General features: G+C 47.8%; 48 protein-coding genes (2 of these 48 cut by a window edge). 22 read left to right on the plus strand and 26 right to left on the minus strand.

Features of this window, described 5'->3' with window-relative positions:
• Window positions 1-1937 carry the 5' portion of a pyruvate dehydrogenase (acetyl-transferring), homodimeric type gene (aceE, locus tag ACM5Q9_RS04420; protein WP_418143519.1) on the minus strand. Its footprint begins 772 nt before the window's first position, so 1937 of the gene's 2709 nt are visible here — the first part of the coding sequence; it begins with the start codon at window positions 1935-1937; its stop codon lies off the left edge, out of view.
• A 336-nt stretch (window positions 1938-2273) separates the two neighbouring features.
• Between aceE and ACM5Q9_RS04425 the strand changes: the two genes are divergently transcribed.
• Genes ACM5Q9_RS04425 through ACM5Q9_RS04450 form a run of 6 tightly spaced genes read left to right on the plus strand, consistent with a single transcriptional unit; the run spans window position 2274 to window position 9044 of the window.
• Complete coding sequence (locus ACM5Q9_RS04425) at window positions 2274-4007, plus strand: PAS domain-containing sensor histidine kinase (protein ID WP_418143520.1); 1734 nt, start codon at window positions 2274-2276, stop codon at window positions 4005-4007.
• Between the two features lie 16 nt (window positions 4008-4023).
• Window positions 4024-4629 (plus strand): response regulator transcription factor, encoded by a 606-nt coding sequence (locus tag ACM5Q9_RS04430; RefSeq protein WP_418143521.1) that lies wholly within the window; start codon window positions 4024-4026, stop codon window positions 4627-4629.
• A gap of 21 nt (window positions 4630-4650) precedes the next feature.
• The gene (gene folD / locus ACM5Q9_RS04435) at window positions 4651-5499 is read left to right on the plus strand and encodes a bifunctional methylenetetrahydrofolate dehydrogenase/methenyltetrahydrofolate cyclohydrolase FolD (RefSeq protein ID WP_418143522.1); all 849 of its coding nucleotides are present in this window, start codon (window positions 4651-4653) and stop codon (window positions 5497-5499) included.
• Window positions 5500-5512: 13 nt separating this feature from the next.
• A complete protein-coding gene (locus ACM5Q9_RS04440; protein WP_418143523.1) occupies window positions 5513-7567 on the plus strand; it encodes a M3 family metallopeptidase in 2055 nt (684 codons plus the stop codon).
• Between the two features lie 22 nt (window positions 7568-7589).
• On the plus strand, window positions 7590-8207 hold the full coding sequence (locus tag ACM5Q9_RS04445; protein WP_418143636.1) for an SCO family protein: 618 nt from the start codon (window positions 7590-7592) through the stop codon (window positions 8205-8207).
• 21 nt (window positions 8208-8228) lie between these two features.
• Complete coding sequence (locus ACM5Q9_RS04450; RefSeq protein WP_418143524.1) at window positions 8229-9044, plus strand: glutathione S-transferase family protein; 816 nt, start codon at window positions 8229-8231, stop codon at window positions 9042-9044.
• Window positions 9045-9232: 188 nt separating this feature from the next.
• Here the strand turns inward: ACM5Q9_RS04450 and ACM5Q9_RS04455 are convergent, their stop codons facing one another.
• The 6 genes from ACM5Q9_RS04455 to proC form a co-directional block, all read right to left on the minus strand.
• Window positions 9233-9934 carry an ABC transporter ATP-binding protein gene (locus tag ACM5Q9_RS04455; protein ID WP_418143525.1) on the minus strand — a complete coding sequence of 234 codons (702 nt, stop codon included), beginning with the start codon at window positions 9932-9934 and terminating at the stop codon, window positions 9233-9235.
• Entirely contained in the window at window positions 9935-10702 is a 768-nt protein-coding gene (gene livG / locus ACM5Q9_RS04460) for a high-affinity branched-chain amino acid ABC transporter ATP-binding protein LivG (protein ID WP_418143526.1), read from the minus strand.
• On the minus strand, window positions 10695-11927 hold the full coding sequence (locus ACM5Q9_RS04465) for a high-affinity branched-chain amino acid ABC transporter permease LivM (RefSeq protein ID WP_418143527.1): 1233 nt from the start codon (window positions 11925-11927) through the stop codon (window positions 10695-10697). Before ACM5Q9_RS04465 ends, livG begins: the two co-directional genes overlap by 8 nt.
• Window positions 11927-12856, minus strand: coding sequence for a high-affinity branched-chain amino acid ABC transporter permease LivH (livH, locus tag ACM5Q9_RS04470; RefSeq protein ID WP_418143528.1), 930 nt, complete (start codon window positions 12854-12856; stop codon window positions 11927-11929). The genes ACM5Q9_RS04465 and livH overlap by 1 nt, the downstream gene beginning before the upstream one ends.
• Before the next feature lie 89 nt (window positions 12857-12945).
• Window positions 12946-13509 (minus strand): queuosine precursor transporter, encoded by a 564-nt coding sequence (locus ACM5Q9_RS04475; RefSeq protein WP_418143529.1) that lies wholly within the window; start codon window positions 13507-13509, stop codon window positions 12946-12948.
• Window positions 13509-14345 (minus strand): pyrroline-5-carboxylate reductase, encoded by an 837-nt coding sequence (gene proC / locus ACM5Q9_RS04480; protein WP_418143530.1) that lies wholly within the window; start codon window positions 14343-14345, stop codon window positions 13509-13511. Before proC ends, ACM5Q9_RS04475 begins: the two co-directional genes overlap by 1 nt.
• Before the next feature lie 276 nt (window positions 14346-14621).
• Here proC and ugpB point away from each other — a divergent pair, with 276 nt between their 5' ends.
• The 4 genes from ugpB to ACM5Q9_RS04500 all read left to right on the plus strand — a co-directional run bounded on the left by ugpB (window position 14622) and on the right by ACM5Q9_RS04500 (window position 18872).
• Window positions 14622-15932: a sn-glycerol-3-phosphate ABC transporter substrate-binding protein UgpB gene (gene ugpB, locus ACM5Q9_RS04485; protein ID WP_418143531.1), complete on the plus strand. Its 1311-nt coding sequence runs from the start codon at window positions 14622-14624 to the stop codon at window positions 15930-15932.
• A gap of 81 nt (window positions 15933-16013) precedes the next feature.
• Window positions 16014-16895, plus strand: a complete 882-nt coding sequence (ugpA, locus tag ACM5Q9_RS04490) for a sn-glycerol-3-phosphate ABC transporter permease UgpA (protein ID WP_418143532.1) — start codon at window positions 16014-16016, stop codon at window positions 16893-16895.
• 23 nt (window positions 16896-16918) lie between these two features.
• The gene (gene ugpE, locus ACM5Q9_RS04495) at window positions 16919-17764 is read left to right on the plus strand and encodes a sn-glycerol-3-phosphate ABC transporter permease UgpE (RefSeq protein WP_418143533.1); all 846 of its coding nucleotides are present in this window, start codon (window positions 16919-16921) and stop codon (window positions 17762-17764) included.
• Window positions 17765-17780: 16 nt separating this feature from the next.
• Window positions 17781-18872, plus strand: a complete 1092-nt coding sequence (locus ACM5Q9_RS04500; protein WP_418143534.1) for a sn-glycerol-3-phosphate import ATP-binding protein UgpC — start codon at window positions 17781-17783, stop codon at window positions 18870-18872.
• A gap of 144 nt (window positions 18873-19016) precedes the next feature.
• On the opposite strand, the gene ACM5Q9_RS04505 is transcribed toward ACM5Q9_RS04500, so the two are convergent.
• From ACM5Q9_RS04505 to ACM5Q9_RS04525, 5 genes are all read right to left on the minus strand, one after another.
• Window positions 19017-20135, minus strand: a complete 1119-nt coding sequence (locus ACM5Q9_RS04505; RefSeq protein WP_418143535.1) for a branched-chain amino acid ABC transporter substrate-binding protein — start codon at window positions 20133-20135, stop codon at window positions 19017-19019.
• Between the two features lie 174 nt (window positions 20136-20309).
• Window positions 20310-22388, minus strand: a complete 2079-nt coding sequence (locus ACM5Q9_RS04510) for a PhoX family protein (RefSeq protein ID WP_418143536.1) — start codon at window positions 22386-22388, stop codon at window positions 20310-20312.
• A gap of 102 nt (window positions 22389-22490) precedes the next feature.
• The gene (locus tag ACM5Q9_RS04515; RefSeq protein ID WP_418143537.1) at window positions 22491-23456 is read right to left on the minus strand and encodes a LysR substrate-binding domain-containing protein; all 966 of its coding nucleotides are present in this window, start codon (window positions 23454-23456) and stop codon (window positions 22491-22493) included.
• A 130-nt stretch (window positions 23457-23586) separates the two neighbouring features.
• Window positions 23587-25608, minus strand: a complete 2022-nt coding sequence (gene recG / locus ACM5Q9_RS04520; RefSeq protein ID WP_418143538.1) for an ATP-dependent DNA helicase RecG — start codon at window positions 25606-25608, stop codon at window positions 23587-23589.
• Between the two features lie 72 nt (window positions 25609-25680).
• Window positions 25681-26067 carry a Rid family detoxifying hydrolase gene (locus tag ACM5Q9_RS04525; RefSeq protein WP_418143539.1) on the minus strand — a complete coding sequence of 129 codons (387 nt, stop codon included), beginning with the start codon at window positions 26065-26067 and terminating at the stop codon, window positions 25681-25683.
• A 181-nt stretch (window positions 26068-26248) separates the two neighbouring features.
• On the opposite strand from ACM5Q9_RS04525, the gene ACM5Q9_RS04530 reads away from it, so the two are divergent.
• The 3 genes from ACM5Q9_RS04530 to ACM5Q9_RS04540 all read left to right on the plus strand — a co-directional run bounded on the left by ACM5Q9_RS04530 (window position 26249) and on the right by ACM5Q9_RS04540 (window position 29799).
• Window positions 26249-27286 carry a Fe(3+) ABC transporter substrate-binding protein gene (locus tag ACM5Q9_RS04530; RefSeq protein WP_418143540.1) on the plus strand — a complete coding sequence of 346 codons (1038 nt, stop codon included), beginning with the start codon at window positions 26249-26251 and terminating at the stop codon, window positions 27284-27286.
• Window positions 27287-27353: 67 nt separating this feature from the next.
• The gene (locus ACM5Q9_RS04535) at window positions 27354-29024 is read left to right on the plus strand and encodes an ABC transporter permease (RefSeq protein ID WP_418143541.1); all 1671 of its coding nucleotides are present in this window, start codon (window positions 27354-27356) and stop codon (window positions 29022-29024) included.
• Between the two features lie 4 nt (window positions 29025-29028).
• Entirely contained in the window at window positions 29029-29799 is a 771-nt protein-coding gene (locus ACM5Q9_RS04540) for an ABC transporter ATP-binding protein (protein ID WP_418143542.1), read from the plus strand.
• 9 nt (window positions 29800-29808) lie between these two features.
• Here ACM5Q9_RS04540 and ntrC read toward each other — a convergent pair whose 3' ends face one another.
• From ntrC to rph, 6 genes are all read right to left on the minus strand, one after another.
• Window positions 29809-31293 (minus strand): nitrogen regulation protein NR(I), encoded by a 1485-nt coding sequence (ntrC, locus tag ACM5Q9_RS04545; protein WP_418143543.1) that lies wholly within the window; start codon window positions 31291-31293, stop codon window positions 29809-29811.
• On the minus strand, window positions 31290-32381 hold the full coding sequence (gene glnL / locus ACM5Q9_RS04550) for a nitrogen regulation protein NR(II) (RefSeq protein WP_418143544.1): 1092 nt from the start codon (window positions 32379-32381) through the stop codon (window positions 31290-31292). Before glnL ends, ntrC begins: the two co-directional genes overlap by 4 nt.
• Before the next feature lie 42 nt (window positions 32382-32423).
• Complete coding sequence (glnA, locus tag ACM5Q9_RS04555; protein WP_418143545.1) at window positions 32424-33836, minus strand: type I glutamate--ammonia ligase; 1413 nt, start codon at window positions 33834-33836, stop codon at window positions 32424-32426.
• Between the two features lie 189 nt (window positions 33837-34025).
• A complete protein-coding gene (gene hemW / locus ACM5Q9_RS04560; protein WP_418143637.1) occupies window positions 34026-35195 on the minus strand; it encodes a radical SAM family heme chaperone HemW in 1170 nt (389 codons plus the stop codon).
• Between the two features lie 71 nt (window positions 35196-35266).
• Window positions 35267-35869, minus strand: coding sequence for an RdgB/HAM1 family non-canonical purine NTP pyrophosphatase (gene rdgB / locus ACM5Q9_RS04565; protein ID WP_418143546.1), 603 nt, complete (start codon window positions 35867-35869; stop codon window positions 35267-35269).
• A gap of 35 nt (window positions 35870-35904) precedes the next feature.
• Window positions 35905-36651, minus strand: a complete 747-nt coding sequence (gene rph, locus ACM5Q9_RS04570; protein WP_418143547.1) for a ribonuclease PH — start codon at window positions 36649-36651, stop codon at window positions 35905-35907.
• A gap of 133 nt (window positions 36652-36784) precedes the next feature.
• On the opposite strand from rph, the gene ACM5Q9_RS04575 reads away from it, so the two are divergent.
• From ACM5Q9_RS04575 to ACM5Q9_RS04585, 3 genes are all read left to right on the plus strand, one after another.
• Entirely contained in the window at window positions 36785-37693 is a 909-nt protein-coding gene (locus ACM5Q9_RS04575; RefSeq protein ID WP_418143548.1) for a YicC/YloC family endoribonuclease, read from the plus strand.
• A gap of 429 nt (window positions 37694-38122) precedes the next feature.
• Window positions 38123-39106 (plus strand): Bug family tripartite tricarboxylate transporter substrate binding protein, encoded by a 984-nt coding sequence (locus ACM5Q9_RS04580; protein WP_418143549.1) that lies wholly within the window; start codon window positions 38123-38125, stop codon window positions 39104-39106.
• Between the two features lie 167 nt (window positions 39107-39273).
• Window positions 39274-40077 carry an SEL1-like repeat protein gene (locus ACM5Q9_RS04585; RefSeq protein ID WP_418143550.1) on the plus strand — a complete coding sequence of 268 codons (804 nt, stop codon included), beginning with the start codon at window positions 39274-39276 and terminating at the stop codon, window positions 40075-40077.
• Window positions 40078-40266: 189 nt separating this feature from the next.
• Here the strand turns inward: ACM5Q9_RS04585 and ACM5Q9_RS04590 are convergent, their stop codons facing one another.
• Both ACM5Q9_RS04590 and ACM5Q9_RS04595 read right to left on the minus strand, forming a co-directional pair.
• Window positions 40267-43410, minus strand: coding sequence for a DUF3427 domain-containing protein (locus ACM5Q9_RS04590; RefSeq protein ID WP_418143551.1), 3144 nt, complete (start codon window positions 43408-43410; stop codon window positions 40267-40269).
• Window positions 43411-43543: 133 nt separating this feature from the next.
• Window positions 43544-44305: an SDR family oxidoreductase gene (locus tag ACM5Q9_RS04595; protein WP_418143552.1), complete on the minus strand. Its 762-nt coding sequence runs from the start codon at window positions 44303-44305 to the stop codon at window positions 43544-43546.
• 159 nt (window positions 44306-44464) lie between these two features.
• Here ACM5Q9_RS04595 and gmk point away from each other — a divergent pair, with 159 nt between their 5' ends.
• The 3 genes from gmk (at window position 44465) to ACM5Q9_RS04610 (ending at window position 47671) form a co-directional block, all read left to right on the plus strand.
• A complete protein-coding gene (gene gmk / locus ACM5Q9_RS04600; protein WP_418143553.1) occupies window positions 44465-45103 on the plus strand; it encodes a guanylate kinase in 639 nt (212 codons plus the stop codon).
• Window positions 45104-45141: 38 nt separating this feature from the next.
• Complete coding sequence (gene rpoZ, locus ACM5Q9_RS04605) at window positions 45142-45348, plus strand: DNA-directed RNA polymerase subunit omega (protein ID WP_418143554.1); 207 nt, start codon at window positions 45142-45144, stop codon at window positions 45346-45348.
• 208 nt (window positions 45349-45556) lie between these two features.
• Window positions 45557-47671 (plus strand): RelA/SpoT family protein, encoded by a 2115-nt coding sequence (locus ACM5Q9_RS04610; protein ID WP_418143638.1) that lies wholly within the window; start codon window positions 45557-45559, stop codon window positions 47669-47671.
• Here the strand turns inward: ACM5Q9_RS04610 and ACM5Q9_RS04615 are convergent.
• Window positions 47668-48354 carry an ABC transporter ATP-binding protein gene (locus tag ACM5Q9_RS04615; RefSeq protein ID WP_418143555.1) on the minus strand — a complete coding sequence of 229 codons (687 nt, stop codon included), beginning with the start codon at window positions 48352-48354 and terminating at the stop codon, window positions 47668-47670. The two genes, ACM5Q9_RS04610 and ACM5Q9_RS04615, sit on opposite strands and share 4 nt — an antisense overlap.
• Before the next feature lie 34 nt (window positions 48355-48388).
• On the opposite strand from ACM5Q9_RS04615, the gene ACM5Q9_RS04620 reads away from it, so the two are divergent.
• Window positions 48389-48982: an arylesterase gene (locus ACM5Q9_RS04620; protein WP_418143556.1), complete on the plus strand. Its 594-nt coding sequence runs from the start codon at window positions 48389-48391 to the stop codon at window positions 48980-48982.
• A 168-nt stretch (window positions 48983-49150) separates the two neighbouring features.
• Here the strand turns inward: ACM5Q9_RS04620 and ACM5Q9_RS04625 are convergent, their stop codons facing one another.
• Window positions 49151-51103 carry a SurA N-terminal domain-containing protein gene (locus tag ACM5Q9_RS04625; protein WP_418143557.1) on the minus strand — a complete coding sequence of 651 codons (1953 nt, stop codon included), beginning with the start codon at window positions 51101-51103 and terminating at the stop codon, window positions 49151-49153.
• 200 nt (window positions 51104-51303) lie between these two features.
• Between ACM5Q9_RS04625 and ugpQ the strand changes: the two genes are divergently transcribed.
• Complete coding sequence (gene ugpQ, locus ACM5Q9_RS04630) at window positions 51304-52059, plus strand: glycerophosphodiester phosphodiesterase (RefSeq protein WP_418143558.1); 756 nt, start codon at window positions 51304-51306, stop codon at window positions 52057-52059.
• Window positions 52060-52087: 28 nt separating this feature from the next.
• Window positions 52088-52945 carry a 23S rRNA (adenine(2030)-N(6))-methyltransferase RlmJ gene (locus ACM5Q9_RS04635; protein WP_418143559.1) on the plus strand — a complete coding sequence of 286 codons (858 nt, stop codon included), beginning with the start codon at window positions 52088-52090 and terminating at the stop codon, window positions 52943-52945.
• Here ACM5Q9_RS04635 and greB read toward each other — a convergent pair.
• The 4 genes in view from greB to ACM5Q9_RS04655 are tightly spaced (at most 51 nt apart) and all read right to left on the minus strand, a layout consistent with a single transcriptional unit that may run on beyond the window.
• Window positions 52926-53486, minus strand: coding sequence for a transcription elongation factor GreB (greB, locus tag ACM5Q9_RS04640; protein ID WP_418143560.1), 561 nt, complete (start codon window positions 53484-53486; stop codon window positions 52926-52928). The two genes, ACM5Q9_RS04635 and greB, sit on opposite strands and share 20 nt — an antisense overlap.
• A 3-nt stretch (window positions 53487-53489) precedes the next feature.
• Window positions 53490-54338, minus strand: a complete 849-nt coding sequence (locus tag ACM5Q9_RS04645; RefSeq protein WP_418143561.1) for a 3',5'-nucleoside bisphosphate phosphatase — start codon at window positions 54336-54338, stop codon at window positions 53490-53492.
• A 26-nt stretch (window positions 54339-54364) separates the two neighbouring features.
• Window positions 54365-55294 carry an alpha/beta fold hydrolase gene (locus tag ACM5Q9_RS04650; protein WP_418143562.1) on the minus strand — a complete coding sequence of 310 codons (930 nt, stop codon included), beginning with the start codon at window positions 55292-55294 and terminating at the stop codon, window positions 54365-54367.
• A 51-nt stretch (window positions 55295-55345) separates the two neighbouring features.
• A protein-coding gene (locus ACM5Q9_RS04655) for a DNA internalization-related competence protein ComEC/Rec2 (RefSeq protein WP_418143563.1) crosses the window boundary here: on the minus strand, window positions 55346-57671 show its 3' portion. The gene runs 146 nt beyond the window's last position; the window shows 2326 of its 2472 coding nt (coding positions 147-2472); its start codon lies beyond the right edge, outside the window — the gene reads right to left on this strand; its stop codon occupies window positions 55346-55348.

The following is a 57671-nucleotide window of genomic DNA, read 5'->3' on the forward strand; positions in this document are numbered from 1 at the left end:
AGCGTAGTGCGACCGGCAGTACCACCCAGGAGGAAACCTCGTGCCTGCATATCGCCGGCAGCCCAGGCAAGATCACCAATACGCTGGAATCCAAACATCGAGTAATAGATGAAGAATGGAATCATGATGCGGTTGTTGGTGGAATAAGAGGTGGCCGCGGCAATCCAGGACGCAAATGCTCCCGCCTCGTTAATACCCTCTTGCAACAGCTGACCGTTGGCAGTTTCCTTGTAGTACATGACCTGGTTTTTATCAACCGGGGTATATTTCTGCCCTTCAGGCGCGTAAATACCGATCTGGCGGAACAGGCCTTCCATACCAAAAGTACGCGACTCGTCAGCCAGAATAGGCACAATGCGGTCACTGATATTCTTGTCACGAAGCAACTGGTTCAGGAAGCGCACAAAAGCCTGAGTAGTGGATATTTCACGCCCTTCTGCCGTCGGCTCAAGAACGGCATTGAATTTATCCAGGCTGGGTACTTTCAGTTTTTCTTCTGCAATTTCCCTGCGGGCAGGCAAATAACCACCCAACTTCTGGCGTTGCTCCCTTAGGTACTTCATTTCTGCCGAATCTTCAGAAGGCTTGAAGTATGGCAAATCTGATAGCTTGTCATCAGGAATTGGAATATTGAAACGATCACGGAATTCGCGAATGGTATCCAGATCCAGTTTTTTCTGCTGGTGAGCCGGGTTTTTACCCTGCGCCACATGACCCAAGCCATAACCTTTAATGGTTTTAGCCAGGATAACTGTTGGCTGGCCTTTGGTTTTTACAGCAGCATCAAAAGCGGCATATACTTTGTTGGGATCATGACCACCACGGTTCAGGCGCCAAATTTCCTGGTCGCTCATGCGGCTGACCATCTCAAGCAACTTGGGATGTTTGCCAAAAAAGTGTTCACGCACATAGGCACCGTCATTAGCCTTATAAGCCTGGTATTCGCCATCAACGGTCTCTTCCATGACCCGGCGCAAAATACCCTCTTTATCGCGGGCCAGCAGCGGATCCCAGTAACTGCCCCAAATCAACTTGATGACATTCCAGCCACTGCCACGGAAATCACCCTCAAGTTCCTGAATGATTTTGCCGTTACCGCGAACAGGACCATCAAGACGCTGCAGGTTGCAGTTAATCACAAAAATCAAGTTATCCAGTTTTTCACGGGAAGCCAGGCTTATCGCACCCAGGGATTCGGGCTCATCCATTTCGCCGTCACCACAAAAGACCCATACTTTACGATTGCTGGTATCTGCGATACCGCGTGCATGCAGGTACTTGAGGAAACGGGCCTGGTAAATGGCCATTAACGGGCCAAGGCCCATTGAAACTGTTGGAAACTGCCAGAAATTTGGCATTAACTTGGGGTGAGGATAAGATGACAAACCTTTGCCACCTACTTCCTGGCGGAAGTTATCCAGTTGCTCTTCAGTAAGACGGCCTTCAAGGTAAGCACGACCATAAACACCGGGTGAAGAGTGCCCCTGGAAATAAACCAGATCACCGCCATGCTCGGCGGTTTCACCATGCCAGAAATGGTTCTGGCCACATCCAATCATGGTGGCAAGAGAAGCAAACGATGCAATATGTCCGCCCAAATCACCGCCATCAACCGGATTATGGCTATTAGCCTTTACAACCATCGCCATGGCGTTCCAGCGCACATAAGAACGAATCCGCTCTTCAAGGGCAAGATTACCGGGATTTGGCGGCTCAAGGCCGGGAGGAATGGTATTTACATAGGCAGTATGTGGAGAAAACGGAATATTCGATCCTGAACGACGGGCCAAATCAATCAATTTTTCCAGTATAAAATGCGCTCTTTCGGGACCTTCCCGATCCAGTACTGCCTCAAGCGCTTCAAGCCATTCTTGTGTTTCAACTGCATCAACATCGGTGAGTTGTGCAATTTGTTGTTTGAGATCAGGCGATGACATCGTTTTCTCCTGTTAAGATTTGCTTTGAGCAAATCGCTTATTTTTTAATCTTGTTCTGCTCCAATTAAAGCACACTGTACCTTAAAAACAGAATACGGCAAGGCTTGCCACCGGCACACCGGCAGCTAAATGCTAATAATGCATTACCTATTCTATGAGACAGAAAGCGTTCGCACAAGCAAAATTTTATATAATGATATATCTTTTCATATTGTGAAATAATAAAGATATCTCACCAGGAACATTAAAAATTTACCTGCTGGCATAAAACCAGTATCATAGGTAAATGTCTCAATTACAATACCCTTTTACTTTCAAGAATTTTTTGTAACATCAATGTCTGACTTACCCAATAAATCCCTGCTGGCTTCGTCGTTTTATGACAATGCAAAAATAACAAAAAAAGGCCTTTATTGGATTACGCCCGTATTTGTACTTGTGCTGTACCTGCTCGTCATGACCGGTTTTTTCTGGCTGCAGCAAATACATAAAGAAAGCGTGATGTTTGTTACTGTCGACGAAGAAACCAAACAGCAACGCCTGATGTTTTTCGTCATGGCACTTTCCTTCATTATTATTATCAGCCTGCTCGCTTTGTGGCGATATACGCGTTTTCGCTCAAACGCCGAAGCCGCTTTGCTCGCAGAAACCAGCTTCCGGCGTGCCATGGAAAACTCCATGTCCACAGGTATGCGCGTCCTTGACATGCAAGGCCGCATTGCTTATGTAAACCCGGCTTTTTGCCGCATGATGGGCTGGAATGAAGCGGATTTATTAGGTAAAAGCATTCCCTATCCTTACTGGGTTCCTGGCAAATATGACGAACACCAGCGTATTCTTGACACGCTCATGTCAGGAAAAACACCCAGCACCGGACTCGAGGTTGAAGCCCAACGTCGTGATGGCTCACGATTTACCTCACGCATGTATGTCTCTCCTTTGCGGGACCCCAACGGAGAACAAATTGGCTGGATGACCTCCATGACAGACATTACAGAACCCAAAAGGGTTCGCGAAGCCTTGACTGCCGCTCATGAACGCTTCATGACCGTGCTTGAAGGGCTGGATGATGCGATTTCCGTTGTGGCAGATACGCCTGCCGGCCTGGAACTGCTTTTTGCAAACCGCACCTACCGCCGCCTTTTTGGTTCCCAGCCCAACGGACACAGTGAACTGATGGGTGGACGACGCGGCCGCTTCAGTGGCATGACCATTGAACAATATGCCCCTTCAGCAGATTGCTGGTTCGAAGTGCACCACCGCATGTTAATTTGGACAGATGGCCGAAAGGTACGCATGCAGGTAGCCAGGGATATTACGGAAAGACGCAAGCACGAAGAAGACTCCCGGATCCAGCAGGAAAAAATCCAGCTAACCAGCCGGCTTACCACTATGGGAGAAATGGCTTCTTCCCTGGCTCACGAATTGAACCAGCCACTAACAGCTATTGCCAATTACAATATGGCGATTGTGGCAATGATCAAGTCAGGCAATATATCCCAGGAAAAACTCCTGTCTGCCCTTGAGAAATCAGCAAACCAGGCAGAGCGGGCCGGAAAAATCATTAGTCGTATCCGCGAGTTTGTCAAACGAAGCGAGCCACGCCGCCAAAGCACACCTATCGCTAAAATTATAGACAACACATTGGATCTAGCCGAAATCGATGCCCGCAAGCGCCGCATCAAAATCGAGGCTAACGTGCCTGATGACCTGCCCAATGTGTTGGCCGACCCCATTCTTATCGAACAAGTATTGCTTAATCTGGTAAAAAATGGTCTTGAAGCCATGTCTAACAGTGAAGCCGACACGCTTTGCGTAAACGCCTACTTGCACGACAAGCAAATTGAAGTAAGGGTTATTGACCGTGGCCACGGCCTGAAAGAACCCGAACGCTTGTTTGAACCATTCTTCAGCACAAAGTCAGAGGGGCTTGGCATGGGACTCAATATTTGCAGAACAATTATTGAATCTCACCATGGAAGACTCTGGGCTGAGGCAAATCCAGAAGGCGGAACCATCTTCCGCTTTTTGCTTCCCTGTGCTCCAAAAGAGCAACTCCAAGAACAATGATTAAAGGAAACAAAATATGACAACAGATAATTGCACAATTTTTATCGTGGACGATGACGAAGCCGTAAGAGATTCGCTTCGTTGGTTGCTAGAAGCCAATGGCTACCAGGTTCAATCATTCGAGAGCGGAGAACAGTTTCTCGAAAGCTATGACCCTTCAATGATCAGCGTGCTGATTGCGGATGTCCGTATGCCTGGCATGACAGGACTGGAACTCCAGGAAGAGCTGATCAAGCGCAACGCCCCTCTCCCCATTGTCTTCATTACTGGCCACGGTGATGTGCCAATGGCCGTATCAACCATGAAAAAAGGTGCGGTCGACTTCCTTGAAAAACCTTTCAATGAAGCCGATTTACGCGAAGTGATCGCCCATATGGTTGTACAGGCGCAAGACAAGGCTTCAATTGCTGAACAGCAAAAAAACCATCAGGAACTTCTTTCACGGCTGACATCACGTGAACAACAGGTACTGGGCCGTATTGTAGCCGGTCGGCTTAACAAACAAATCGCCGATGACCTGAACATCAGCATTAAAACCGTTGAGGCCCATCGGGCCAATATCATGGAAAAACTCGAAGTAACCACTGTCGCTGACTTAATGAAAGTGGCACTGGCTAAGTAATTAAATCGCAAGGACATTTGAATGACTGCTCGCATTATTGACGGAAAAAAACTCGCCGAAACAATTAAACTGAATCTGGCGGATCGCATCAACGCACTTAAGGAAAAGGATATCATTCCCGGACTCACAGTGATTCTGGTAGGTGATGATCCGGCATCCCAGGTTTATGTCAGGAACAAGGCCAATACATTTACCAAACTTGGCCTTAATTCTTCGGTAGAGCAATACCCGGCCAGCTTAAGCGAAGAAGCGCTGTGCGACCGAATTCGCGAACTCAATAATGACCCCTCCGTTCACGGCATATTGGTTCAATTGCCCTTGCCCGCCAACCTTGACGCAAACAAAGTTATTGAAACCATCAGCCCTGAAAAAGACGTTGACGGATTTCATATCAGTAATGCCGGTGCATTAATGACCGGCCGGCCCTTGTTCATTCCATGCACACCTTATGGGGTCATGAAAATGCTTGAGTCAGAAAATGTTGAACTTCGCGGTGCCGAGGCGGTCGTAATAGGGGCCAGCAATATTGTTGGCAAGCCCATGGCACTGTTGTTGCAAAAAGCAGGCGCAACCGTCACTATTTGCAACTCCAAAACCAAAGACCTGTCTGCACACACCAAGCGTGCCGATGTCCTCGTTGTCGCAACCGGACGCCCCGAAATGATTACCGGTGACATGATCAAACCGGGCGCTATCGTCATTGATGTCGGCATTAACCGTGGTGCAGATGGTAAACTCAAAGGCGATGTAGAATTTTCTTCTGCCAAAGAGGTCGCCGGTGCCATCACGCCGGTTCCTGGTGGCGTTGGCCCCATGACCATTGTCATGCTGCTGGTCAACACTATCGAAGCCGCAGAACGTAAACTTTAATTTAGAAGAGTCCATGAATAGCAATCCCTTATTAGCCCCCTTATCCGAACTCATTGATTACAGTGCCATCAAACCAGATCACCTAGCGCCCGCACTCAACAGCCTGCTGGATGATACACGGCAAGCCATTAATGAAATAGTTGAAAAGGTTAAAGAGCCAACCTGGGATTCTTTCATAGAACCTTTGGAGTACGACTCTGCCCGCTTATGGCGGGCATGGTCGGTAGCCGGTCATTTGAATTCAGTTGTTAATACACCTGAATTACGCGATGCATACAATGAAATGCTCCCCAAAATGACCGAATTCTCAACTTGGATCGGTCTTAACAAAGACCTGTACAGGCAATACCTGAAAATTTCCCAAAGCGAAGCATTCAACCGCTTTACCCCAACCCGCAAACGCATTATCGAATTGGCGTTGCAAAATTTCCGTCTTAGTGGCGTTGAACTGGAAGGTGAAGACAAAGAACGCTATGCTGAAATTAGCGAACAAATCGCATTAACTTCACAAAAATTCTCAGAAAATTCACTGGATGCCGTCGACTCCTGGGAATGTATCGTGACCGATGCGTCAGAACTAGAGGGTTTGCCGCAAGATGCCATTAATGCGGCCAAACAAACCGCCCAGGCAGAAAACAAGGAAGGCTGGAAATTCACACTTAAAATGCCTTCGTACCTGCCTGTCATGCAATATGCAAAAAACCAGGCCTTGCGTGAAAAACTCTATCGTGGCTATGCCACCATCGCCTCAGAGCAAGGTGATGCCAAGTACGACAACTCATCAAACATAGAAAAGCTGCTGGCCCTCAGAAACGAAGAGGCACAGTTGCTGGGTTATGGTGACTTTGCCGAAATGCGCCTTGAAACCCGCATGGCAGACAATGCTGGCCAAGTTGTTGATTTCCTGCGTAATCTTGCTTCGAAAGCAAAGCCCTTTGCCGAGCAAGACGTAGCCGCCCTCAAGCAATTTGCCAGCCAGTCTTTAGGCCTGAATGACCTTCAGCCTTGGGATTATGCCTATGTATCCGAACAATTGCGCCAATCCCGTTACGCTTATTCTGATGAAGAAGTAAAACAGTACTTACCGGAACCTAAAGTTATCGATGGCTTGTTTTATGTAATTGGTACCCTGTTCAAGGTTGAACTGGTTCCTTTCAAGGCACCCGTATGGCATGAAAGCGTTGCCGTTTATGCCGTTAAAGAGAATGACCAGCTTATTGGCTATCTTTATACAGACCTGTACGCACGTGCCGGAAAACAAAGCGGTGCCTGGGTTGACAGTGAACGCACCCGCCACCTGCATGGCGACAACCTGCATACACCGGTGGTTTACCTAACCTGCAACTTTCCACCACCGCAAGACAATAAACCTGCCCTACTTACCCACGATGATGTCATCACCCTGTTCCATGAGTCAGGACATGCGCTGCACGCACTGCTTTCCGAAGTCGATGAGCCAGCTGCCTCCCCATTTTCAAGCGTAGAATGGGATGCCATTGAACTGCCTTCCCAGTTCATGGAAAATTTCTGCTGGGAATGGTCGGTTCTGCAAAAACTGTCAGGACACTGGGAAACCGGGGAACCCATGCCTGAATCGCTTTACCAGAAAATGCTGGCCGCAAAAAATTATCAAAGTGGCATGCAAACCGTACGCCAGATTGAATTTGCCCTGTTTGACATGCTTTTGCACCTGCGTACCAGCCAGACCTCTATTGAAGATGTCCTGTCCCTGCTTAATGAAGTACGCAAAGAAGTGGCCGTTATCATTCCACCGTCATGGCATCGCTTCCCGCATAATTTCTCCCACTTGTTTGCTGGTGGTTATGGTGCCGGCTATTACAGTTATAAATGGGCAGAAGTGCTTTCATCTGATGCTTATGGCCTATTTGAAGAGCACCCCCTTGATAATCAGGGTACGCTTAACCCCGCGATTGGCCACAAATTCCGGCAAGAAATCCTGGCTGTTGGGGGCTCCCGTCCCGCTGCAGAATCCTTCAAGGCTTTTCGTGGCCGTGAACCCAGCCCCGAAGCACTGCTGCGACATTGTGGCATGACAGAGGCTGCCTGATATATTTTTGGTACCAAGCGTGATGATCAAGAAAACCCTGCTTTGCTCTATATTGGCTGCGGCTTTATTGCATTCTGTTCCTGCTGCAGCGCAAGAACCGGAAGTTACCAAGCCAAGTGTTATTTATAAAATTACAGGACGTCTTCCCGATTTAAAATTCAGTTTGAATGGTGCACAAAACAAAACCATTACAGAAAAAGACGTCAAGGGCAAAGTTGTGCTTTTGTTTTTTGGCTATGCCAGTTGTCCTGACATCTGCCCCACAACCATGGCACAATTATCTGCCCTCAAAAGCATGCTCGGTAACAAGGCCAACAGTATACAAATACTGTTTCTTAGCGTAGATCCTCATCGGGACACTCCCGAAATTTTACAGGCTTACGTTGATGCCTTCGATAATGGTGCCATTGGCCTGACTGGCACCGAAAAACAAATTGCAGATATTGCACGTCGTTATCGTGTCGCCTACCAAATAGAAAAACCCCAACCCGGCAGCGACCCCAATAATTATGAAGTCATGCACGCGCGTGGAATCTATGTGTTTGATGCCAATGGTAAAGTCCAGTTTTTGGCTTCAGATAGCGAAGAACCGGAAATGCTGCTGGCTAAAATTCGCGATATTCTGCCCCCTTCCCCTTAACTTTCTAAACCGGAGTCTATTATGATTACAATCCATCTCCTGGAGTCTTCAAGATCTTTTCGCATTGTCTGGCTTTTGGAAGAGTTGGGGCTTTCATATCAAATAAAGCATCATCGCAGAACCCCGGAAACCTTCGAAGCAGAAAGTTCCCTGCATGATATTCACCAGCTTGGCGTGGCCCCCATACTCGACGATAATGGACTAACCCTGATAGAATCAGGCGCAATTATCGAATACCTGCTTAATCACTATGACCGCCGTGGACTGCGTCCACCTATCGCCTCTGCTGATTACAATCAATATGCCCTATGGATGCATTTTGCCGAGGGCTCGCTGATGCCTGTATTATCCAAGTATCAGGCCATGCTGAAAATGGGTACAACCCGCGTGCCGTTTTTTGCCCGCTCCATCCTCAAGAAAGCGGTTAATGGCACCATCAATTCAAGTGTCATCCCCGAACTTGAAAAAAAACTCAAATTCATTGATGCAGAATTGGGCCAACACGGCTGGTTCTGTGGAAGCCAGTTTACCGCTGCGGACATCCAGATGTGTTACCCACTTGAACTGGCCGAAGCACGTGGATGCATCACAGCAGAAATGCAAAACATTCAATCCTTTCTAAGTGCGGTCAAGGAAAGGCCTGCTTATAAAATGGCCCAAGATAAATCCGGTAATGCTATCGTGTCATTGGAAGATACTTTAAACGGAAATGATGAAACCGATGAGCATATCGATTCCAGGCAAGAATATGCAGCCAACAGCAATCCAGACAATGACGATCAGGAATACACGAGTGATCCGCACAACCCAAAAATACAAAACGACACCAAAAACTAAATATTTAATTTTTTGATGCAAATACACCGTACTGGCGTATTGTTTTTGTTTCGTGCAATATCGTCCTGAAACTACCTAGTTTGAATGTAGTTGCTTGCTTTATAAAAAAACCTGGTTACCGCAAAAACGGCACCAGGTTTTTTTTAACCTAAATTGAAAAATGACCTAGATACGAAAATATTGGTAGGCTAGTGACCTAAATAAGCCTTACGCACGTCATCATTAATCAGCAGGTTGGCACCCGTATCAGACAGCACCACCTTACCCGTTTCAAGCACATAACCCCGATCGGCAAGCTGCAATGCCTTATTGGCATTTTGCTCTACTAAAAACACGGTTACCCCTTCATCACGAATGGTCCTGATAATTTCAAAAATCTGGGCAATAACCAAGGGCGCCAGGCCAAGCGTAGGCTCATCAAGCAGCAACAGGCGTGGCTTGCTCATCAGTGCCCGGCCAATCGCCAGCATTTGCTGCTCCCCCCCAGACATTGTGCCTGAACGCTGATTGACACGTTCTTTCAGGCGCGGAAACAACTTGAATACATGCTCAAGGCCTTCCTCAATTTCCTGCGGCTTCAGATAAAAGCCACCCATTTTCAGGTTTTCGACGACGGTCATGTCAGGAAACACGCGCCTTCCCTCTGGCGAAACGGCAATACCCTTTTGCATGATTTTATGGGTAGACTCTTCAGTAATATCTTCACCAAGAAAAGTAATGGCGCCACTTCTGGCGCGGGGATTGCCGCAAACCGTCATGAGCAATGTTGTTTTGCCAGCACCGTTTGCCCCAATCAAGGTTACGATTTCCCCTTGATTGACCTCGACACTTACCTCATCCAATGCCTGGATAGCCCCGTAATAGGTACTCACCTTTTCCAGTTTTAACACTTACTCTTCTCCCAGATAGGCTTTAATAACACGAGGGTCAGCCCTGACGATTTCGGGTTTGTCCGTGACAATAGGTTTGCCATGCTCCATGACCAGAATACGGTCTGAAATACCCATTATCAGGCTCATATCATGTTCAATTAACAAGACTGACATGTCAAACTCATTGCGCAACTGATTGATCAATTCAGCCAGATCTTTTTTCTCTTGCGGGTTCAATCCGGCAGCAGGCTCATCAAGCAAAAGCAAGCAAGGATTGGTAATCATGCAGCGTGCAATTTCCAGTCGACGCTGGTGTCCATAGGCCAAATTACCGGCTTCACGGTTGGCAAACTGGCGCAAACCCATGAAATCGAGCCATTTGACCGCATTGTCCAAAGCTTCCTTTTCAGAGCGGCGATAGGAGCGCAAATTAAGCAAGCCTGGTAACAGACCGGATTTTATTTGTGTGTGCTGAGCGACCAGCAGGTTTTCAAGAACGGTAAGATTCTTGAACAAGCGCACGTTCTGGAAAGTACGCACTACGCCATGCTGGGCAACTTTATGGCTTGGATAACCGGCAATTGACTTGCCATTTAGCGTGATGCTGCCGGCAGTTGGCTTGTAAAAACCGCTAACGCAATTGAAAACCGTTGTTTTACCCGCCCCATTAGGACCAATAATAGCAAAAATCTCATTTTTGCTTACATCAAAACTTACCGAATCAACCGCCAGCAATCCGCCAAACTGCATCATCAAGCCATCAACGCTTAATATTTTTTTACTCATTGGGAATCTCCACTTGCGGACGTTTTACCGGCAGCAAGCCTTGCGGACGCCATACCATCATCAACACCATTACCAGGCCAAAAATCAACATCCGGTACTCGGCAAACTGTCTTGCCAGCTCAGGCAGTACCGTCAAGATAATAGCCGCCAGAATCACGCCTATTTGAGAGCCCATCCCGCCCAATACCACAATCGCCAGAATAAGCGCCGACTCGATAAAGGTAAATGATTCGGGATTAACCAAGCCTTGGCGGGCAGCAAAAAACGCACCACCCAGACCGGCAAAAGTCGCACCTAAAGTAAAAGCAGACAATTTGATTCGCGTAGGATTAAGGCCCAATGAACGGCAGGCAATTTCATCTTCACGCAGCGCTTCCCAAGCGCGCCCGATTGGCATGCGAACCAGCCGATTAGATACGATAAGGGTAATAAATGCCAAGACCAATGCCATTAAATACAAATAAATAACGACATCCATCGTGCTAAATTTCCATCCCATTAACTGGTGAAAAGTTTGGGCACCTTCTACCGAAGCCTTACGTGTCATTTCATAACCGAAGACAGTTGGCTTGGGGATACCCGAAATCCCATCAGGGCCACCGGTAAATTGATAGAGGTTAATCAACAGCAAACGGATGATTTCACCAAACCCTAACGTCACAATGGCGAGATAATCGCCCCGTAAGCGCAAGACAGGAAAGCCCAGCAAAAACCCGAAGAGTGCCGACATGACGCCTGCCACTGGCAGGGCCTCCCAAAACCCCCAGCCAGCCCAGTGATATAACAAGGCATAAGTGTAAGCACCTACTGCATAAAAACCCACAAAACCCAAGTCCAGAAGGCCGGCAAAACCCACTACAATATTCAGGCCAAGCGCAAGCATGACGTAAATAAGTACTAACGTTGCAATATCAACCTGGCTGCGGCCACTGAAAAATGGCCAGATAACGGCCGCTACAAAGACCAAGCCCAACAGCATAGTGCTGGTTTTTGGATTGAGCGAAGGGACCCTTGGCAAGGTAAAACGCACACCCGGTCTTTTTTTGAATATATAAGGCTTTAACAACTGCACCACAAACACAAGAGCCATACCCCATAGGGAAATGCTCCAGTGCGGAATGATCTCTGTGTTGATGCCTTTTCGTTCAAGTTGCAACCCAAAAATGGGAACAATCATGATGCCCGTTAACAGGGCTGCAAAAAATGCACTTTTTATATTTTTCATTACACTTTTTCCACTTCAGGTTTACCCAACAGACCACTGGGCCTGAACAGCAAAATGAAAATCAGCAAGCCAAAGGCAACGATATCCTTATACTGGGAAGACAAATAAGCTGCCGCAAGTGTTTCGGCCACCCCAAGCAAAAGCCCGCCGAGAATGGCGCCCGGAATACTGCCGATGCCCCCCAGCACAGCAGCCGTAAATGCCTTGATGCCGGCAATAAACCCGATAAACGGATTCAGCTTGCCAATCGTCAAGGCTATCAGGACACCGCCGACGGCTGCCAACATGGCACCCAGAATAAAAGTAAAGGAAATGACTTTATTCGTATCAATGCCCAACAGGTTGGCCATATGCATATCCTGGGAACAAGCCCGTGATGCCCTGCCCATTTTGGAATTCTTGATATAAAAAGTCAGCCCAACCATCAGGAAGAATACCACCGTGATGATCATTAACCGTGCATAGGTAATCGTTACGGTAAAGTCGGAGGCGCCAACGGTAAACTGCAAAGCCCCGGGAATAAGGTTGGGAACAGCCATATCACGCGAGCCCTGGCCAATCGCTACCCAGTTTTGCAAAAAAATGGACATACCGATGGCACTGATAAGTGCTACCAGCCGTGGCCCACCTCGTACCGGCCGATAGGCGATTTTTTCTACCGAATAACCATAAACCGCCGTTACCGCCACAGCGATGAGGATCATGCAAAGAATCGTAATGGGAATGGGAACACCACTGTTAACGCCAATCGCAGATAAAGTAACCAACCCTACGTAGCCGCCAAGCATGTAAATCTCACCATGGGCAAAGTTAATCATGCCAATAATCCCGTACACCATGGTGTAGCCAATCGCAATTAATGCATAAATGGCGCCCAGTGACAAGCCGTTAAACAGCTGCTGGATAAATTGAGGTAAGAACTCTTGCATTTTTTTCTCGTTATACCAATTAATGTAAATCCCAAAAGCATAGACAAAATCCGATTTTGGGTAAAGCCTTGAAAACCATTAGGCCGGCATCAAATCGTGCAATTTTTCGGTTTTCCGATATTCCACATGAGCATTCTGAAAGGCAGCAGCAAACAAGTGCTAACCAGCAATTTAACTACCATATCACCCAACGCCAAAGAGACCCATGGAACGGGAGTACCGGCAAACGCAAGGGCAAAAAACAGGAAAGTGTCAATAACAGATGCCAAAGCACCCGCTATAAATGGCGCTTTCCACCAGCTTAGTGATCGCATTTTGTCAAAAATGAAAATATCGCCAAGCTGGGCAACCAAAAAAGCACTGCCTGAAGCGATGGCAATCCGGGCATCCGCCAATAAATAAGAAACGATAATGGCGGCTACAAAACCAACCAGCACTATTTTTCTTGCGACTTGCGGACCAAAGCGTCGATTAAGCAAATCGGTAACCAGAAAAGACACCGGGTACGTTAAGGCGCCCCAAGTCAGCCATTCATTAATATGAAACTGTGGCTGGACCAGAACGTTGGAAGCCACCACAATCAGGCCCATTAGCACAATTGCCAACAACGCCTGAGCGGATGATATCTGATCAAAATAACCTTTTGATTTCATTAAGTTTTACCCAATTCCCTGGACATTTCAACCGCCCTGTCAGAAGCAGCTTTCATAGCCTGTTTAACCGTATCCCTGAATGCATGCTGCTCAAATACAGCCAGCGCTGCAGCCGTTGTGCCCCCTTTGGAGGTTACATTTTCACGCAGGGTTCCTGGTTCCAGATCTGATGCCGCAGCCAACCCGGCAGAACCCAATACCGTTTCAATGGCCAGTTTCTTGGCCTGATTGTACTCAAGCCCCAGGGCCTTGGCACCATCAATCAGGGATTCGATCAATAAAAACACATAGGCTGGACCGCTGCCTGAAAGTGCAGTAACCGCATCAAGCAGGTTTTCATCCTGCACCCGAACAACTGAACCAATTGAGGACAGGATTTGCTCTGCCAGCAAAATGTCTTTTTCAGCCAGTGATGGCATAGCATATAAACCAGTCACGCCCTTGCCAATTAAGGCCGGCGTATTAGGCATCACACGGACCAGTCCAGGCGATGGGCTTTGCCATGAACCCAACCAGGTTGACAAAGATTGTGTATTCAGTCCCGCTGCAATGCTGATAACCAGGGTATCTGGCTGCAAATGGGTTTTGCTGCTTTCAATGGCCTCATGCATGTTTTGTGGCTTGACAGCGTAAATCCATACCTTGCATTGTGCAAGATCAGCAGTAACCTGTGCGCTTGTCTTAACTCCTTTTTCATGCCAGCGTGCATGCCCTGCCGTGTTGATATCAATAACCAGGATATCCCCGGCCTGGCAAACCGTGCCAATCATGCCACTGGCCATTGCCATGGCCATATTACCGCCGCCAATAAAGGCGATTTTTATATTTTGTTTCATGGAAAAATTTACTCTAGGAGAAAAGCCCGGCTTATAAAGGCATAAAACCAAAACCATACACTGGACAGGCATTTAAAAGATTGCGTAATTTTATTACCAATTCAGGATGGATTTAACAATCCTGCCATTTTAGTTTGATTTTATAAGGCATGCAAAACTTCCATATTGGTTATATAAATTCACCATATCGTAATAAACGGGTCATATTATCTTTGCTTTACTTCTGAAGTAACTATTCCAAAAGAATGCTGTTATTAATTAACCGGAGCAAGTAATATGCAAATCAAAAAATCTGCAATCATCCTGGGTAGTGTTTTTGCCCTAGCCAGCTTCAGTACCCATGCTGCCACAGAAATCACTTTCTGGCATTCCATGGAAGGCCCTTTGGGTGAACGGGTTAACGAAATTGTCAGTGATTTCAACAAAAAACAATCCGACTACAAAATCAACCCTACTTATAAAGGAGCCTATGGCGAATCCATGAATGCAGGTATTGCCGCATTCCGTGCAGGTCAGGCACCAGACATCATCCAGGTTTTTGAAGTAGGAACGGCAACCATGATGTTCTCCAAAGGAGCCATCAAGCCAATCCAGGAAATGTCAGAAGAAGCGGGTAACCCGATAGACCCGAAAAAATTTGTCCCGGGCATTGCAGGCTATTACTCCGAACCCAATGGCAAACTGGCTTCCATGCCTTTCAATAGCTCTACCCCCGTTTTCTATTACAACAAGGACATGTTTGAAAAAGCAGGCCTTGATCCCAATACCCCACCTAAAACCTACGCACAGATCAACGAAGCCGCCAAAAAACTTAAAGAGGCTGGAATCGAATGCGGTTACACAACCGCTTGGCCTTCTTGGGTGTTGGTTGAAAACTTCTCTGCCTTGCATAATTTGCCCTATGCCAGTAAAAATAACGGTTTCGATGGCCTTGATGCCCGTATTGAATTGAACAAGGAAGGCTTTGTCAAACATTTCAATTACCTGAACCAAATGGCCAAAGACGGTACATTTACATACGGTGGCCGTGGTGATGCCGCCAACGCCCTGTTTTCTTCAGGAAAATGCGCTATGTTTACCGGTTCAAGCGGATCACGCGCCAACTTTGCCAAAAACGCCCCGTTCAAATTTGGCATTTCAACCCTGCCCTACTATGATGACGTTCCTGGCGCACCGCAAAACAGCGTCATTGGCGGTGCTTCTTTATGGGTATTCAATAATAAATCCCCCGAAGTCAATAAAGGCATTACCGAGTTCTTCCAATATATTGCCTCACCCGAAGTGGCTGCCAAATGGCACCAGGACACCGGCTATGTGCCTGTGGTCAAAGAGGCTTATGAACTCACCAAGGCATCAGGCTTCTATGACAAGAACCCGGGTACCGATGTTCCTTTCATTCAGCTAAACGTTGAAACCACCGATGAATCCCGTGGTGTGCGCCTTGGCTTCCTGCCACAAATTCGTGACATTCAAGACGCTGAAATGGAAAACATTTTTGCCCAGAAAGTTTCTGTAGAGCAAGGCCTGGAAAACATGCAAAAACAGGCTAATGAATTGCTGCAGCGTTTCGAAAACAGCAATAAATAAACATTAATCATAAGCATAAACAGCGAGCAAAATATCTAGGCTGCTCGCTGTTTTTTTTACTATTTATCATCAAGAGGCATAATGGAAAAGCGCGTCGTTTTCAACCATAAGTTACTGCCCTATCTCTTGCTTGCACCACAACTTCTGATTACGGTGATCTTCTTTTTCCTGCCGGCCGGTCAGGCAATATGGCAATCTTTTTTCATAGAATCCGCTTTTGGCGGTGACGAACAGTTTGTTGGGCTGGACAACTATACGGCCCTGTTCAATAACCCTTACTATTTTGACTCTTTCACGGTCACTTTTGTTTTTTCAATAGCGGTTGCTGTCATTGGCCTTTCCATCTCATTGCTGCTGGCCGTCATGGCCGACAGGGTAATAAAAGGGGCCATGCTTTATAAGACCATGCTAATCTGGCCTTATGCCGTAGCACCCGCCGTAGTGGGTGTGCTCTGGGCCTTCCTGTTTTCTCCGGCAGTCGGAACCCTGGCCGTTTACCTTACCCAAATGGGCATGGACTGGAATCCCCGACTGGACTCTTCCGATGCCATGATTTTGGTCGTCATGGCTGCCGTCTGGAAACAAATATCCTATAACTTCCTGTTCTTTCTGGCAGGCTTGCAATCCATTCCCAAATCACTCATTGAAGCCGCCGCAATTGATGGCGCCTCGCCGGCACGCCGCTTCTGGACCATCGTTTTTCCATTATTATCACCAACCACTTTTTTTCTGCTGGTCATTAACATGGTGTATGCCTTTTTTGAAACCTTCGCCATTATTGACACCACGACACAAGGTGGCCCCGGCAGCTCAACCAACATCCTGGTTTACAACGTCTATAAAACCGCCTTCAAGTCATTTGATTACGGTTCTTCCGGTGCCCAATCCGTCATCCTGATGTTTATCGTCATTTTGTTAACCATTGTCCAATTCCGGTATGTTGACCGTAAAGTGCAATACTGAACCAGACCCAAAAGGAGTTCATCATGATTGAACGTCGCCCCTTGCTTGATTTACTGGCACACCTGATCCTGATTTTCGGTTTGATTATTGTTGCCTTCCCGCTTTACATCGCATTTGTTGCGTCTACCCAAACCGCCAGGGAAGTAGCCAATGCCCCCATTTCCCTGCTTCCTGGCACGCACTTCCTTGAAAACTACGCGCAGGTACTCTTTACCGGCAGTTCAGTGCAAACCACACCAGTAGGCAATATGCTATGGGTGTCTTTTGTCATTGCTATGATCATCTCTATTGGCAAAATCAGCATTTCCATGCTGTCGGCATTCGCCGTGGTGTATTTCCGCTTTCCTTTTCGCATGCTTTGCTTCTGGATGATTTTCATCACCCTGATGTTACCGGTAGAGGTCCGCATTTCTCCTACCTTCGAAGTTGTCGCCGGATTGGGCCTGACCAATTCTTATGCTGGCCTTACCCTGCCTCTTATTGCTTCGGCAACGGCCACCTTCCTGTTCCGGCAGTTTTTCCTTACGGTTCCCGATGAGCTGGTAGAAGCGGCCCGCATAGACGGCGCCGGACCCATCCGCTTTTTCAAGGACATTTTGTTCCCCCTTTCCAAAACCAGTATCGCGGCCCTTTTCGTGATCCAGTTTACTTACGGCTGGAACCAGTATTTATGGCCATTAGTCATGAAAACATCAGAAAACATGACACCGATTGTCGTGGGTATTAAAACCATGATTGGTGGTGGCGACAGCGTAACCGAATGGAACCTGGTCATGGCAACCGCCCTGCTTGCGATGATTCCTCCCGGGCTGGTCGTTGTACTGATGCAAAAATGGTTCGTCAAAGGCCTGGTAGATTCAGAAAAATAAATAAGGATTATTCATAATGGCAACACTCAGCTTTAAAAACGTCAAGAAAACATACCCTGGCAATGTTGCGGTTATCCACGGCATTAGCATGGATATCAAAGACGGGGAGTTTATTGTTATTGTTGGCCCGTCAGGCTGCGGCAAGTCTACCCTGATGCGCATGGTTGCAGGCCTCGAGACCGTTACCGAAGGCGAAATACAGATAGATGCACACAGCATCAATCATCTTGAGCCCGCACAGCGGGATATCGCGATGGTGTTCCAAAACTACGCACTTTACCCGCATATGTCTGTCTTTGACAATATGGCCTATGGCTTGAAAATACGAAAAATGTCCAAGGAGCAAATCAAGGAACGGGTACAACAAACCGCAGAAATACTTGAACTCTCCCATTTGCTTGAGCGCCGGCCCAAGCAATTGTCTGGCGGGCAGCGGCAACGGGTCGCCATGGGCAGGGCCATTGTACGCGAACCAAAAGTATTCCTGTTTGATGAACCGCTGTCCAACCTGGATGCCAAGCTTCGCGTGCAAATGAGGCTTGAAATACAAAAGTTGCACCGCCGGCTGGCAACCACCAGCTTATATGTCACTCATGACCAGGTGGAAGCCATGACCCTGGCACAACGCATGATTGTCATGAATAAGGGGATTGCAGAACAAATCGGCACCCCCATGGAAGTGTTCGAGCGGCCTGCCTCTACCTTTGTCGCCAGTTTTATTGGTTCCCCACCCATGAACCTGCTTAATGTGAATATTGGCATTGAAGGGAAAATAACCACTGAAGACGGTACCGTATTACCTATCAATCACAGCCAAATCGCAGAACAGGCTAAAAATAAAAAACAGGCCATTATGGGATTCAGGCCTGAAAACTGCGCACTCCATGATACAGGCATACCGGTAAAAATTGAAATGGTGGAAATACTGGGGTCTGAGCAACTGATTCATGGCCAGGTTGGCAATACAAATATTGTGATCAGGCAAAACATTCACGCCAATGCCCAAGGCCAAGAACAGCTGAAACCTGGCAATACGATTTATGTGGTACCAGATGGAAGCCACGCCCTGCATTGGTTTGACGCTGAAACCACCCTTCGCCTGGATTGATAAAGCCAGATTTATCCTATACAAACAAAGAGTTATCTAATATATCCACTTAACAAAACCCTTTAAAAAATCGCGTCATTAAATAAAAAAACGCTGCCTTGATAAGCAGCGTTTTTTATTCACATTTAAAGCAATAAACCGATATTATTTAACAGCGGTTTTACTGCCATCTTTATGCCAGGTGTAAATATCAAATTTAAAATCTTTCAGGTCACCCTGATCATTCCAACTTAAATCACCAATAACGGTTGGCACTGAATTAGCATGCAAGTACTCGGCAACTTTTTCTGGATCAGTGCTTTTGGTTGCGTTCATGGCATTGATAATAGCCTGAGTAGCAGCGTAAGAAGTCAGCTGAAACGCACCGGATGCATTACGACCCTTTTCCTTGAAAGCTTTAACAATATCCTGGTTTTCTGGCAGGCTAGAGTAATCAGCAGGCAAAGTCAGCAACATGCCTTCAACCGCATCACCGGCAATGGCATTAATTTCCGGGTTACCTGTACCTTCAGGCCCCATGAATTTAACTTTCAGGCCCTGCTCTGCAGCCTGACGCATTAACAGACCCATTTCCGGATGGTAACCACCGTAATACACAAAATCAACCCCTTGGGATTTCAATTTGGTAATAATAGAAGAATAATCGGATTCACCGGCATTAATACCTTCAAACAAAGCCACTTCAACATTGGCTTTTTTCAGGTTATCCTGAACCGCACTGGCGATACCCTGGCCGTATGATTGCTTGTCATGCAAAACGGCCACTTTTTGTGGTTTGACCGAATCAATAATATATTTGGCAGCAGCAGGACCCTGCTGGTCATCGCGTCCGATGGTACGGAAAATAAAGGTAAAGTTTTTGCCATCGGTCACGTTGGGCGATGTGGCTGAAGGCGTTACCATAACCACGCCCTGCTCATCATAAACCGCGGCTCCGCCTACGGTTGCACCCGAACAAACCGGACCAACCACAAAACCGATTTTCTGATTGACGACACTGTTTGCCGCGATAGGACCCTGCTTGGGTTCGCATGCATCATCAACTTCAACCAATTCAATTTGCTGACCATTAACACCACCAGCCGCATTGGTAAGTTCAACGGCGGTTTTTACGCCCTCACGCACCATGTCACCGTATTGCGTAACAGGACCGGTTAGCGGGCCCACAACTGCAATCTTGACATTTTCTGCCTGAGCCACGCCCATGCCCATTGAAATACCCATGGCAGCTGCCAACAAAGTAAAGCGGAATGATTTATTCATTTCTTCAATCTCCAATTAGTAGAATAATCACTTGGCTAGCATACACTGAACAGGACTGCTTTGTATACGGCATTAACCCGAAAATTCGGGATAAAAACCAGCAGATAAAAAAACCACTCCCGGCACAGGCAGGGAGTGGTTTAAATATGCGCAACTAAAACGGTAGCTTAAGCGTCAAGCACCTACCACGCCACCATCCTCACGCCAAATCACCACGGTTGCGGCACGGGGACGGCCACCGCTTCCCTCCGGGTCATCATTATCACCCATGGGCCATTTGGAAAACGCCAAGGGATCCTCCTGAGGAGTCACTTTAGGCGCACGCGGATGTTTACCATATTCACCAGGATGCTGAATATTGACAAAAACGGTTTTGTAATCTGGTGTCCAGGTAATGCCAGTCACCTCACTTCCGGAAGGACCAACCAGGAAACGACGGATCTCGCCTTTACCGGTTTCTGTCTCGGGAATGGCAACCAGCATCTGGTTGTTTCCATTACCGGCAAAATTACCCTGATCTGAAAAGTTGCCGTCTGTCTGGATCCACAAGCGGCCGTCTTTATCAAAAGCCAGGCCATCAGGACTGTTAAACAGGTTCTTCGCAGAAACGTTTTGTGTACCTGCCATCAAATTACCGGGTTCTTTATGAACCTCAGGATTTCCGGCTAATACAAACACATCCCAGTCGAATTCGCCAGCCGCCGCATCCTTGCCTGACTCATTCCAGCGAACAATCTGGCCATAAGGATTTTTGGCACGTGGATTGGCATCATCAATGCCGGGATGTTTAAGGCCATTGGTGCCTTTGCGTTCCTTATCGCTACCACGATCAGAGTTATTGGTTAGGGTTACATAAACTTCCTGGGTATGAGGATTAACCGCAATCCACTCCGGGCGATCCATGGGGGTTGCACCCACGGCATCCGCTGCCAGGCGGGTTTTTACCAGCAACTCACCTTGGTCCTTGAACAACTCACCCAGTTTTTTTCCATCCTGGCCAACAGTATCAAGCGTCAAGGGAATCCATTTACCTTTACCTTTCAGGTCACCCGCCTGTTCGCCATCAGCAAACTGGGCGACATACAAGGTACCTTTATCCAGCAAAGTACGGTTAGCCTCTTTGTTGGCCGGGTCAAACTTGCCATCAGAGACGAATTTATAAATATATTCACTGCGCTGGTCATCACCCATATACACCACAACACGCTTGTCGGCAGCCAAGGTCATGGCGGCATTCTCATGCTTGAAATGACCCAGGGCCGTCAGTTTGCTGGGCTTGGATTCAGGATCAAACGGATCAATTTCAACAATCCAGCCGTGGCGCATCCACTCATTAGGTTCTTCGGCCACATCAAAGCGCTTGTCATGGGTTTCCCAACGATAGCTGTCGTCAGACGCTTTGGTTGCGACACCATAGCGCTTCATCAAGGTATTGCTTTCAACGCCTTCTTTCAGGCTACCAAAGTAATCCGTTACGTTTTCCTCACAGGTCAGGTAGGTATCCCACAAGGTATAACCATTACCACAGTTGCCAAAAGTACCAAAAACAACGGTACCGCTTGGATCTGCCTTGGTTTTCAGCAAATCATGGCCTGCTGATGGTCCGGTAAGAACCATTTCTGTATCCAGGGCATTAATGCTACGGTTATATTTGGAATCAAGAACTGTTTTCCAGTTCTGGCCATCATAACGAATATGTTTAACGCAAACGCCTTGTGCGCGTTGTGATTTTTTAACCCAGTCTGCATTCCAGTTTTCACCCGCAACGCGAACATTGGCAGGAAAGAAATAATCAGGATTAATGTACTCATGGTTGGTAACCATCAAGCCTTCAGTGCTACTGCCATTAATAGGAAAATAATGAATCCCGTCATGGTTGTCACCAATTTGCATGGTTTGTGCAGCAGAATCATCGGTAGCGTCACCTTTCCATTTGGGAGAATCGGTAAACAGTGGGTCCCCCCAACGATTGATCACGGCATAACGGTACCCTTCAGGGACCACGATTTTATCAGCGGTGCTGGCTTCAACAGCCTTAAAGCTCATGGAAGGAACTGGCGCGGCCAAGCTTGTTGCCGCTGTCTGCGCAAAGGCAGCAGACTTGTTCAGTGAAAAGCCAAAAAACGCCAGTGTACTGGCACCCGCACTTGCTTTTAAAAAGCCACGGCGGGCCAGCTGTTTTCCAAGCAATTCATTAAATGACTCAGCTTGGCTGTGATTGCTTGGAATATCGTCACGATCCAGATCGCTCATGGGGTATCCTTCATTAACAGGTTGCATAAAAATATGCAAAGGATAATAAAGGACTATGTCAGGAGTTTTACAAACCCCACAATCGTTGGTAAATAGCCTTTATTATGCTGAAAATGCAGGCAAGGTTAAGGATTTTTCATTGGGAAGCATATGCACGCCAGGCAAATGACATGAAAAAACGGCCTGGGCCAAGGCTTCGATAGCGGCGCTTCTGGTAAAGCTGCGACGCCACGCCAAAACAATACGACGGTTTGGAACCGGTTTTTTGATTGGAATATACTTAACCAGATCATTCTCTGATGCCTGCTGCTCCAAAACCGCACTTGTGGGCAATAGCGTAATACCCAGACCAGCCGCAACCATATGGCGGATTGTTTCTAACGAAGATCCCTCAAAAGAACGCTGGATGCCATCATCGGCAGCCGAAAAACGGGACATTTCGGGACAAACTTCCAGAACCTGATCACGAAAGCAATGGCCAGAGCCCAGTAAAAGCATGGTTTCCTGTTTAAGATCATCGGTACTTAGCGACTTTTCATTGGCCCAGCGATGATTGGTTGGTACGGCAACCACGAAATCCTCATCATATAAAGGTTTCATTTCAAGCCCGGCATCAGGCAAAGGCAATGCCATAATAGCGCAATCAAGCTCTCCCTGGCGTAACAGTTCAAGCAGGCGAACCGTAAAATTTTCCTGCAATATCAGGGGCATTTGCGGAGTTTGCTGGATTTGTACCGGAATAAGCTTGGGTAACAGATAAGGGCCAATGGTATGAATAATGCCCACTTTTAGCGGGCCAGCCAAAGGGTCATGACCCTGTCTGGCAATTTCTTTTAGATTGGCGCTTTCCTCGAGCACTTTTTGTGCCTGGGAGATGATACGCATGCCAATAGGCGTTACCCCTACTTCACTGCCACCTCGCTCGAAAATAGTTACACCCAGTTCCTCTTCCAGCTTTTTAATGGCGACTGAAAGTGTTGGCTGACTTACAAAGCAAGCTTCTGCGGCACGGCCAAAATGCCGCTCTCTTGCTACGGCAATAATGTATTTAAGTTCAGTAAGTGTCACACGCAAATTCCTGATAATAGATTTTCTCTATTATTTTAACAAAATAAAACTATCGAAATATACATGAACCTGTAATCTTGGCAATATAAAAGTTAAATTACGTCAATTCAACATAAAAAACGGCTAAATGTCAGGTGCGAATATAATCTTCTTTTCCTCGCATCCAGCGATGAAGGTGCTTTGCTACTGCGTCAGGATAGTTTTCCCGCAATTCTTGCGCAGCCTCTCTTGCCTGTTCCACAATCGGGTAATCCGCTTCAATATCGGCAAAACGCAACAAGGCTAAGCCCGATTGGCGTACCCCCAGAAACTCGCCGGGCCCTCTTTGATCCAGGTCACGCCGGGCAATTTCAAATCCGTCGGTTGTTTCATACATGGCTTTAAGGCGCTGCGAAGCCACCTTCGATAAGGGCTGTTGATAAAGCAGGACACAAACGGAATTGGCCTGCCCCCTTCCCACCCTGCCACGCAGCTGGTGAAGCTGGGCCAAGCCAAAACGCTCGGCATGCTCTATGATCATGAGCGATGCATTGGGCACATCAACCCCCACCTCAATAACCGTTGTGGCCACCAGCAAGTCCAGATCATGCCGTACAAAGGCATCCATAACCGCAGCTTTTTCATGAGTATTAAGCCTTCCATGCAACAGGCCACTGCGAACATCAGGCAGCTCTTCCTGCAAACGGGCATGTGTATCTACTGCCGTTTGCAACTGTAACGCCTCGCTTTCTTCCACCAGCGGGCAAACCCAATAAACCTGGCGGCCGTTTTTAACTTCTTGCCTTACATGCGCAAGCAATTCGTCACGCCGGTTATCGGAAAAAAGCTTGGTGACGACAGGGATACGGCCAGGCGGAAGCTCATCAATCACCGAAACTTCCAGATCGGCAAGAAAAGTCATTGCCAATGATCGGGGAATGGGTGTCGCACTCATATTAAGCTGATGGGGTACCATATACTGGTTTTGCAGCAGATGCTCACCTTTACGGCTTAAACTTAGCCGCTGCCCTACCCCGAAGCGGTGCTGCTCATCCACAATCATCAAGCCCAGGCGGTGAAACTCGATATTTTTTTGAATCAGGGCTTGGGTGCCAATAATAAGTTGCGCCTTACCACAGGCAATCGCATTGGTCGTTTCCTGTTTCACTTTAGCCCGTAAGCTGCCACTTAGCCATGCCACCTCGACGCCCATAGGCTCGAACCATTGTTTCATCTTGATGAAATGCTGCTCGGCCAGGATTTCGGTAGGTGCCATAATCGCAACCTGAAAGCCATTTTCCAGTACGGTTGCCGCCACCATCGCGGCCACAATGGTTTTTCCGCTACCAACATCCCCCTGCAGCAAGCGATGCATGGGGTACTCCCGCTGTAAGTCATGGTTGATTTCGTCAATAACCCTTTTTTGTGCCGCGGTTAATGAGAAAGCCAACCCTGCCAGCAAGCTGTCCGCCAGTTTGTGTGGTTGAAGCTGCATGGGAAATGATTTTTTCTGCTGTCTGGCCGCTCTTGCCGCAGCCAGGGCCAACTGCTGCGCCAACAACTCATCAAACTTGATTCTTAACCACGCAGGATGCAGTTTTTGCGTTAATTGCCAGGGATCTGTACCAACAGGCGGTTGATGCAGTTGCTTTATGGAGTCTGCAAAATCAGGAAGTTGATACTTTTTCTGGATAACTTCGGGCAACGTGTCATCAAGCACCGTACGTGACAATGCAGCCAACACTGCCTTCCTGATACTTGGCTGGGCCAGCCCTTCTGTCGTTGGATACACAGGTGTCAGGGTTTTGGGTAAAGCTTCTCCGGCCTTGCTCATTTTTGGGTGGATTAACTCAAATCCCCACATGCTGCTGCCGCGCACCTCTCCGCGAAGGCGAACCAGCCCCCCTTTCTCAAGCATTTTTTGCTGACTCGGATAAAAATGAATCCAGCGCAGGGAAATTTGCCCGGTATCATCTTTAAAAGTAGCAACAAGCTGCTTTCTGGGCTTAAAAACCACTTCAGAATGGATAACCACCCCTTCAAGCTGGACACTCATGCCAGGATAAATCTGGCTAATTTTGTGAATCTCGGTCTCATCTTCATAGCGCAATGGCAAATGAAGCACAAAATCAAAATCAACCTCCAGGCCCAATGATTGGAATTTTTTATCCAACAGTCCGGGCCTGGATGATTGTGGAACTACGTTTTCAGGCACCTTGAAAATTTACCCATAAAAAAAGCTGGATTACACAATAATAATGGCTTCAACTTCAAACTGGGCATTTTTAGGCAAGGCACTGACTTCTACGGTTGAACGTGCGGGAAAAGGCTGAGGAATAATCTCGGACATAACCGCATTGACAATACCGAAGTTACGGATATCCGTCACAAACAGGGTTAGTTTGACAATACTGTTCAATGAACCGCCTGCCGCATGAATAATTGCCGTCATATTGGCAAATGCCTGCCGAACCTGTTCTTCGAAATTTTCAGAAACCAGCTCACCCGTTACAGGATCAAGACCGATTTGACCAGATAAATAAACTGTGCTGCCAACCGGCACAACAACCGCCTGTGAGTATGGACCAATGGCTGCAGGCGCTTTATCTGTTTGAATAGTTTTCTTATTCATGGGAATCCCTTTTTATTAAACCAAGACTTATTTGTTACTGAATCAGATACCAATAAATAATACTGTAAATATATTAGCAAGGATAGAAAATATTTACTTTAAAAAAAATTGATTATGTGGTTTAATTCTTTGGTATTAGATTTAATAATCATTCTCATTCAACAATTAAGGATTATCTCTCATGATTTCCGGAAAGACCCTGTTCAAAAAAGGTTTGTTTACATTAAGTGCACTAACAATTAGTACTTCCGCACTTGCCGCTGGTGAAGTCAATCTTTATACAACCCGTGAACCCCGCCTTATACAACCTATTCTGGAAGCCTTTGAAAAAGACACAGGCATCAAGGCAAACACCGTATTCATCAAAGACGGTTTACCCGAGCGCATCAAGTCCGAGGGTGAACGCTCTCCTGCTGACGTCTTGATGACCGTAGACATTGGCAAACTACTGGATGTCGTCGACCAGGACCTTGTGCAACCGGTTGACTCAAAAGTCTTGAAAGAAATCATCCCCGAGAATCTGCGTTCCCCTGACAATAAATGGTTTGCCTTTTCCCTGCGCGACCGGGTTCTGTATGTCGCCAAAGAACTTGACCTGGACACCTTCACCTATGAAGATCTGGCTGATCCCAAATGGAAAAACAAAGTCTGCATCCGTTCTGGCCAGCATCCATACAACACCAGCCTGATCGCTGCCATGATTGCCCATAACGGCACGGAAAAAACAGAAGAATGGCTTAAAGGCGTCAAAAACAACCTGGCCCGCAAGGCAGCCGGTGGCGACCGCGAAGTGGCCCGTGACATTCTGGGAGGCATTTGCGATATTGGTATCGGCAATGCCTATTACGTAGGACGCATGAAAAATGCTGAACCTGGCAGTGAACAATACAAATGGGGTGAAGCCATCAAGGTCATTCGTCCAACATTTGCCAACCCTAAAGACAGCGGTACCCATGTAAACATTACTGGTGCAGCCATTGCCAAACACTCACCCAACCATGAAAACGCCGTCAAATTTTTAGAATACCTGGTTTCCGACCAGGCCCAACAGCTTTACTCAAAAACCAATTACGAATACCCTATTCGCAAAGGCGTTGAAATGGATCCGGTCATGACCGCGATTGGCGAACTTCAGGTTGACGACCTGCCAGTGACTGAAATTGCCAAATTCCGTAAACAAGCCAGTGAACTTGTTGACAAAGTGGGTTTTGACAACTAAGTCCATAACTGTTTTACAATAAGGGCGGTACGTTTAATGCGTATCGCCCTTAACTATTACTAAAAGCATGTTAGAAAACACCTTGCAACAGCCACCATTAAAAAAAACACAATCGCTTAATGCTTCAACCTATCTAGTTCTTGGTGTGGCCTTCTGCGTGCTCGCTCCCGTACTCACGCTGTTGTGGCACGCTTTTACCGGTGACTTCCAGCATTGGATTGGCCTGCTGCAAAATGTCATTCCAAACTCTCTGGGCAACACGCTGATTCTGCTGGTTGGCGTCGCCATTGTGGTTGCTTGCCTGGGCACCGGCAGTGCATGGCTAACAACCGCCTACCAGTTTCCAACCCGATCCATATTAATGTGGGCATTACTGTTGCCCCTGGCTGTTCCCACCTACATCATGGCTTTTGCTTATCTTGATGTCATGCACCCGCTGGGGCCTATCCAGTCTGTTATTCGTGATCTGCTTGGCTACACATCACCACGCCAATTCCGGCTCCCGGATATCCGCTCCATGGGTGGTGCAATTGTTCTGCTGGGTTTTGTACTGTACCCCTATGTTTATTTAAGTACCCGTGTCATGTTCATGACGCAAGCCGCCAATCTAATAGAAGCCGCACGTACGCTGGGCTGCACCCGTCGCGAGGCATTTTTTCGTGTCGTTATTCCAATGGCCCGTCCCGCCATTGCCGTTGGCATTAGCCTGGCACTGCTTGAAACCCTGAATGATATCGGGGCCTCGGAATTCCTGGGTATCCAAACCCTGACCGTTTCGGTATACACTACCTGGATATCCCGCTCCAACCTGGCAGGCGCGGCACAAATTGCCATTTTCATGCTGATTGTCGTCACCACCTTAATCTGGCTGGAACGTCATGGACGGCAGCGCCAGCGTTATGCAAACACACAACGCATGCATCCCATACAGCCTCAAAAACTGCACGGCATACAGGCACTTATTGCCATGGCCTTAGGCTGGTTTCCGGTTATCTGCGGCTTCATCATACCTGCCATTTATCTGGTTTCGGAAAGCATAAAACGCCTGGAAGCCGTTGGTACGGTTTCCGATGACCTGATCAGGGGAACATTCAACACCATTACCGTTGCAGCCGTTGCCACGCTCATTACCGTTATGTGTGGCTTGTTAATTGTATGGGTGGTACGCAACCCCCGTTTTACCATGGGTAAATTCATCGTACGTGCAAGCAGCCTGGGATATGCCATACCCGGCACGGTGCTGGCAATTGGCCTGCTTACTCCCTATGCGCTTATAGATACCCTTATTTCCGACAGCATGTCTTTCCTGTTCCAGCTGCCTCCCCAGCTTTATATCATGGGCAGCATGAGCGGCATTATCATTGCCTATGTCATTCGCTTTATGGCCATTTCCGTAGGCGGCATAGAGGCTGGGCTGGCGCGCATCCCACCCTCACTTGAAAATGCTTCCCGCATTCTGGGCCAATCTTCACGGCAAACTTTCTACAAAATTCACCTGCCCTTGCTGAAACCGGCCATTGGAGCCGCCTCACTGCTTATTTTTGTGGATGCCATGAAAGAACTTTCCGCAACTTTATTGTTGCGCCCACTGAACTTTGAAACCCTGTCTACCTGGCTTTATGCCGAAGCAGCCCGTGGCACTTATGAAGAAGGCGCCATTGCCGCACTTATCATTGTTCTGGCGGGGCTATTACCTGTCATCATACTGGCCAAATCACAACTGAAATCCAACTATTAAACCCATGAATCAGCTTCTCATACTGGATAAAATCAAACTGGCCTACCCTCAGCAAAAACAGCTGAAAGTCGTGGTTGAAAATTTTTCCCTTTCATTGCAAGAAGGTGAAATTGGTTGCCTGCTCGGCCCCTCGGGCTGTGGCAAAACCACGGTATTAAGATCTATTGCCGGGTTTGAGCCGGTGTATTCCGGTGAAATCAAGCTGGCCAATATAGTGCTATCCGCTCCCGGAAAAATGGTAGAACCGGAAAACCGGCATATCGGCATGATGTTTCAGGATTACGCCCTGTTTCCCCACTTGACCATAGAACAAAACATTGCATTTGGCCTGAAGAAAAAAGACAAGTCTTACATTAAAAGCCGAACGGCAGAAATGCTCAGCTTGATCAACCTTTCTGATACCCGCAAACGTTACCCGCATGAATTGTCAGGTGGCCAGCAACAACGGGTTGCGCTGGCACGTGCCATCGCCCCCTCACCCAAAATACTGTTGCTTGACGAGCCGTTTTCCAACCTGGACACCGACAGCCGCGAAAGGCTGGCCTTTGAGGTGCGCGAAATTCTTAAAGAAAACAAGCTTAGCGCCATCCTGGTTACCCATAACCAGGCCGAAGCCTTTGCGATTGCCGATAAAATAGGCATCATGAGTCACGGCAAACTGCTGCAATGGTCAAGCCCCAACGAAATCATCAATAACCCCAATAGCCAGGAAGTCAGTGATTTCATTCGTCGCGACAGCCTTTCCAGCCTGCGTGAGCAAGCTTTCATGCGCTAGACCGCGTGATTAATCGTCATCCAGCCCCAGGGCTTTCAGCTTGCGGGTAATCGTATTGCGGCCAATTCCCAAACGATTGGCTGCCTCGGTACGGTGTCCGCGGCAATAGGCAAGTGTGATCCCGAGTATGGTCTTTTCAAACTCGGCAGTCAGATTATCCATAATGCCCGAAGTATCCTGTGCCAGTTGGGCCTGCACTTCTTTTTCCAATAATTGTTGCCAGCTTGCGCCAGCCAAATCCGGGCGATATTCAGCACTGATGCTTTCTGTTGGCACCATATACCCGGATACATTTTCCGTCTCAGGGCAAGAAACCGCGTTATTTAACAGCTCGGGCGGTAAATCCTGTTTTTCAATAAGATTGGCAGCCGACATCACCGTAAGCCAGTGACAGAAATTTTCCAGTTGCCTGACGTTACCCGGAAAATCAAACTCCTGTAATACCTGCATGGCTTCCGGGCTTAGACGCTTGGCACTCACCCCCAAACTGACCGCAGAAAGCTGAAGAAAATGCCTGACCAAACGCGGGATATCTTCTTTACGTTCCCGCAAAGGCGGCACACGCAGGCGAATAACATTCAGGCGATGGAAAAGATCCTCACGAAAACTGCCCTGTGCCACCCTGGTTTCCAGTGGCTGGTGGGTAGCGGCAATAATGCGCACATCAACATTCACAGGCTGGGTACCCCCAATCCGGTAAAAGCTGCCTTCAGCAAGGACCCGCAACAGGCGGGTTTGCAAATCCAGTGGCATATCCCCGATCTCGTCCAAGAACAGGGTTCCACCATTAGCCTCTTCAAAACGCCCCCTGCGCAATTGGCCTGCTCCGGTAAATGCCCCCCGTTCATGGCCGAACAATTCAGCTTCCAGTAAATCCTTGGGGATCGCCGCCGCATTCAACGCCACAAACGGTTTATTTGCACGCGCCCCATGCTTATGTAAAGCACGGGCGATCAACTCTTTACCGGTACCTGACTCTCCGGTAATTAAGACCGTTACTTTAGATGGTGCCAACCTGCCGATGGCCCGAAAAATATCCTGCATTGCACGGGACGATGATTTACTCATCATCTTGTCAACGGAATCATTGTCGATGGCCGAAACGGCAATATCGGCACTAGCTGTATTTGACGCGGCCTGCTCTACCGCCCGGGCAATCAGGGCCAAGGCCTCATTGATATCAAACGGCTTGACCAGATAATCAAAAGCACCTTCCTGAAACGCACTGACCGTACTTTCCAAGTCAGTGAAGGCCGTCATGACAATCACGATAAGCTCAGGGTATTGGTGCTTGACCTGCTTTAGCAATTCAAGCCCAGACATATCTGGCATGCGGATATCGGTAAGCAGGACATCTGGACGTTCAGCTTGCAGGGCTTGCAACAAATCACCCACCCGCTCAAAGCAACGTGGCTGCATGCCTGCCTTTTGCAAAGCTTTGTCCAGTACCCAACGAATGGCCTGGTCATCATCAACGACCCATATTTTTTTCATACGGTTTCCAATGGTAGCAATATTCTGAATTCCGTTCTTCCCGGCACCGAATCAAACTCGATGAGTCCACCATGCTGGCGCACATACTCCTGGGCCAAACTAAGCCCCAAGCCCGTCCCATCTGGCCTTCCTGTTACCAAAGGATGAAAAACACGATCATGCAACGCTTCAGGCACGCCCGCACCATTGTCTATCACAGACACTACCACCACCAGTCGATACAATTTATTCAGCAGTAAATGCCGGTTAAGGACGCGGGTCCTTAAGGTAATAGTAGGCTTGTCCTTGATGTTGCCGGACAGCAATGACTGGGCGGCATTCCGGCCAATATTAAGATATGCCTGCAGCAATTTATCCCTATCCGCCTGCATCTCGGGAACTGACGCATCGTAATCGCGCACAATCGTAATATCATCCCGGTATTCTGCCTTGAGCAAGGCATACACACGCTCACAAATTTCGTGAATATTAATGGCAGACAATTCCAGATTTCCCTGGCCCGGCCTGATCAGGCGATCAACCAGTTCTTGCAAACGGTCGGCCTCGGCAATAATTACCTGGGTATACTCTCGCAAGGCAGGATCAGACAACTCCATCTCGAGTAATTGCGCAGCCCCTCTTAATCCACCCAAGGGGTTTTTAACCTCATGACCCAGATTACGAAAGGTTTCCTGATGAATTTCCAGTTCTTTGATCAGCCGTTCATTGCGTTGGGCCAGCGTATGCTGTTCAATTTCACGCACTTCCAGAATCACGCTCCAGGGCTGCTGGTACAACCGTTGCAACGTGGCACTCACCAGCAACTTGTCTTGCCCCTGGTTTTTAACCAGACTGTCCATTAATCCAAATGAACTGGATTCACCATGCAAAATGGCCGAAAAAGCGTGCTCAAACGCACTTTCATCTTCAAACAGTTTTTTGGCGTCCAAACCCTCCAAAGAGCGGCTTGAACGTTCAAGCAGATTTTGCGCCGCATTGTTCACCCACCGTATTATGCCATCCTGGTCTAACAAGAAAACGGCCGTGGAAAGCAGCTCAAATGCCTTGCAATCCTGAAGAGTGACAGGAGAAAGCCCGTTCATGTGCATTTTCTTCTCCTGTCATGTCATGTCATGTTAGCTACTGTCAGCTTACAGTGAATAATACAAATCGTATTCAACCGGGTGGGTTGTCATACGCAAACGGGTTACTTCCTGCATTTTCAATTCAAGATAGGCATCCAGCATTTCATTGCTGAATACGCCACCACGTGTCAGGAACTCGCGGTCTGCATCCAGTGCTGCCAGGGCTTCTTCCAGTGAAGCGGCCACGGTTGGGATTTTTTTATCCTCTTCCGGGGGCAAATCGTACAGGTTTTTATCAGCAGGATCACCAGGATGGATCTTGTTCTGGACCCCATCCAGACCAGCCATCATAAGGGCGGAAAATGCCAGGTACGGGTTAGCCAGAGGATCGGGGAAACGGGCTTCTACACGACGCGCTTTTGGATTCCCGACATAAGGAATACGAATGGAAGCAGAACGGTTGCGTGCGGAATAAGCCAGTTTTACCGGTGCTTCATAATGAGGCACAAGGCGTTTGTAAGAGTTGGTGCCAGGATTGGTAATCGCATTCAGGGCACGGGCATGCTTGATGATACCGCCAATATAGTACAGGGCAAATTCAGACAAGCCTGCATAACCGTTACCGGCAAACAGGTTTTGGCCATCTTTCCAGATAGACTGGTGAACGTGCATGCCTGAGCCGTTATCACCCACCACAGGTTTTGGCATGAAGGTGGCTGTTTTACCATAAACGTGGGCAACGTTATGGATAGTGTATTTCATGATCTGGTTCCAGTCGGCACGCTCTACCAGGGTGCTGAATTTGGTACCAATCTCCAGCTGGCCGGCACCGGCCACTTCATGGTGATGGATTTCTACCGGTACGCCCTGCTGCTCAAGCAAAAGGCACATTTCAGAACGCATATCCGCAAAAGAATCCACGGGTGAAACAGGGACATAACCGCCCTTGACACGTGGGCGATGGCCATGATTGCCCTGCTCGGACTCTTCACTGCGAGACCAGTAAGCTTCATCGGATTTGATTTTATACGAGCAACCGGACATGTCATCAGACCAGGTAATGCCATCAAATACAAAGAATTCGGGCTCGGGGCCAAAATAAGCAGTATCACCCAGGCCACTGGCTTTCAGGTAAGCTTCAGCGCGTTTGGCCAAAGAACGAGGGTCACGGTCATATCCCTTGAGATCGGAAGGCTCAACCACATCACAAGTCAGGATAAGGGTTGGTTCTTCGCGAAACGGGTCAATACGGGCCGAGTTTGCGTCAGGGATCAACAGCATATCCGATGCCTCGATACCTTTCCAGCCGGCAATAGAGGACCCGTCAAAAGCCTGGCCAGACTCAAACTTGTCTTCATCAACCATTTTGGAAGGAACAGTCATATGATGCTCTTTACCAAGCGTATCGGTAAAGCGGAAATCCACAAAAGTGATTTCACGTTCACTCATCAATTTCAGGATATCTTGTGGGGTTGTCATGTTTTCTCCAGGGAAAGCGTAATTGCAAGCCAATCAGGCCGTTCAATACAAATAAAGCAATAATCGTGCCAATTATTTATGCACACTAATGAGCGATTTACATCATTATCGCAGCATCTTGATGCATAAATACAGAAAATTTTTGCACCACATTGGTGCAAATGAAACAGGATGCCTCATGCTGGTGCATTATAGAAACATCCCTTGCAAATCGTTCAGGAAACGCCAGCCAAGCGGTGAAGCCTTGATACGCATGGGGTCGGCATCCAGCAGGCCTTTTTGAAGCGCTGCCTCGAGTTGACGGCTAATACCCGCCAGGGACAGGCTGGTGCGTTCTTCGTAATACGACACCGGCACCCCATCTTTAAGGCGCAATGCATTCAGCATAAACTCGAAAGGCAATTCAGCGCTATCCAGCTGACGTTCTTCAGCCAAATGGGAACCATCACGCAGCAAGGCTTTTTCCATCCAGGAATCGGGGTTACGCACTTTGGCAGTGCGTACAATGCGGTCATGAAAACTAAGCTTGCCGTGCGCACCGGGGCCAATCCCAATGTAATCGCCAAACTCCCAATAATTTACATTATGCTTAGCCCTTGCCCCTGGACGGGCATAAGCGGATACCTCATACTGTTCAAACCCCTGTGCGGCAGTCAGTTCGATTAACATGTCCTGCAAGGCCGCGCTGGCATCGTCATCGGGCAAGCCCGAAGGCGGATATTTGGCAAAAACCGTATTGGGTTCCATCGTGAGATGGTACAAAGACAAGTGATCGGTACCAAAAGACAGGGCGGTCTCAAGATCTTTTCGACAAGACGCCAGGGTTTGGCCCGGCAAGGCATACATAAGATCCAGGTTAACGCGGCTGACAGCCTTTTGCGCCATTTCAATCGCTTCTATGGCCTGGCGGCTATCATGAATACGTCCCAATACTCCCAACGCTGTATCGTCAAAACTTTGTATGCCAAGTGAAATCCGATTAATGCCAGATTCGGCATAATGCTTGAAGCGTGTCGCCTCTGCCGTGCCGGGATTGGCTTCCAGGGTGACTTCGGTGTCTGGCCAGAGATTTAAATAATTACGCAGCATGGCCATCATGCGCTCTACCGCTTGTGCGGAAAGCAGGCTGGGCGTGCCACCGCCAATAAACACCGTATGAATTTGCCGCCCCCATATAAGCGGCAGGGTTTGTTCAAGATCGGCAGACAGGGCATCCAGATAGCGCTCTTCTGGTAACTCGCCCTTTTGCGCATGCGAATTGAAGTCGCAATACGGGCATTTTTTTACACACCAAGGCACATGAATGTACAAAGACAATGGCGGCAAGCCTTGGGTAAATGAAATGTCGCGGTTGACCATCCCACCCACCTGTTTCTTTGGGCGGGAAAGCTCGGGAAAAACAGGAATGATTTCTTTCATGATGCCTTGATTCAATCCTGCAGCTCGGCAAGCAGTTTTTTCAGGGCAATTGCCCGGTGACTTTGGCGGTTCTTCACTTCAGGCGCCAACTCGGCAGCCGTGCAACCCAATTCAGGCAAATAAAAGTAAGGATCATAGCCAAAACCATTATTACCGGCTGCCTGTGTGGCAATTTTTCCTTTCCAGATACCTTGAGCAATAATGGGACAAGGGTCAGCGGCAGACCTTACAAACACCAGCAAAGCGATATAGGCAGCAGAACGGTCAGTTTCATTTTCCAGTTGTTTTAACAAACGCAGGTTATTGTTCTGGTCTGATTTTTCCTCACCGAACAAGGTGGCATAACGGGCTGACAATACGCCTGGTGCACCACCCAGTGCATTAACGGTCAAACCAGAGTCATCGGCAATCGCAGGCAGTCCGGTACACTTGCTGGCGTGACGCGCCTTGGCCAGGGCATTTTCCACAAACGTGTCAAAAGGCTCGTCGGCCTCGGGCACGCCCAGCTCCCCTTGAGGAATCAGCGTTATGCCCAGAGGCTCGAACAATGCCTTGAACTCTTTCAGCTTACCCTGGTTATTGGAAGCCAGTACCACTTTTCCCTTGAAACTCACCACATTACGTCCTGATTGTTGTTACTTGACAATGATTAAACCGGCCATGCATCTTGCTGAACGCGCAGCAAACCGGCAATTCCCTTTTCAGCCAGCATCAGCAGGCTATCCAGCTCCTGGCGGCTGAAGGCATGCCCTTCGGCAGTACCCTGAACCTCGACAAACTGGCCACTGCCCGTCATGACCACATTCATGTCAGCGTCGCAGTTGGAATCCTCTTCGTAATCCAGATCCAGGACAGGATAGCCCCTGTACATACCCACAGAAATGGCCGCCACTCGATCTTTAAGCGGATTTTCGGTGAGTTGTCCGGTTTTGAGCAGGTGTGAAACCGCATCAGCCAGGGCAATCCAGGCACCGGTAATACTGGCGCAACGGGTGCCGCCATCGGCCTGAATCACATCACAATCCAGGTGAATGGTGCGCTCGCCCAGCTTTTCAAGATCGATAATGGCACGCAGGCTGCGGCCAATAAGACGCTGGATTTCCTGGGTGCGGCCACTTTGCTTGCCGCGAGCTGCCTCGCGATCACTGCGGGTATGGGTAGACCGGGGCAACATGCCGTACTCGGCCGTTACCCAACCTTTTCCCTGCCCTTTTAAAAAAGGTGGCACTTTCTCCAGAACGCTGGCATTGCACAGCACATGCGTATTGCCCATTTTGATTAATACTGATCCTTCTGCATAGGGTGTGTAAGAACGCTCAACCTGCACATTTCGCAAGCCGTTGGGTTCCCTGTCTGAAGGTCGTTTGAAGTCTATTGTCAGATCATTGCCGGGCATGCTTTCACCTATGTTATTTACGTTGCTAACATTGTAGTATGAGGACATTGAAAATTGGGGTTTTCCTTATTGTCCGTTGTGGATTAACATACCACAGCAACAAAATTTACCAACATATACTTTGGAAATATTTATGATTCAAAGCATGACTGCTTTTGGCAGCGCCCAGACCGAATCGGAACTGGGTAACATTACCGTAGAACTTAAAAGTGTTAACAGCCGTTATCTGGATTTGAATTTTCGCATTCCCGATGAATTGCGGCAAACGGAAAACGGCCTGCGTGAGCTGCTCACCGGCAAAATCAACCGTGGAAAACTGGAAGCACGGGTTTCCTTCATTAAAAACCAGGATGCGGGTACCCTTTCAATAGACCCGGCATTGCTGCAAGGTATTGCCACCCTGCTGGCAGACGTGCGTGCCATTATTCCTGAAACCGAAGCCCCCAAACTGATAGACCTGGTTAGCTGGCCCAGCCAGAAAGCCAAACCTGATTCAAGCACCGAATGGCAAAAACAGTGCCTGGAAACCGCACGTCTGGCCATTGAAGAATTTATTACCGCACGCAATCGCGAAGGCGAACGCCTTGCCAGCGCCATGCGCGCATACGCCTCGGCCATGACTGAAATTGTTGACAAGGTGGAAACCCTTCTGCCAGACGTGCATGCAGAATACCGCACCAAACTGGCCACCAAACTGCAGGAAACGCTTGAAGCAGCCTGCCCAAATGGTTTGCAGCACCTCAGTGGAGAAGAACTGTCTGCCCGCATTGCCAGCGAATCGGCCTTGTTTTCCTTGCGCATTGATGTGGAAGAAGAAATCACCCGCCTGCGTTCCCACATTAAAGAACTGCAATTGTTGCTGGATTGCAAAACCAACAGCAAACAAAGCACCGGCAAACGGCTTGATTTCCTGTTTCAGGAAATGAACCGTGAAGTCAATACCCTGGGTTCAAAATCCAGCTCTTTGGAAGTTACCCAGGCCGTGATTAACCTGAAACTGTATATAGAACAGCTTCGCGAGCAGTCGCAAAATATTGAATAAATAATTAGAATAAATAATTAATTTAAGGGCTGCCACACACTGGCGACTGGCTTGTTGGATTTGGCCAGCCGCTGGATTGAGGCTAACTCAAAAAATCAAATTTTCCAACCTAAAACCTGCCTGATGAGCGCCAGTTTTGCAAACCCGATTTACGTGAAACTGCGGTAAATAGCAAACCAATTCTTTTCAGCCATATACTTTTTGTTATGACAGACAATTAAATTTCATTTCAAACTGTATCGCTATTCATCCATAATGGTGCCTTATAAAACCTAGCTTAAAACAACAGGCAGACATACTCCCTATCAAGATAACCGCCCAAGCAATCTTATATTGTTATAAAGCGGCCCATAAAAAAGAAAAATGTCGCCACATTAAAAAATCCACTTTAAATACATATATCTATACATTTTGGCATCAGGAGACCCCATGTTATTTTTCAAGAAAACCACGTTAATTGCCGCTGCATTATCTTTTGCCTGCCTTGGCAATGCCGCCCAGGCCAACACCGACTTTCCACAAAAAACGGTGACCCTATACAGCGCCTTTTCAGTAGGTAGTGGCCCAGATGTTGTCTTGCGCATACTAAGCCAGGAGCTGGGTAAAATATGGGGGCAGCCGGTGATTGTGGAAAACCGTCCCGGTGGGGGTGGCTTCATTGCGCTGGAAGCCGTTAGCAAGCGGCCTGCCGATGGTTATTCTTTACTACAACTGGACAGTGAGCACGTTTCTGCCCTGCCTCACCTGTACAAGTCGCGCAACTACTACCCGCGTGAAAAATTTGAACTGGTCGCCCCCCTGTTTTACACGCCTTTCATGATTGCCGTGAGCGACAAATCTCCCTGGAAAAACATGACAGACCTTATCGAGGCTGCCAAAACCAAACCCGACAACGTCACCTATGGCTCATGGTTTGTTGGCAGCCCCGGGCACCTGGGTGGTGAATGGATAGACTCACTTACCGGCACAAAAATGTTGCACATTCCCTACAAGGAAGTCAGCCAGCTGTATACGGCCGTTGCCAACAGTGAAGTGGACTGGGCCTATGGCACAATTCCTTCCACCCGTCCGGTCTACGACAGCGGCAAACTGCGTTACCTTGCCATTGCCGCCCCCAAACGACACCCCCTATTCCCGGATGTCCCTACCGTTGCTGAAGCCGGCGGCCCAGCCGAACTGGATGTCAATTCAATTGTTTCGCTGCTGGCCCCCAAAGGCATTCCAGAAGAGGTACGTGACAAAATCCAGACCGATGTGGCCAAGGTGCTGTCTGATCCTGAAGTGATCAAACGCTTTGACTCTTTCGCTTTTGATCCGCTAACCTGGCCATTAAACGAATTGGGTCAACGCCTGGATCAGAAAGAGGAGACTTATAAGGGATTAATTCAAAAAGCGAATATCAGTTTGGATTGATACAAAGCTAAAACTGCCATCAGCCCGTTGTACATAAAATGCATGATTTCGTGAGTTGTGTGATAATGTTATACCAAATAACAGTCATGCTTATGAAAGCTTAAATCAAAGCATTTATTCAATATCGAAGCACGAAATCTGCTTAATAACAATGAGAGTGATGCCGTATGTTACGTCGATCCATGATTGCTTTAACCCTCAGTTTATGTGCTTCGCTAGGAAACAGCGCTGCGGCACAAACAAAGCCAGATTATCAAGCCATTATCCAGCAAGCCAAGCAAGGCAATGCAGAAGCCCAAAATAATCTGGGTGTCATGTACGACAAGGGTTATGGCGTCACTCAAAATAAGGCCAAAGCACGTCAATGGTATGAAAAAGCGGCCGAAAACGGCCATGCAGGGGCCCAGTTTAACCTGGGTACCATATACTACCAAGGTAACGGCGTCCCTCAAGATTATGAAAAAGCGCTCCATTGGTATCTAAAAGCTGCCGCACAAGGCGACGAAGATGCCCAGTATAATTTGGGCCTCATGTTCACTTTTGGTAAAGGCGCCCCCCAAAATTACTCCAACGCCTATTACTGGTATAAAAAAGCCGCTGACAAAGGCTTGGCGCCTGCCCAAGCAAATCTGGGCACCATGTACGCCAATGGCCATAGTGTCCATCAAAATTATGCCGTTGCCCGTATCTGGTATGAAAGAGCGGCAGCACAAGGTGACGCAGATGGCCAGTATAATCTGGGCACCATATACGCTGATGGTAACGGTGTGCCTGTAGATTATAAGAAAGCCCGTCAATGGTATGAAAAAGCCGCAGCACAAGGTCATCCGCATGCCCTGTTAGGTCTGGGCAACATGTACGCCAATGGTCATGGTGTCCGTAAAAACCATGCCAAGGCAAAAGAATGGTTTGCCAAATCGTGTGACGAAGGTTTGCAAGATGGCTGTGATGCTCATCGAAGCCTAAAGTAATCAACACACTACTTCACCTCGAAATGAAACATTTGCATCAACAAAGGCTGTATGCCGCCCTTTCCTGGCAAACGTTCCTTTCCGGAAAAGCGTCCTGGATTTCTGGTAATAAATCCCCAAAATTCCAAAAATCGCTTAATAAACATAGCCAGCGCCTGTTCAAGATTCTCAACCAGTTGCGCATGACGTTTAACCCACTGCCAGCTTAGCAGCCTGGTGCCACATAAATGGTGGCATGGGTGTTTTTAAGCGCCAGGTGATATTCATGGGTTGTGAGCCTGTGTGTGAAATATACTCAACCTCACCAAAATTCACAAATCCCATCGTTCGTTTGTACTCATCCTTGGTTTGTTCACGAACGAATAAAAATAGCCTTTTGTTTAATTGCTTATGCTGAATATATGTGGCCCCTTTTCCATGATCCGGGCGCGCACTGTTTTGTGACTGCCAATGAAACAGATGCTCATTGATTGCATAATCATGGTACATCGTTGTTGGTGAAAATTGCTTTTCATTTTTGTTTAACGTCACAAACAATAACTCGATATTCTGATCTTTTATTTCTAGCACCCCTTCCCTAGCAGGCGCTTGTCGCTCAAAAGTAGAAGCACCAAAAGCCACTAAAATTTGCTCACGCGCATATCGTGCATGGAGACTTAAAGGAACCCCTGGTAAATTCGGCAGCTCATTTTGCTCATGTTGTATTCGATCCAACAATAAAGTCAAAAGATCTGACAACTCAGATTTTAAAGCCGGAATATCAAACGTTTTCAAACTATCTTGCAACGTTGAAAACCCAACTTCTACGCCGGATTTTTGCCAAAAATCATAATGACACATCAACGCCATACGCGGACTCATTTCTTCTTTCAGCTTAAAGTCATGCTGACATAAATTTCTGACAAAACACAAATAGTCATAAGCATCAGTAGATAAAAGCCGTGTTTTAATCGCCCTTTCAAAATTGCTTAACACCGATTGACTGATATTTCCATTGACATCAGTTTGCTCAGCTTTAATGAGCAAGCCGGTAAAGCTACCCAATTTATATAAATCGTTCAAGTCAATAAATGGGTAAATTTTTAAAAAATTGCTTAGGCTAAGTGGAAAAGTTGTTTGCTGAGAATATTGCCGTATCAACCCCACTAATCTATTTGTATTTAAACTGGCTTGCCGAATATTTTTTAATACAATTTCCTGAGATCGCTTAGTCAGTTCAATGCGACACCCAAGGGGTACATGTGGAAACCCTTGTTTAATTTCCTCAACAACAGCCTTATTAGTTTTACCGACCAAAGCACGAAATTTATTCGAGAAATCATACTCAGGTCTTGAGTTCCCAATAAAATCCAACACCGTACAACATTCTTTCTCATCAGACAATCGCAATCCACGACCCAGCTGTTGTAGAAAAACGGTCAAACTTTCAGTTGGCCGTAAAAACAGCAAGGTATCCACCTCAGGTATATCCACCCCTTCATTGAAAATATCTACAACACAAAGAACATTAATTTGCCCAGATCGAATGGCTTGTTGTTTTTGTTGACGCTCATGACGATTATCGCTAGTAAGCACATCACTAGGAATGCCTTTCAGCAAGAATTGGCGACACATATAATTCGCATGATCTTTACTCACACAAAAAGCCAATGCTTTCATTTTGCTCGTATCAGTAATAATTTCCTGCAGACTCCTAACAATCTTATTCACGCGTTGTTGATTATGAGTATAAACATTGCTTAATTGCGCAATATCATACCGACCGCGACTCCAACTGATATTTCTTAAATCAGTATCATCATCAATCGCAAAATATTGAAAAGGACTAAGATGACGTTGATTAATGGCCTCGGGCAAACGGATTTCTGCGGCGATCACACCACAAAAATCAGACAAAATATCGACGCCATCATGACGCTCTGGTGTTGCAGTTAATCCAAGTAAAATTTCTGGTTTGAAGTAATTAATGACCGTACGATAGCTACTGGCGGCAATATGATGCACTTCATCTATCACAATATAATCATAATAATCAGGGGTTAAGCTTAAAGCCGCTAGTTGATTATTTAATGTTTGAATTGAAGCAAACAACTGATGATAATGATCGGGTTGATAAGCACCCACCCAGATTTCACCAAAATGACCATTTTTAAGCACCCCTCTGTAAGCCTCTCTGGCTTGCTTCAAAATTTCTTCACGATGCGCAATAAATAAAAATTTAGCCTCTGGTTTTTGCTTTACAAATCGAGCAAAATCAAACGCTGAAATAAGTGTTTTTCCGGTTCCTGTTGCCGCGACAACCAGGTTCCTGAATCGTTGATGCAAATTACGCTCCACCAACAATTGTTCTAAGATTTCTTGCTGATGAGCAAATGGTTTTATGTCAAAAAAATGCTGCTTACTAGCAGACTGTCCACCACGAGCTTCTTGTAAAGCTTGCTTCAACTTACCAACGCTTTCCACCTGACCATCAAAAACCTCAAAATCATTGGAAGCCCAGTAAGTTTCAAAAGTGCTAATTGATTTATTAATAATATGCGGAATTTCTTGAGATGTAATTTTCAAGTTCCATTCAAGACCACTGGTTAAAGCAGAATGCGATAAATTTGAAGACCCAATATATCCAGTATTAAATCCTGTATTTCTTATAAACAGATAACTTTTAGCATGTAAACGCTCACGCTGTGTGTTGTAGCTAAGCCGAACCTCTGTATTGGGCAAACTAGCCAGAAACTCAACAGCCTTGGCATCGGTTGCACCCATATAAGAAGTCGTAATCACCTTCAATTCACGGCCACTTTTCGTGAACGCTTCCAACTCTTTACTGAAAATACGAATGCCCGTCCATTTAATAAATGAAACAAGCCAATAAATTTTGTCAGAAGACAGTATTTCTCTTTTGATTTCAGAATCTAACGACAAGCCAGCATTACTACCACTAAACAACTCACTTTGACTTAACCCTGTTAAAGGGAATACATCATCGACATATTTATTAAAATCAGCAGCAATCGGATTCTCTTTCTCAAACAAAGCAGTCAGAATTTTACCCTGACAATCAAGCAAATTATCATCAATGAAATCCTTATCATTCAGTTTGTTTTTCAACCAAAACAATAGTTCATTTGATAACTGGACTTGTTGCTGGACCTGATTCTCACCACTAGGAATTGAGGAAATAGCATACTCAAAAACATGGCATAAAAACCTAGAAAGCCACATTGATGCTTCAGCAGGCTCAAGCTCTCGCTCCCCAACATAAAATTTGTCTCGATTTAAACGTTTTGTAATGAGTTGAGTAATAAGCTGCTCATAAATCCCGATCTGTTGCATATGATGTTTTGCTCTTTATTAAAATAAATCCATTGCAATAAATCAAACAGTTTATACACGGCAAGTAATCGTGATTCGCTGCTTCATTGGATTAGCCATGTCAAAAACTGTTCGATTCATCAAGCGGTTTAGCCTACCCACGCCCCACAAACGGCATCTTCGTTGCCATAATCGTCACAAACTGCACATTGGTTTCCAGCGGGAAATCGGCCATGGTACGAACGGTTTGTGCCACATGGGCCACATCCATAATCGGCTCGGCCATGATTTCACCATTGGCCTGCAAAATGCCTTGCTTCATTCTTTCAGTCATATCGGTGCCGGCATTACCAATATCAATCTGGCCGCAGGCAATATTGTAGGCACGGCCATCCAGGGAAATGGTTTTGGTCAGGCCGGTAACGGCATGTTTGGTGGCCGTGTAAGCAATCGACATGGGGCGTGGTGCTGTGGCTGAGATAGAACCATTGTTAATAATACGGCCCCCCTGCGGATTCTGATGCCGCATCACATGAAAAGCGGCCTGGGCGCACAGGAACATGCCCGTCAGGTTTACATCCACTATGTCACGCCACTCTTGGGTGGAAAACTCATCAATCGGTACCGCTGTACCACTTTTGCCCGCATTATTGAACAGCACATCCACCCGGCCATATTCACGCTGGGCCTGCTCAAACAAGGCTTTCACTTCGTTTTCCTTGGTCACATCGGTAGGCACCACCAGGGCCCTTACCGCATCCAGTCCGGCTGCCGTACGTGTTTGCTCCAGAACTTCCTGCCGTCTTCCGGCCAACACCACCCGGTAACCTGCGCTCAATAACTCCAGTGCCACCGCCCTGCCAATCCCCGAGCCTGCTCCTGTGACCACCGCTACTTTATGGTTTGAAATATTCATTGTTATATTCTCCATCATGTTTTACTTGGCAATGCTACCAAGAATGGGGCGTGATGACACCACTTACTGATGTTTAGCGCGGACTTTTTTCCTGTTTATTGTAAATAATGCGTAATTTTTTGTTATCCTTGCTACTTGTAAAAAAATGGACGCCTCACCATGAAGAAATACCCCGGTAATGTATTTATGATTATCGCTCCCAGCGGTGCCGGAAAATCAAGTCTCGTTAATGCCCTGCTGAAAAATGACATGGGTATTGAACTATCTGTTTCATGTACCACCCGCCCGCCCCGGCCAGGCGAGGTAAACGGTCGTGAATACCATTTCATCACTGTAGAAGAATTCAAGGCCCTGCAAGAAAACAATGATTTGCTGGAGTGGGCTGAAGTGCATGGCAATTTTTATGGCACGCCCAAAACCTTCATCAAGCAGGCAATTGCTGCCGGCAAGGATGTCTTGCTGGAAATTGACTGGCAGGGAGCCCGCCAGGTAAGGCAACAATTTGCTGAAGTAACCGATATCTTTATTTTGCCGCCTTCTATTGAAGAGCTGGAAAACAGGCTTACCCGCCGTGGACAAGACGAGCCAAGCGTGATTGCCCGCCGCTTATTGGCGGCCGGAGGCGAAATCGCACACGCTCCAGAGTGTGAATATGTTATCATTAACAATGATTTCGACGTCGCACTTCATGAGCTGCAGCAAATAGTTGCTACCGCTCGTTTACGCTATGCAGCACAAGCTGCAAGACACGAAAAGCTGTTCGCCGAACTGGGCATTTCAGATGCCTCTTCCAAGTAGGCCTACTATTATTTTCCCACTATTTTTCAGGTTATCAAATGGCACGAATTACCGTTGAAGACTGCTTAAAACAAATTCCAAACCGCTTTAGCCTGACGCTGGCGGCCACTTACCGTGCACGCGAACTGGCACAAGGCCACGAACCTCGTCTGGAAAGCAACAAAGACAAACCCACCGTGCTTGCATTGCGTGAAGTTGCAAGCGGCGTAACCGGTGTTGAAATGCTGCGTAAAGTACCCACCTGAATCAATAAGCAGCAAGGATTAACACACTATGACTTTTAAAGGGATCAAGGGCGCTTCATCCACTATTTTGCATGCATTGCGTGCCGGGTCACCCTTTAAAAGAAAACAGAAAGAATCCCCACCTGCTGAAAATTCCACCAAGCTGGAATCAGGCAAACCGGTACCGGCCAATGATCCATCAATTGCCTCATTGGCCAAACTTACCGACATGCTGTCAAACTACATGGACAGCAAGGATATTGAAAAGGTACGTGAAGCTTACCGCTTTGCAGACCAGGCACACCTTGGGCAATTTCGCTCCAGTGGTGCTCCATACATTACCCACCCCATTGCCGTTACCGAAATATGCGCCAGCTGGAAACTAGACGTTAATGCCCTGATGGCAGCCTTGCTGCACGATGTTATCGAAGACCAGGGTGTACTGAAGTCTGAACTGGCTGAAAAATTCAATCCTGATGTTGCCAATCTGGTTGATGGCCTGACCAAGCTCGAAAAGCTGAACTTTGCCACCAAAGCCGAACAGCAGGCAGAAAGCTTCCGTAAAATGCTGCTGGCCATGGCCAAAGACGTACGTGTCATTCTGATCAAGCTGGCCGATCGCCTGCACAATATGCGCACCCTTGACGCGGTAGACCCAGCCAAACGGCGCCGCGTGGCTAACGAAACCCTGGAAATCTATACCCCTATTGCCCATCGTCTGGGCCTTAACTCCCTGGTACGGGAGCTTCAGGATTTATGTTTCGAAGCCAGTTCGCCCAACCGTTATTCTGTACTGTACAAAGCCGTCATGGCGGCTCGGGGTAACCGTCGCGAAGTCTTAACCAAAATCACCGACAATATCACTACCGCCATGCCAGCCCAAGGCATAGAAGCTGAAATTTCCGGTCGTGAAAAATCCCTGTTCAGCATTTATAAAAAAATGCGTGAACAAAAAAAATCATTTTCCGATGTGCTGGATATCTACGGCTTCCGGATTATTGTTCACACCCTGCCCGAATGTTATCTGGCCCTGGGTGTCATTCACCAGTTGTATCGCCCGGTACCCGGCAAATTCAAAGACTATATTGCCATCCCCAAACTTAATGGCTATCAGTCTTTGCACACCACCCTGGTGGGACCTTATGGTACCCCCATTGAATTCCAGATACGTACCCGTGACATGGATCATATCGCCGAAAAAGGCGTAGCCTCTCACTGGATATACAAAAATGACGATATCTCGCTAAATGACCTGCAAAAACAAACCCATCGCTGGCTGCAATCGTTACTGGATATCCAAAGCCAAACCGGCGACTCAGGCGAGTTCCTAGAACACGTCAAGGTAGACTTGTTCCCTGATGCAGTTTACGTGCTTACCCCCAAAGGCAAGATTATTTCCCTGCCTCGCGGTGCCACACCCATCGATTTTGCTTACCTCATCCATACCGATATCGGCAACCACGCGGTTTCTGCCAAAATCAACGGTGAATTCGTCCCTCTCAAAACAGAGCTTAGCAGTGGCGACAGGATTGAAATCATTACTTCCCCTGCTTCGGTACCTAGCACCCAATGGCTGAACTACGTGCGCACGGGCAAGGCACGCTCTGAAATCCGTCATTTCCTTAAAACGGTCAAATATAGCGAGTCTATCCAGTTTGGCGAGAAACAACTCTTGCATGCCCTGCAAGAACTGAATATCCCCATGCCTCCTAAAGATGATCCGCAATGGGAAAAATTGGCCAAAAGCACGGGCGCCAGTTCAATTGATGAAATCATGGCTGATATCGGCTTGGGTCGTCGCCTGGCCGCCGTGGTTGCACGACGCTTTCTTGTCGATAACGAAATCGTGGCTACCAGTGCCGCAGTCATCGACGAAATCTCCGCAGCCAAAACAGGGACTATTTTCATACAGGGCAATGAAGGACAAGCCGCACAGCTATCCAACTGCTGCTGCCCGATTCCCGGTGATGTGCTTATTGGCTGCATTCGACCCGGCCAAGGACTGGTCGTTCACACCGAGGACTGCCCTGCAGCCCTTCGCCAACGTGCCCGAGAACCGGAACGCTGGGTCTCTTCGGTTAGCTGGGACCAGGAAACCGCCAAGCACCTGCCCACCCGTCTTGAAATTACCATCAAGAATGAAAAAGGGGTATTGGGACGCATCGCGGCTCAAATTGCCACTGCCGACTCAAACATCATCCAGATGTCAATGAACGAAGAAGCCCTGGAAACCGCAACTATCCAAATTACCATTCAGGTAGATGACCGCAAGCACCTGGCCAAGGTCATCCGCCTGGTAAGGCATGTACCTCAGGTTACCAAAATTGTAAGGGTCAAAGGCTAAGCAGACGGGCTGGTGCTTTGTATCCTGCCCGCCTGTAAGACCAATTGCTGCTGGCAGCGGCTGGCAAGCGTTGCATCATGGGTAACCAAGACCAGAGTGCTGCGTTTTTCCTGGTGCAAGGCAAACATCAAATCCATGATATTCGCGCCCGTCGTGGCATCCAGGCTACCGGTGGGCTCATCAGCAAACAAAATAGCCGGCTCAACCACAAAAGCACGCGCCAGAGCCACACGCTGGCGCTCTCCACCAGACAGGGTCTTGGGATAATGATGGGAACGTCCGGCAAGGCCTACGCGCTCCAGCATGACCCAAGCAGCCTCTCTGGCGCGCTTACCCTGCAGTTCCAGAGGCAGCATAACATTTTCCAGGGCTGTCAAGTTAGGCAGCAATTGAAAAGACTGGAACACAAAACCAACATGATACGCCCGCAACTGGGCCCGCTGGTCTTCATCCAGCATAAACAGGTCCTGTCCCATCAGGTGCACGGTACCTTGGCTGGGCACATCAAGGCCAGCCAAAATACCCAGCAAGGTAGATTTGCCAGAACCAGAACTTCCGGTAATTGCCAGTGTCTTACCTTTTTCGAGTGAAAAAGAAATATCTTCTAAAATACGAAGCTGGCCATTGGCATCCTCAACCACTTTATTCAGACCATTTACTTCCAGGGCAAATATGTTTTTCATAAATCAACTACTCAAATTATGTCTAACGCTATTTATGTGCGCCGCTACCTTTCAACTTGCACATGCACAAAACACCAGCAGCAAGACAATACTGGTTATAGGAGACAGTTTATCAGCAGAATATGGCATTGAAAGGGGCAAAGGATGGGTGGAAATAATTAAATCCGATTTCCTTGGCGATCATGAGGATTATGCAATCATTAATGCCAGCATTAGCGGTGATACAACCAGTGGGGGACTGAGCCGCCTACCGGCCTTGCTGGCGCAACACCAACCTTCTGTAGTGATTATAGAACTGGGTGCCAATGACGCGCTGCGGGGCCTTTCGCTAGAAGCCTCCAAAAACAATCTGGGTAAAATGAGTGAATTAAGCAAACAGGCGCAGGCCAACGTGGTCATTGTGGGCATGCAGATCCCCCCTAATTTTGGGCCTGTATATTCTCAACAGTTCAAGGAAATGTTTGGTCAGGTAGCCAACGAACAAAATGCCTTGCTGGTGCCTTTCTTGTTTGAAAATTTTGCCCTGGATAAAAGCATGTTCCAGGATGATGGTATTCATCCTAACGAATCAGCCCAAAAAACCATGGCAGAAAATGTCTGGGCCGTATTAAAACAAGCCATTAATTAAAAAACATCTTTAATAAACCAGCTCATTGATGGGCATCAGGCATACCGTTTAATACCTGGCCTTACTAATAGAAAAACCCCAAAAAACTGACATTACATCAGCTTTTTGGGGTTTATTCATTCAAGAGCAACAAAAAGGCTGGCGCGATTAAACAAGCGCCTATCGTTTTTATTCTCCCACAATCACTTTCTCGGCATCGGGAAATACCTGAACCTCATGATTTGCCCGCAACACGTTGGTAACACCTTTGGCTACTTCAAGGGCAACCCCTGATTCCAGACCCGGTTGCAGGAACTGCGTAAACAACATTTTCATTTCCGGATTGCCTTCAGAAACTTTTTCAACCTGGGCAATCACGTAACCGTTAGGTGTTGTGGTACCCACAAAAGAAGGCAGCTTGTCGGTTGGTGCAGCCATGATTGTATTCAACATTGTTTGGGGCAACTGATTGCTCATCATGCGACTGATGACTGTTTCAGGACCAAAGCCGGTAGAAGTGGCAACACCGTTTTCCTGCAACATTTTCAACTCTTCCTCACCGGCAAGCTTGGCCTGCTCCAGCGCTTTTTCGTTCTTGAGAATAGCCTCTACCTCGGTTTTGACAGTGTCAAGTGCCGGGATCGTGGCAGGCACTTCCTGCGCCACACGAACGACCAGCAATTCCGAAGGTGAAATTTCAATAACGCCAGAGTTGAGTTTCTGTTTCAGGACTTCATCAGAGAAAAGGACTTCACGAACCCGTGGCGACTCGAAGTATTTGGCATCGGCACTGGCTGAAGCGGCATTATCACTAACCTGTTTGTCTGTCAAAAGCTGGTCACGGGCCACGCCATTAACGGTTTTCAGTTCCAGTTGAAGGCTATCAACAACTCCTTGCAGTGATGAACGGTCGTCGTTTACCTGCTGGGTCAGGCCAGTGGCAAGTTCAGCAAATTTTTCTGATGCGAGTTGAAGACGAATTTCTTCCAGGACGTCATTCTTGATGGCTGAAAGTGGTTGAACAGCACCTTCGTCAATCTTGACTACCTGGATAATATGATAGGAATTACCCACTTTGACGGGATCGGTAACACCGGGTTGCGTCAGGGAAAAAATAGCCTCATCCAGGACGGGAATATCACCCTTGGCTAACAAGCCCAGGCTACCATCCAGATTTTTGGTACCGACATCATCCGAATATTGTTTTGCCAGCGCAGAAAACTTTGCAGGATCTGCCTTGGCCTGTGCTGCCACATCCTGCGCTTTTTTCAGGATTTCTGCTTCGGCTGCGGCATCGGCACTTGCGGGAATCATGACTTGAATATGATTGACCTCACGGCGCTCTTGCTTGGTGTATTTGCCAATATTGGATTTGTAATAGGATTCGATATCGGCCTCGGAAACTTCAGGCACTGATTTTAATGCCGCATCCTGGTTAAGGATAATATATTGAACATCCACATAGCGGGGAACTTCAAGTGTCTTGCTGTTTTTCTCGTACCACTGCTTGATATCTTCATCAGTAACCGTGACATCTTGCAGGAAGGTAGACGCTTCAAATTCTTTCAGGCTAACCGTACGCTCTTGAACCATCGCCAATTGCAACAATTCAAGTGTTTTTCCCGGCACAGAAACAGATTGAGCAATAGGCTCAAGCACATGGGCAAAGGCCAGGTTCTGGCGCACATAAGCTTCGTATTCTATGTCCTTGATGCCGTTAGCAGCAAGAAACTCATTGTATTTCTGGGGAGAATACACCCCGTTTTCATGAAACTGGGGATTGGAGCCAATAGCATTGCGAACCATATTGTCAGTCGCATTGAAGTGACCGTCGATCATTTCCTGTTGCAGCACCTGGGTGTCGATAAGCTGATTCAGCCAGGCTTGGCGATTGGCTGGTGTATCCACTTTGGATACATCAAAGTTCGCGCCAGACTCCATTCTCATTTGATCCAAACGGGCACGCCATGATTGGTTAAACTGCTCTTGGGTAATATTGGTATCTCTGATAGCGGCCAATTTAACATCGTTGGAAACGAAGCTTTGGTAATCGGCCACGCCAAAAAAAACAAATGACGGGACCACCAAAATAATTAACATTGCCAGTACAATACGTTGGTGTTTTCGGATAAATTCAAACATTAAGCTCTCAACTCAGACTGCGAAAAACAGAATATACATTATAAATGCTGCTGATGGAAAAACGGGTCTCCCATTTTAGTCTTTTTCACTTTTAAAATAGACATTTCAGCCATATTTTATGAAAAGTTGCTTTTAAAGCAGCTTATATCTTCCTACAATACGATAATCCCAGTCTTGAAACCCACCTTTGTAAAATTCTCATGTCAGCCAAAAATACCTTCGAATGGCGCTATCCGCGCCTGATTGCTCACCGTGGCGCTGGCTATCTGGCCCCTGAAAACACCCTGGCCGCCATGCGTTGCGGCCATGAATACGGTTTTTCCATGGTCGAGTTTGATGTCAAGCTCAGCCAGGACAATGTGCTTGTTCTAATGCACGATGATACGGTAGACCGCACATCAAACGGCATTGGTCTTGCCGCCAGCAAAACCTTCAGGGAACTGTCCGAACTGGATTTTGGAGGATGGCATTCCGCCTTCTATACCGGGGAACAAATTCCCACATTCCTTTCGGTGGCCCGTTTCACCCAGGAAAACAATATTTTCTGCAATATTGAAATCAAGCCCTGCCCAAACCGTGAAACGGAAACCGGCATCCTGGCAGCCAAGGCGGCACAGCAATGGTGGCATCACTCCGATCTGGTGCCCCTGATCTCTTCTTTTTCGCTTGAATCATTGGCGGCGGCACAACAAACCGCCCCCGAGCTGCCTCGCGCCTTCTTAACCGAAGACCTGCCCGATAATTTTAACGAAATTCTTGAAGAGCTCGATTGCGTGGCCATCAATCTGAAACAAAGCCTGCTGGACCAGGAAAAAATTGAGCGCATTCACCAGGCTGGCTACAAGGTTTGTGCCTGGACAGTCAATGACTACCAACGCGCCAAACAATTATTGCATTGGGGTTGCGATGCCCTGTTTACCGACGAACTGCTCCGGGTAACCCCCGATTTGGCTTGACAGCCAGTATTAACCACAAGGATATATTTTGTTCAGTTACCGCCACGCCTTTCATGCAGGCAATCATGCTGATGTTTTAAAGCATTCCGTTTTGTTGCATATTTTGCATTACTTCAACAAAAAGGAAACCCCTTACTGGATCATCGACACTCACGCGGGCGCCGGTATCTATGACCTTGAAGATGCCTGGGCGGAAAAAACCGCCGAATTCAGGGAAGGTATTGCCCGCATTTGGGACAACACCGACCTGCCCGAGGACCTGCAGGTATATATTGACCATATCCGCAACCTGAACGACGGTGAAGATCTGGTTTATTATCCGGGTTCCCCCTGGATCTCCCTTGAACTGTTACGCCGCAAAGACCGCCTGCACCTATTTGAACTGCATCCCACCGAGATTGAAGTGCTCAGGGATAACATTGATCAACAAGGCAAGGAAATTGCACGGCAAGTCACGATTTTTGAAAAAGACGGCTTTTCGGGCCTGAAGTCGCAACTGCCTCCTGTGCCACGAAGAGGCATTGTCCTGATTGACCCTTCCTATGAAGACAAAATGGATTACCGCCATACCGTAACAGCTATCAAAGACGGGCTGAAACGATTTGCCACCGGTTGCTATGCCGTTTGGTATCCGCTGGTCAATCGCAAGGAAGTGCATGATATGCTTCGGCAACTTGAAAAACTGCCTGACACCAACTGGGTAAACGCTTCCTTGTCAGTCAAAAAACCGGCTGCCGATGGCTACGGCCTGCATGGAAGCGGGATGTTTATTATTAATCCGCCTTACACCCTGCATGCGGCACTGGAAAAAAGCCTTCCTTATCTGGCCAAGCACTTGGCCCAGGACGATTCAGCCACGTTCAGCCTTACTCGTCAGGGTAACTAATCTCAAGGATGTCCAGCTCGTCCATGCCTGAAGGCGTACGCAAGCCAATTGTGTCGCCTTCCCTGGCCTTGATAAGGGCCCGGGCTACCGGGGAAATCCAGCTGATTTTCCCCTGCAGGGGCTCGGCCTCGTCAACCCCAACAATAGTTACCTTGTGCTCCTCACCGGCTTTGTCAACATATAGTACCGTGGCACCGAAAAACACCTGGTCTTTATTGGGCTGGGTAGAAGGATCGACCACCTCGGCAACCTCCAGCCTTTTGGTCAAAAAGCGGATACGGCGATCTATCTCGCGCAGTCTTTTCTTGCCGTACAGGTAATCACCGTTTTCCGAGCGGTCACCATTGGCCGCTGCCCAAGAAACGATTTGCACGACATCAGGCCTCTCTGTATTGACCAGATGCGCCAGCTCCTCACGCAAAGCCGCATAGCCATATTTGGTGATGTAATTTTTAGTGCCTGCCGGCAAAGCCAATGCCTGGCCGTCAACACCATCATCGTCATCTTCCTGATCGGATTCTTTAACAAAAGCCTTGTTCATGATTTAAATTAACTCCTCCCAGATGGGTGTAAGCCCGCTGGGCAAAGGGGGAAGCTTGCCAAGATCCATGCTGCTTTCAGAGGGGCTGTGAAAATCGGAACCGCAAGAAGCAAAAAAACCGTACTGGCGGGCGATATGGGCATACTGGTGATATTGGTCTACGGTATGCGAACCGGTAACCACTTCAATACCCCTGCCTCCCATTAACTTGAAGGTTTTGTATAAGGTCGTAAATTCACTGCGGGAATACTTATATCTGCCGGGATGGGCAATCACGGCAATCCCGCCCGCCTGGTTGATCCAGCTAATGGCTTCTTCAAGACTGGCCCACTCACCTGCCACATAACCAGGCTTGTTATCTGCCAGGTATTTGTCAAAAACCTCTTGCATACTCTTGCAATGGCCCGTTTCCACAATATATCGGGCAAAGTGTGTACGGCTTAGCAAGTTGGGGTTATCCGCGTATTTCAGGGCTCCCTCATAAGCATTCATGATGCCGAATTGCGCCAGCTTGTCTGACATTTCATGTGCCCGCAACTCACGGTCATCACGAATACGGTTCAGGCCGGCATTCATTGTTTCATTTCCAGGATCGATGCCCAGGCCCACAATATGCAAGGTTCTTTCTGCCCAGGTAACTGAAATTTCAATACCCGGTATATAAGTCATGCCAAGCTCGCTGGCTGCACGCGCGGCCTCTTCCTGACCACCCACCTCATCATGGTCGGTCAGGCTCCAGACATTCACCCCATTACCGGCCGCACGTGCGGCCACTTCAGTGGGGCTTAACACCCCATCTGAAACGGTTGAATGACAATGCAGGTCTACATTCAATCTGACCAAGCTATCCATACTATTTTCCTACCGGCTAAAATGTTTCAAGAAAGCAAAAACTCGCGTACTGTCCGGATTTGTGCCTCGGGCATAAGTGTAGGCGCATGGCCCACTTCGGGAATTTCCACCATCTGGCTGTTTTTATTCTGTTCCAGCATTAGAGCCACAGATTCACGACTTAACAAATCGGAGTTTTCACCCCGCAATATCAAAATGGGGCAATCAATGGCTTTGTATGATCGCCACAGGTAAGCTTCCGCCGCAGCAAGCGCTTCTTCACTTTCCTGTTCTTTAAATGTCTGGGCTATACGGACATCGTAATGACTTTTCCAGACGTTGTCCTTAAATTTAATCACACTCTTGGTAAATTCAAGCCATTGCGCTTCGTTTAGCGGACCAAAAGAAGCCGCGTTAGTTTTCATATATGCAACCGCGCTTTCAAGGCTTTCAAACGACAAAGCGGTTCCCACATAAGCACCTATGCGACGGATGGATGCCAGTTCTATTTTAGGCCCCACGTCATTCAGAATCATCTTGTTCAGGGCCAGGCCGGTATTACCCGGCATGGCTTCATGACGGGGCTCCTGGTTGCCAATATAAAGGTCTGCATTACGCACCATCCCGGCAAACACCATGCCAATCAGGCCCCCCATAGAGGTACCAATCCAATCCAGGGTTTTGGCATTAACGCGTGCCAACAAAGTGAAGATATCGGAAACATACTGCGGTACTGCATACAGAGAAGGATTAGACAAAAAATCAGAGGCTCCCCTGCCTGCGATATCCGGGCACACCACACGATATTCAGCAGACATGGCACGCGCAATATCATCAAAGTCACGGCCGGTTCGGGTCAAGCCATGTACACACAACAGAACACGGTCATTGTCAGGATCCCCCCATTCCCAGTAAGCCATGCGATGCACGCCTGCCTTACTGACGCAATTGACATAATTCAAACGTGGTGATTGCATGACTTTCCTCCAAAGGATACAGATAATGATTATCAGTAGTATATGCTGAGGCTAGCGGGCATGCCAATAGCGTTTTGCTGCCCTGCGCGTGGCAAGCAGGCCAAGCCCCTGGATTGAAGAACGAACGGTAACCGCACCATCCCTGTCAGTACGCCAAAAAACACTGCCCGCACCTTCCCAGCGCTGCTGGACTTGCCTGTGCGGATGGCCGTAACGGTTCAGATAACCGTTCTGGACAATCGCATGATCGGCTTGCAGGGCCTGAACAAACGCTGGCGAAGAAGAGGTGTTGGCCCCATGATGCGACACTACCACGATGTTGACCTTTTCAAGCCCAAGCTGAACCAGTTCATTTTCCTGTTCAATATGAATATCACCGGTTAACAAGGCGCTGTGCTCACTGCCCTGCACATGCAACACACAACTTTGTCCATTGCCGCTTACATTTGGCAAAGGCAGCTGCCCGCTATTCATGAAAGCAAAACTGACCCCATCAAAGCTAAAGTCCTGTCCCTGCCCACAAGGCAGATAGGCCAGGTCCCGGTTTCGCAGCTCATATTGGCGGTCCATACGCCTTTCTTCTTCAGCCAAAAACCGGTCAAGCCCGAATGAAGCATACGCCATGCCAGTATCGATGCCGGCAATCACTTCAGCGAACCCGCCCGCATGATCCACATCGGAATGCGATACGATCAGGGTATCCAGCCGGCTTACGCCCATAGATCTGAAATAAGGCAGAATTGTGCGACCACCCGCCTCATTCGCATGGCTGGTTCTGGGACCCGCATCAAACAACACGGCATGCTTTTGCGTTAACACCACCACTGCCGTTCCCTGCCCTACATCCAAAGCAACCAGGTTCCAGTAACCGGGTAAAGGCCGCTCTGTTTTACCCAAAAAGACCGGCACCATGAAACACCAGGCCAGATTCTTATAAGGCAAACCTTTGGCCTGACAAACAATAAAAACTCCCGCCAAGGCAAGCAACAGGCCCCACACAGAGGGAGATGCGATATAAACACTGGCCCATGGCAATACGGCAAACCATTGGGTTAAGTCAAGCACCCACTGCAAAATATCATGGGCAAGATTACCCAGCCACTGGACCATCAACACTGGCGCGTTTAGCATGGCCAGCAAGGCAAAAATTAATGAAAGCGGCGTAATGACCCAACCAATCAAGGGAATGGCATAGGCATTTACCAACGGTGAGACCAGCGAAAACTGGCTGAACAGCAAGATGATAAAAGGAGCCAAAGCCAGTGTAATCATTAATTGAAACCTTGCTGCCAAGGCAAAAGCAGACAGCATTTTATTACCCCTGCCTTGCCCGCCAGCTTTGCCCTGTTGCGCATGATGTCTTCCCAGCCAGATTAAAACCGCCACCGCAGAGAAAGACAGCCAAAACCCGCTGGACAGCATGGCCCACGGATCCAGCAACAGGACACCCAGACAGGTCAGCAAAAGAATAAAGAAAATAGACATTCGCAACCGAAACAGGATTAACCCATAACCAATGGCCAGCATCAGCAATGTTCTTTGCGCAGGTACTCCCCAGCCCGCCAACAAACAATAAACCCAGGCAACCAGCAAGCCAACAAAAGCGGCCAGCACATGAATCGAACGATGGTCTGACAACCATTTTCCTTTCAGCTTGATTCTTTTGCAGACCCACAAGACCAGAAAGTTGGCCAAAACAGCCAGCATCGTGATATGAGACCCGCTAATGGAAACCAGATGCGTCACCCCCGACAGGTTAAACAGTTTCCAGTCATCCTGGGCAATACCGTTCTGATCACCCATGACCAAAGCCATCATCACCGGACCATAACGCTTCTCTTTCAAATAAGGCAACATGGCTGAACGCACCTGGTCACGCCCCCTTTCAACGGCAATGGCGAAACTGCTGAACGGTTCATTTGCCAACTGCCTGGGCTGGCCTTTTACCACCCCCATGGCCCGTATGTTATTGGCAAAGGCATGGGTTTCAAAATCAAACCCGCCAGGGTTCATGGCGCCATGCACGCGTTTAAGCTTTAACGACATTCCCCAAACCTGACCCGGCTTGATGACCGGTAGTTTATCTTTGATATCCTTGGGTTTGCCATAAATACCGGGCCATTTTCCTGCCTGCCAACGGACCTGTATATGTGTTGGAATTCCTTTAATCGAAAAACGGTCCAGCACTTCAGCCTTGAACTGCACATAGTCCGGCCCGTATAACGCGATTTCGGCAACCCGCAGGACAACCCGGCTTGTTTTGTTTTCGTGAATCACAGCAAGGCTGTCACCCAACCGCAACTGGGCTCGATAGGTGGAATAAGCCATGCCCAGCAAGAGGCAAAAGACGCCAATAACTACCGCTTTCAGTACAGGC

It is taken from the genome of Advenella sp. RU8, from assembly GCF_048381675.1.
Classification (GTDB): domain Bacteria; phylum Pseudomonadota; class Gammaproteobacteria; order Burkholderiales; family Burkholderiaceae_B; genus Advenella.

Bases quoted from the DNA above. Each gene is read 5' to 3' on its own strand.
- ACM5Q9_RS04500 (WP_418143534.1), top strand. From the start codon at position 17,781: ATGGCAACACTCAGCTTTAAAAACGTCAAGAAAACATACCCTGGCAAT.
- ACM5Q9_RS04590 (WP_418143551.1), bottom strand. From the start codon at position 43,410: ATGCAACAGATCGGGATTTATGAGCAGCTTATTACTCAACTCATTACA.
- folD (WP_418143522.1), top strand. From the start codon at position 4,651: ATGACTGCTCGCATTATTGACGGAAAAAAACTCGCCGAAACAATTAAA.
- greB (WP_418143560.1), bottom strand. From the start codon at position 53,486: ATGAACAAGGCTTTTGTTAAAGAATCCGATCAGGAAGATGACGATGAT.
- gmk (WP_418143553.1), top strand. From the start codon at position 44,465: ATGAAGAAATACCCCGGTAATGTATTTATGATTATCGCTCCCAGCGGT.
- glnA (WP_418143545.1), bottom strand. From the start codon at position 33,836: ATGACAACCCCACAAGATATCCTGAAATTGATGAGTGAACGTGAAATC.
- ACM5Q9_RS04580 (WP_418143549.1), top strand. From the start codon at position 38,123: ATGTTATTTTTCAAGAAAACCACGTTAATTGCCGCTGCATTATCTTTT.
- ACM5Q9_RS04595 (WP_418143552.1), bottom strand. From the start codon at position 44,305: ATGAATATTTCAAACCATAAAGTAGCGGTGGTCACAGGAGCAGGCTCG.
- hemW (WP_418143637.1), bottom strand. From the start codon at position 35,195: ATGGTCAACCGCGACATTTCATTTACCCAAGGCTTGCCGCCATTGTCT.
- ACM5Q9_RS04445 (WP_418143636.1), top strand. From the start codon at position 7,590: ATGATCAAGAAAACCCTGCTTTGCTCTATATTGGCTGCGGCTTTATTG.
- livH (WP_418143528.1), bottom strand. From the start codon at position 12,856: ATGCAAGAGTTCTTACCTCAATTTATCCAGCAGCTGTTTAACGGCTTG.
- ACM5Q9_RS04645 (WP_418143561.1), bottom strand. From the start codon at position 54,338: ATGGATAGCTTGGTCAGATTGAATGTAGACCTGCATTGTCATTCAACC.
- ACM5Q9_RS04465 (WP_418143527.1), bottom strand. From the start codon at position 11,927: ATGAAAAATATAAAAAGTGCATTTTTTGCAGCCCTGTTAACGGGCATC.
- ACM5Q9_RS04620 (WP_418143556.1), top strand. From the start codon at position 48,389: ATGTGCGCCGCTACCTTTCAACTTGCACATGCACAAAACACCAGCAGC.
- ACM5Q9_RS04440 (WP_418143523.1), top strand. From the start codon at position 5,513: ATGAATAGCAATCCCTTATTAGCCCCCTTATCCGAACTCATTGATTAC.
- ACM5Q9_RS04625 (WP_418143557.1), bottom strand. From the start codon at position 51,103: ATGTTTGAATTTATCCGAAAACACCAACGTATTGTACTGGCAATGTTA.
- ACM5Q9_RS04585 (WP_418143550.1), top strand. From the start codon at position 39,274: ATGTTACGTCGATCCATGATTGCTTTAACCCTCAGTTTATGTGCTTCG.
- rph (WP_418143547.1), bottom strand. From the start codon at position 36,651: ATGCCCGGCAATGATCTGACAATAGACTTCAAACGACCTTCAGACAGG.
- ugpA (WP_418143532.1), top strand. From the start codon at position 16,014: ATGGAAAAGCGCGTCGTTTTCAACCATAAGTTACTGCCCTATCTCTTG.
- ugpQ (WP_418143558.1), top strand. From the start codon at position 51,304: ATGTCAGCCAAAAATACCTTCGAATGGCGCTATCCGCGCCTGATTGCT.
- ugpE (WP_418143533.1), top strand. From the start codon at position 16,919: ATGATTGAACGTCGCCCCTTGCTTGATTTACTGGCACACCTGATCCTG.
- ACM5Q9_RS04575 (WP_418143548.1), top strand. From the start codon at position 36,785: ATGATTCAAAGCATGACTGCTTTTGGCAGCGCCCAGACCGAATCGGAA.
- ACM5Q9_RS04505 (WP_418143535.1), bottom strand. From the start codon at position 20,135: ATGAATAAATCATTCCGCTTTACTTTGTTGGCAGCTGCCATGGGTATT.
- ACM5Q9_RS04650 (WP_418143562.1), bottom strand. From the start codon at position 55,294: ATGCAATCACCACGTTTGAATTATGTCAATTGCGTCAGTAAGGCAGGC.
- ACM5Q9_RS04540 (WP_418143542.1), top strand. From the start codon at position 29,029: ATGAATCAGCTTCTCATACTGGATAAAATCAAACTGGCCTACCCTCAG.
- ACM5Q9_RS04535 (WP_418143541.1), top strand. From the start codon at position 27,354: ATGTTAGAAAACACCTTGCAACAGCCACCATTAAAAAAAACACAATCG.
- ugpB (WP_418143531.1), top strand. From the start codon at position 14,622: ATGCAAATCAAAAAATCTGCAATCATCCTGGGTAGTGTTTTTGCCCTA.
- rpoZ (WP_418143554.1), top strand. From the start codon at position 45,142: ATGGCACGAATTACCGTTGAAGACTGCTTAAAACAAATTCCAAACCGC.
- ACM5Q9_RS04510 (WP_418143536.1), bottom strand. From the start codon at position 22,388: ATGAGCGATCTGGATCGTGACGATATTCCAAGCAATCACAGCCAAGCT.
- ACM5Q9_RS04530 (WP_418143540.1), top strand. From the start codon at position 26,249: ATGATTTCCGGAAAGACCCTGTTCAAAAAAGGTTTGTTTACATTAAGT.
- ntrC (WP_418143543.1), bottom strand. From the start codon at position 31,293: ATGAAAAAAATATGGGTCGTTGATGATGACCAGGCCATTCGTTGGGTA.
- glnL (WP_418143544.1), bottom strand. From the start codon at position 32,381: ATGCACATGAACGGGCTTTCTCCTGTCACTCTTCAGGATTGCAAGGCA.
- proC (WP_418143530.1), bottom strand. From the start codon at position 14,345: ATGAAACAAAATATAAAAATCGCCTTTATTGGCGGCGGTAATATGGCC.
- ACM5Q9_RS04425 (WP_418143520.1), top strand. From the start codon at position 2,274: ATGTCTGACTTACCCAATAAATCCCTGCTGGCTTCGTCGTTTTATGAC.
- ACM5Q9_RS04430 (WP_418143521.1), top strand. From the start codon at position 4,024: ATGACAACAGATAATTGCACAATTTTTATCGTGGACGATGACGAAGCC.
- ACM5Q9_RS04610 (WP_418143638.1), top strand. From the start codon at position 45,557: ATGCTGTCAAACTACATGGACAGCAAGGATATTGAAAAGGTACGTGAA.
- ACM5Q9_RS04475 (WP_418143529.1), bottom strand. From the start codon at position 13,509: ATGAAATCAAAAGGTTATTTTGATCAGATATCATCCGCTCAGGCGTTG.
- ACM5Q9_RS04615 (WP_418143555.1), bottom strand. From the start codon at position 48,354: ATGAAAAACATATTTGCCCTGGAAGTAAATGGTCTGAATAAAGTGGTT.
- livG (WP_418143526.1), bottom strand. From the start codon at position 10,702: ATGAGTAAAAAAATATTAAGCGTTGATGGCTTGATGATGCAGTTTGGC.
- ACM5Q9_RS04450 (WP_418143524.1), top strand. From the start codon at position 8,229: ATGATTACAATCCATCTCCTGGAGTCTTCAAGATCTTTTCGCATTGTC.
- ACM5Q9_RS04525 (WP_418143539.1), bottom strand. From the start codon at position 26,067: ATGAATAAGAAAACTATTCAAACAGATAAAGCGCCTGCAGCCATTGGT.